The sequence below is a fragment of the Photorhabdus namnaonensis genome, from assembly GCF_001684335.1.
In the GTDB taxonomy this organism is placed as follows: Bacteria; Pseudomonadota; Gammaproteobacteria; order Enterobacterales; family Enterobacteriaceae; genus Photorhabdus; species Photorhabdus namnaonensis.
Genome location: NZ_LOIC01000020.1, coordinates 64,342 through 122,012 on the forward strand (window position 1 = coordinate 64,342; position 57,671 = coordinate 122,012).

The 57,671-nt window shown below is 42.5% G+C and carries 56 protein-coding genes and 1 tRNA gene (1 of these 57 running past the window's edge); 40 read left to right on the plus strand and 17 right to left on the minus strand.

Annotated elements, in window-relative coordinates; translation table 11 throughout:
* Window positions 1-931: RNA-guided endonuclease InsQ/TnpB family protein (locus Phpb_RS04970; protein ID WP_109396550.1), on the plus strand; the 931-nt coding region annotated here is incomplete at its 5' end.
* A gap of 377 nt (window positions 932-1,308) precedes the next feature.
* On the opposite strand, the gene Phpb_RS04975 is transcribed toward Phpb_RS04970, so the two are convergent.
* Window positions 1,309-1,929: a tyrosine-type DNA invertase gene (locus tag Phpb_RS04975; RefSeq protein ID WP_065389437.1), complete on the minus strand. Its 621-nt coding sequence runs from the start codon at window positions 1,927-1,929 to the stop codon at window positions 1,309-1,311.
* Between the two features lie 835 nt (window positions 1,930-2,764).
* On the opposite strand from Phpb_RS04975, the gene Phpb_RS04980 reads away from it, so the two are divergent.
* The 6 genes from Phpb_RS04980 (at window position 2,765) to Phpb_RS05005 (ending at window position 8,939) form a co-directional block, all read left to right on the plus strand.
* Window positions 2,765-4,306 (plus strand): PTS transporter subunit EIIC, encoded by a 1,542-nt coding sequence (locus Phpb_RS04980; protein ID WP_065389438.1) that lies wholly within the window; start codon window positions 2,765-2,767, stop codon window positions 4,304-4,306.
* A 13-nt stretch (window positions 4,307-4,319) separates the two neighbouring features.
* Window positions 4,320-5,678 (plus strand): 6-phospho-alpha-glucosidase, encoded by a 1,359-nt coding sequence (locus tag Phpb_RS04985; RefSeq protein ID WP_065389439.1) that lies wholly within the window; start codon window positions 4,320-4,322, stop codon window positions 5,676-5,678.
* Window positions 5,679-5,920: 242 nt separating this feature from the next.
* The gene (locus Phpb_RS04990; protein WP_065389440.1) at window positions 5,921-6,697 is read left to right on the plus strand and encodes a MurR/RpiR family transcriptional regulator; all 777 of its coding nucleotides are present in this window, start codon (window positions 5,921-5,923) and stop codon (window positions 6,695-6,697) included.
* A gap of 325 nt (window positions 6,698-7,022) precedes the next feature.
* Window positions 7,023-7,496, plus strand: coding sequence for a hypothetical protein (locus Phpb_RS04995; protein WP_065389441.1), 474 nt, complete (start codon window positions 7,023-7,025; stop codon window positions 7,494-7,496).
* Between the two features lie 13 nt (window positions 7,497-7,509).
* Complete coding sequence (locus tag Phpb_RS05000; RefSeq protein ID WP_338046861.1) at window positions 7,510-8,187, plus strand: helix-turn-helix transcriptional regulator; 678 nt, start codon at window positions 7,510-7,512, stop codon at window positions 8,185-8,187.
* A gap of 56 nt (window positions 8,188-8,243) precedes the next feature.
* A complete protein-coding gene (locus tag Phpb_RS05005; RefSeq protein ID WP_065389442.1) occupies window positions 8,244-8,939 on the plus strand; it encodes a helix-turn-helix transcriptional regulator in 696 nt (231 codons plus the stop codon).
* 317 nt (window positions 8,940-9,256) lie between these two features.
* On the opposite strand, the gene ulaA is transcribed toward Phpb_RS05005, so the two are convergent.
* The 3 genes from ulaA to Phpb_RS05020 are packed head-to-tail and all read right to left on the minus strand — an operon-like array spanning window position 9,257 to window position 11,284.
* On the minus strand, window positions 9,257-10,510 hold the full coding sequence (ulaA, locus tag Phpb_RS05010; RefSeq protein WP_065389443.1) for a PTS ascorbate transporter subunit IIC: 1,254 nt from the start codon (window positions 10,508-10,510) through the stop codon (window positions 9,257-9,259).
* Window positions 10,511-10,523: 13 nt separating this feature from the next.
* Window positions 10,524-10,811, minus strand: a complete 288-nt coding sequence (locus tag Phpb_RS05015) for a PTS sugar transporter subunit IIB (RefSeq protein ID WP_065389444.1) — start codon at window positions 10,809-10,811, stop codon at window positions 10,524-10,526.
* A gap of 29 nt (window positions 10,812-10,840) precedes the next feature.
* Window positions 10,841-11,284: a PTS sugar transporter subunit IIA gene (locus Phpb_RS05020; RefSeq protein WP_065389445.1), complete on the minus strand. Its 444-nt coding sequence runs from the start codon at window positions 11,282-11,284 to the stop codon at window positions 10,841-10,843.
* 285 nt (window positions 11,285-11,569) lie between these two features.
* Between Phpb_RS05020 and Phpb_RS05025 the strand changes: the two genes are divergently transcribed.
* Window positions 11,570-12,610 carry a LacI family DNA-binding transcriptional regulator gene (locus Phpb_RS05025; RefSeq protein ID WP_065389446.1) on the plus strand — a complete coding sequence of 347 codons (1,041 nt, stop codon included), beginning with the start codon at window positions 11,570-11,572 and terminating at the stop codon, window positions 12,608-12,610.
* A 72-nt stretch (window positions 12,611-12,682) separates the two neighbouring features.
* Here Phpb_RS05025 and Phpb_RS05030 read toward each other — a convergent pair whose 3' ends face one another.
* The 4 genes from Phpb_RS05030 to Phpb_RS05045 all read right to left on the minus strand — a co-directional run bounded on the left by Phpb_RS05030 (window position 12,683) and on the right by Phpb_RS05045 (window position 15,570).
* The gene (locus tag Phpb_RS05030; RefSeq protein ID WP_036775476.1) at window positions 12,683-13,147 is read right to left on the minus strand and encodes an Rrf2 family transcriptional regulator; all 465 of its coding nucleotides are present in this window, start codon (window positions 13,145-13,147) and stop codon (window positions 12,683-12,685) included.
* Between the two features lie 205 nt (window positions 13,148-13,352).
* On the minus strand, window positions 13,353-13,754 hold the full coding sequence (locus Phpb_RS05035; protein WP_065389447.1) for a nuclear transport factor 2 family protein: 402 nt from the start codon (window positions 13,752-13,754) through the stop codon (window positions 13,353-13,355).
* Window positions 13,755-13,935: 181 nt separating this feature from the next.
* Window positions 13,936-14,991 (minus strand): alkene reductase, encoded by a 1,056-nt coding sequence (locus tag Phpb_RS05040; RefSeq protein ID WP_065389448.1) that lies wholly within the window; start codon window positions 14,989-14,991, stop codon window positions 13,936-13,938.
* Between the two features lie 387 nt (window positions 14,992-15,378).
* On the minus strand, window positions 15,379-15,570 hold the full coding sequence (locus Phpb_RS05045) for a TA system antitoxin ParD family protein (RefSeq protein ID WP_065389449.1): 192 nt from the start codon (window positions 15,568-15,570) through the stop codon (window positions 15,379-15,381).
* A 287-nt stretch (window positions 15,571-15,857) separates the two neighbouring features.
* Here Phpb_RS05045 and Phpb_RS05050 point away from each other — a divergent pair, with 287 nt between their 5' ends.
* Window positions 15,858-17,579, plus strand: a complete 1,722-nt coding sequence (locus Phpb_RS05050; RefSeq protein WP_065389450.1) for a phospholipase D-like domain-containing protein — start codon at window positions 15,858-15,860, stop codon at window positions 17,577-17,579.
* A gap of 121 nt (window positions 17,580-17,700) precedes the next feature.
* Here the strand turns inward: Phpb_RS05050 and dsdA are convergent, their stop codons facing one another.
* Both dsdA and dsdX read right to left on the minus strand, forming a co-directional pair.
* A complete protein-coding gene (gene dsdA / locus Phpb_RS05055) occupies window positions 17,701-19,032 on the minus strand; it encodes a D-serine ammonia-lyase (RefSeq protein ID WP_065389451.1) in 1,332 nt (443 codons plus the stop codon).
* A 293-nt stretch (window positions 19,033-19,325) separates the two neighbouring features.
* Window positions 19,326-20,663, minus strand: coding sequence for a D-serine transporter DsdX (dsdX, locus tag Phpb_RS05060; protein ID WP_065389452.1), 1,338 nt, complete (start codon window positions 20,661-20,663; stop codon window positions 19,326-19,328).
* Between the two features lie 241 nt (window positions 20,664-20,904).
* Here dsdX and dsdC point away from each other — a divergent pair, with 241 nt between their 5' ends.
* The 4 genes from dsdC to Phpb_RS23540 all read left to right on the plus strand — a co-directional run bounded on the left by dsdC (window position 20,905) and on the right by Phpb_RS23540 (window position 24,426).
* Entirely contained in the window at window positions 20,905-21,843 is a 939-nt protein-coding gene (dsdC, locus tag Phpb_RS05065) for a DNA-binding transcriptional regulator DsdC (RefSeq protein ID WP_065389453.1), read from the plus strand.
* A 519-nt stretch (window positions 21,844-22,362) separates the two neighbouring features.
* Window positions 22,363-22,935 (plus strand): Ail/Lom family outer membrane beta-barrel protein, encoded by a 573-nt coding sequence (locus Phpb_RS05070; RefSeq protein ID WP_065389454.1) that lies wholly within the window; start codon window positions 22,363-22,365, stop codon window positions 22,933-22,935.
* Window positions 22,936-23,432: 497 nt separating this feature from the next.
* Window positions 23,433-24,323 carry a gp53-like domain-containing protein gene (locus tag Phpb_RS24425; protein WP_082302530.1) on the plus strand — a complete coding sequence of 297 codons (891 nt, stop codon included), beginning with the start codon at window positions 23,433-23,435 and terminating at the stop codon, window positions 24,321-24,323.
* Between the two features lie 7 nt (window positions 24,324-24,330).
* On the plus strand, window positions 24,331-24,426 hold the full coding sequence (locus Phpb_RS23540) for a tail fiber assembly protein (RefSeq protein ID WP_071647118.1): 96 nt from the start codon (window positions 24,331-24,333) through the stop codon (window positions 24,424-24,426).
* Between the two features lie 240 nt (window positions 24,427-24,666).
* Here Phpb_RS23540 and Phpb_RS05080 read toward each other — a convergent pair.
* Window positions 24,667-24,742: transfer RNA gene (locus Phpb_RS05080), tRNA-Lys, on the minus strand.
* 252 nt (window positions 24,743-24,994) lie between these two features.
* Here Phpb_RS05080 and cycA point away from each other — a divergent pair.
* From cycA to xylB, 4 genes are all read left to right on the plus strand, one after another.
* The gene (cycA, locus tag Phpb_RS05085; protein ID WP_065389455.1) at window positions 24,995-26,401 is read left to right on the plus strand and encodes a D-serine/D-alanine/glycine transporter; all 1,407 of its coding nucleotides are present in this window, start codon (window positions 24,995-24,997) and stop codon (window positions 26,399-26,401) included.
* A gap of 380 nt (window positions 26,402-26,781) precedes the next feature.
* On the plus strand, window positions 26,782-27,381 hold the full coding sequence (gene wrbA / locus Phpb_RS05090) for an NAD(P)H:quinone oxidoreductase (protein WP_065389456.1): 600 nt from the start codon (window positions 26,782-26,784) through the stop codon (window positions 27,379-27,381).
* Window positions 27,382-27,864: 483 nt separating this feature from the next.
* Entirely contained in the window at window positions 27,865-28,893 is a 1,029-nt protein-coding gene (locus tag Phpb_RS05095; protein WP_065389457.1) for an NAD(P)-dependent alcohol dehydrogenase, read from the plus strand.
* 3 nt (window positions 28,894-28,896) lie between these two features.
* Window positions 28,897-30,408 carry a xylulokinase gene (gene xylB / locus Phpb_RS05100; RefSeq protein WP_065389458.1) on the plus strand — a complete coding sequence of 504 codons (1,512 nt, stop codon included), beginning with the start codon at window positions 28,897-28,899 and terminating at the stop codon, window positions 30,406-30,408.
* 175 nt (window positions 30,409-30,583) lie between these two features.
* On the opposite strand, the gene putP is transcribed toward xylB, so the two are convergent.
* The gene (gene putP, locus Phpb_RS05105; RefSeq protein ID WP_065389459.1) at window positions 30,584-32,068 is read right to left on the minus strand and encodes a sodium/proline symporter PutP; all 1,485 of its coding nucleotides are present in this window, start codon (window positions 32,066-32,068) and stop codon (window positions 30,584-30,586) included.
* Between the two features lie 486 nt (window positions 32,069-32,554).
* On the opposite strand from putP, the gene putA reads away from it, so the two are divergent.
* The gene (putA, locus tag Phpb_RS05110; RefSeq protein ID WP_065389460.1) at window positions 32,555-36,535 is read left to right on the plus strand and encodes a trifunctional transcriptional regulator/proline dehydrogenase/L-glutamate gamma-semialdehyde dehydrogenase; all 3,981 of its coding nucleotides are present in this window, start codon (window positions 32,555-32,557) and stop codon (window positions 36,533-36,535) included.
* Between the two features lie 104 nt (window positions 36,536-36,639).
* Here the strand turns inward: putA and Phpb_RS05115 are convergent, their stop codons facing one another.
* From Phpb_RS05115 to Phpb_RS05130, 4 genes are all read right to left on the minus strand, one after another.
* Window positions 36,640-37,164: a GNAT family N-acetyltransferase gene (locus Phpb_RS05115; RefSeq protein ID WP_065389461.1), complete on the minus strand. Its 525-nt coding sequence runs from the start codon at window positions 37,162-37,164 to the stop codon at window positions 36,640-36,642.
* A gap of 449 nt (window positions 37,165-37,613) precedes the next feature.
* Window positions 37,614-38,126 (minus strand): flagella biosynthesis regulatory protein FliZ, encoded by a 513-nt coding sequence (gene fliZ / locus Phpb_RS05120; RefSeq protein WP_065389462.1) that lies wholly within the window; start codon window positions 38,124-38,126, stop codon window positions 37,614-37,616.
* A 52-nt stretch (window positions 38,127-38,178) separates the two neighbouring features.
* On the minus strand, window positions 38,179-38,901 hold the full coding sequence (locus tag Phpb_RS05125; protein ID WP_065389463.1) for an RNA polymerase sigma factor FliA: 723 nt from the start codon (window positions 38,899-38,901) through the stop codon (window positions 38,179-38,181).
* Window positions 38,902-39,136: 235 nt separating this feature from the next.
* Complete coding sequence (locus Phpb_RS05130) at window positions 39,137-40,207, minus strand: flagellin FliC (RefSeq protein WP_065389464.1); 1,071 nt, start codon at window positions 40,205-40,207, stop codon at window positions 39,137-39,139.
* A 273-nt stretch (window positions 40,208-40,480) separates the two neighbouring features.
* On the opposite strand from Phpb_RS05130, the gene fliD reads away from it, so the two are divergent.
* From fliD to Phpb_RS05155, 5 genes are all read left to right on the plus strand, one after another.
* Window positions 40,481-41,902: a flagellar filament capping protein FliD gene (fliD, locus tag Phpb_RS05135; protein ID WP_065389465.1), complete on the plus strand. Its 1,422-nt coding sequence runs from the start codon at window positions 40,481-40,483 to the stop codon at window positions 41,900-41,902.
* Window positions 41,903-41,914: 12 nt separating this feature from the next.
* On the plus strand, window positions 41,915-42,325 hold the full coding sequence (gene fliS / locus Phpb_RS05140) for a flagellar export chaperone FliS (protein WP_065389466.1): 411 nt from the start codon (window positions 41,915-41,917) through the stop codon (window positions 42,323-42,325).
* Window positions 42,325-42,699: a flagella biosynthesis regulatory protein FliT gene (gene fliT / locus Phpb_RS05145; RefSeq protein ID WP_065389467.1), complete on the plus strand. Its 375-nt coding sequence runs from the start codon at window positions 42,325-42,327 to the stop codon at window positions 42,697-42,699. Before fliS ends, fliT begins: the two co-directional genes overlap by 1 nt.
* Before the next feature lie 540 nt (window positions 42,700-43,239).
* Window positions 43,240-43,521: a type II toxin-antitoxin system RelE/ParE family toxin gene (locus Phpb_RS05150; protein WP_065389468.1), complete on the plus strand. Its 282-nt coding sequence runs from the start codon at window positions 43,240-43,242 to the stop codon at window positions 43,519-43,521.
* A gap of 11 nt (window positions 43,522-43,532) precedes the next feature.
* Entirely contained in the window at window positions 43,533-43,814 is a 282-nt protein-coding gene (locus tag Phpb_RS05155) for a HigA family addiction module antitoxin (protein ID WP_065389469.1), read from the plus strand.
* An 89-nt stretch (window positions 43,815-43,903) separates the two neighbouring features.
* Here the strand turns inward: Phpb_RS05155 and fliE are convergent, their stop codons facing one another.
* Window positions 43,904-44,215, minus strand: coding sequence for a flagellar hook-basal body complex protein FliE (gene fliE / locus Phpb_RS05160; RefSeq protein ID WP_046395721.1), 312 nt, complete (start codon window positions 44,213-44,215; stop codon window positions 43,904-43,906).
* Between the two features lie 284 nt (window positions 44,216-44,499).
* On the opposite strand from fliE, the gene fliF reads away from it, so the two are divergent.
* The 17 genes from fliF to Phpb_RS05245 all read left to right on the plus strand — a co-directional run.
* The gene (fliF, locus tag Phpb_RS05165) at window positions 44,500-46,203 is read left to right on the plus strand and encodes a flagellar basal-body MS-ring/collar protein FliF (protein WP_065389470.1); all 1,704 of its coding nucleotides are present in this window, start codon (window positions 44,500-44,502) and stop codon (window positions 46,201-46,203) included.
* Entirely contained in the window at window positions 46,200-47,192 is a 993-nt protein-coding gene (gene fliG / locus Phpb_RS05170) for a flagellar motor switch protein FliG (protein ID WP_036783277.1), read from the plus strand. Before fliF ends, fliG begins: the two co-directional genes overlap by 4 nt.
* Window positions 47,185-47,889 carry a flagellar assembly protein FliH gene (gene fliH / locus Phpb_RS05175; RefSeq protein ID WP_065389471.1) on the plus strand — a complete coding sequence of 235 codons (705 nt, stop codon included), beginning with the start codon at window positions 47,185-47,187 and terminating at the stop codon, window positions 47,887-47,889. The genes fliG and fliH overlap by 8 nt, the downstream gene beginning before the upstream one ends.
* A complete protein-coding gene (gene fliI, locus Phpb_RS05180; RefSeq protein WP_065389472.1) occupies window positions 47,889-49,253 on the plus strand; it encodes a flagellar protein export ATPase FliI in 1,365 nt (454 codons plus the stop codon). The genes fliH and fliI overlap by 1 nt, the downstream gene beginning before the upstream one ends.
* A gap of 42 nt (window positions 49,254-49,295) precedes the next feature.
* Window positions 49,296-49,739 carry a flagellar export protein FliJ gene (gene fliJ / locus Phpb_RS05185; RefSeq protein WP_046395724.1) on the plus strand — a complete coding sequence of 148 codons (444 nt, stop codon included), beginning with the start codon at window positions 49,296-49,298 and terminating at the stop codon, window positions 49,737-49,739.
* Window positions 49,739-51,058 carry a flagellar hook-length control protein FliK gene (locus tag Phpb_RS05190; RefSeq protein WP_065389473.1) on the plus strand — a complete coding sequence of 440 codons (1,320 nt, stop codon included), beginning with the start codon at window positions 49,739-49,741 and terminating at the stop codon, window positions 51,056-51,058. Before fliJ ends, Phpb_RS05190 begins: the two co-directional genes overlap by 1 nt.
* A 203-nt stretch (window positions 51,059-51,261) precedes the next feature.
* Window positions 51,262-51,738 carry a flagellar basal body-associated protein FliL gene (fliL, locus tag Phpb_RS05195; protein WP_065389474.1) on the plus strand — a complete coding sequence of 159 codons (477 nt, stop codon included), beginning with the start codon at window positions 51,262-51,264 and terminating at the stop codon, window positions 51,736-51,738.
* Between the two features lie 5 nt (window positions 51,739-51,743).
* Window positions 51,744-52,748 (plus strand): flagellar motor switch protein FliM, encoded by a 1,005-nt coding sequence (fliM, locus tag Phpb_RS05200; RefSeq protein WP_065389475.1) that lies wholly within the window; start codon window positions 51,744-51,746, stop codon window positions 52,746-52,748.
* Complete coding sequence (fliN, locus tag Phpb_RS05205; RefSeq protein WP_011146202.1) at window positions 52,741-53,160, plus strand: flagellar motor switch protein FliN; 420 nt, start codon at window positions 52,741-52,743, stop codon at window positions 53,158-53,160. The genes fliM and fliN overlap by 8 nt, the downstream gene beginning before the upstream one ends.
* A gap of 1 nt (window position 53,161) precedes the next feature.
* Complete coding sequence (gene fliO / locus Phpb_RS05210; RefSeq protein ID WP_065389476.1) at window positions 53,162-53,614, plus strand: flagellar biosynthetic protein FliO; 453 nt, start codon at window positions 53,162-53,164, stop codon at window positions 53,612-53,614.
* 49 nt (window positions 53,615-53,663) lie between these two features.
* Window positions 53,664-54,380, plus strand: a complete 717-nt coding sequence (fliP, locus tag Phpb_RS05215) for a flagellar type III secretion system pore protein FliP (protein WP_109396554.1) — start codon at window positions 53,664-53,666, stop codon at window positions 54,378-54,380.
* A 20-nt stretch (window positions 54,381-54,400) separates the two neighbouring features.
* A complete protein-coding gene (gene fliQ / locus Phpb_RS05220) occupies window positions 54,401-54,670 on the plus strand; it encodes a flagellar biosynthesis protein FliQ (RefSeq protein ID WP_011146199.1) in 270 nt (89 codons plus the stop codon).
* Window positions 54,671-54,672: 2 nt separating this feature from the next.
* Window positions 54,673-55,455, plus strand: coding sequence for a flagellar biosynthetic protein FliR (gene fliR, locus Phpb_RS05225; protein WP_065389477.1), 783 nt, complete (start codon window positions 54,673-54,675; stop codon window positions 55,453-55,455).
* 182 nt (window positions 55,456-55,637) lie between these two features.
* The gene (locus Phpb_RS05230) at window positions 55,638-56,045 is read left to right on the plus strand and encodes a cytidine deaminase (protein ID WP_065389478.1); all 408 of its coding nucleotides are present in this window, start codon (window positions 55,638-55,640) and stop codon (window positions 56,043-56,045) included.
* A gap of 398 nt (window positions 56,046-56,443) precedes the next feature.
* Complete coding sequence (locus tag Phpb_RS05235; RefSeq protein ID WP_082302533.1) at window positions 56,444-56,929, plus strand: phage tail protein; 486 nt, start codon at window positions 56,444-56,446, stop codon at window positions 56,927-56,929.
* A gap of 209 nt (window positions 56,930-57,138) precedes the next feature.
* The gene (locus Phpb_RS05240; protein ID WP_205634737.1) at window positions 57,139-57,390 is read left to right on the plus strand and encodes a cytidine/deoxycytidylate deaminase family protein; all 252 of its coding nucleotides are present in this window, start codon (window positions 57,139-57,141) and stop codon (window positions 57,388-57,390) included.
* Window positions 57,391-57,608: 218 nt separating this feature from the next.
* Window positions 57,609-57,671 carry the 5' end (the start) of a LemA family protein gene (locus Phpb_RS05245; RefSeq protein ID WP_065389479.1) on the plus strand. 495 nt of this gene lie beyond the right edge of the window, so 63 of the gene's 558 nt are visible here — the first part of the coding sequence; its start codon is at window positions 57,609-57,611; its stop codon lies beyond the right edge, outside the window.

Genomic DNA, 57,671 nt, shown 5'->3' on the forward strand with positions numbered 1-57,671 from the left:
AGCGGTGATTAACCTCGATATGGCGTTTTCCCACTTTTTTAATCCGAAGCTGAAAGCGCGCTTCCCGGCGTTCAAACGCAAGCATGGCAGGCAGTCCAGCTATCATTGTGTCGGGGTGAAGGTGTTGGACGGAGCAATAAAAATACCCAAATTATCGCCGATAGAAGCCCGTCTGCACCGTGAAATGACCGGAGAGGTGAAAAGCATGACCCTGAGTCGTTCGGCCACCGGTAAATACTACGCCTCGATACTCTGTGATGACGGCCTGGCCGCGCCCGCGAAGCCCGCTTTGATAACCCAGATGACAGGTTTGGATATGGGATTGTCTCACTACGCTGTCAAATCCAGCGGAGATAAGATGGCCAATCCCCGTCATCTTATCAATGCCGGCCGTAATCTGAGGCGTAAACAGAAGGCCCTCTCCCGGAAACAAAAAGGCAGCGCCAACCGTCGTAAAGCACGACAGAGGCTTGCCGCCGTACATGAGCGGGTAGCGAATGCCCGCGCCGATTTTCAACACAAACTGTCTCGTTCAATGGTTGACGAAAACCAAGCGATAATTGTGGAGACGCTGAAATCGGCCAATATGATGAAGAATCACCACCTTGCCCGCGCTATCGGGGATGCGGGCTGGCATGGCTTCATCAAGAAACTGGAATACAAAGCCGCAGAGAAAGGGGTTCATCTGGTCAAACTGGATCAGTGGTTCGCCAGTTCGAAAACCTGCCATTGCTGCGGTCACAAAATGCTGGAAATGCCGCTGCGTAAGCGGCTCTGGCAATGCCCTTTCTGTCGAGTCGAACATGACCGCGATATCAATGCGGCGCTCAACATCGAGCGCAAGGGCATAACAGAATTACAGGCGGCGGGACTCGTCGTCTCTGCCCACGGAGGCCAGCGTAAATCCGTCATAAAGACGGTGGCGGCCTGAGAAGTGGGAAGCCTCGCCGTTTTTACGGCGGGGAGCAGTCACTAAACTAATATTTGCCATTCACCAACCCTCTTAAATTGGTACAGACCTACGTCAGTACGGGTAGTTAAAGAAATAAGTTATTAAACCAAAATCGATAAGATATTAGGGAACGACTAGCAGAATGAGTTACGCCGGAGAAATATCATTTTTCCCAAGATCAGGAACAATTATTTGAAAAAATGCTGCATGAAAGGTCTGATATTATTTCAGAAATTCGTCAACGCGATACTTTATTTTTACAGACAGATCTTGTTATCCCTATTCTCTAGATACAATCACGCTGTTTAAGAGGGTTTTTATGTATGCGCCTTAACAGGCGCATACATCAGAATCGCTTATTCAGTTGAACAAGCATTTTCCTGCGGGACGTAATCAAAGTGTAATTCTCGTTGCCGATTCCTTTTTACACCCCAAACACCGTGGAAACGCTCCGCATTACTGGCGGTATATCGCACAGTATGGCGAATATTACTGTGCCCAAGATAATCTTGTATCAACCGAGTATCTATTCCTCTATCCGCAAGCGCAAAACCACAGGCATGGCGCAACATGTGCGGATGCGAATCTATGGAAATCTTAGCCAATCGTCCAAATTGGTTAATAAGCTGATAAACGCGCTGGCGAGTCAGCGCGTTTCCGCTACGTGACAGAAACAACCAATCACTTTCTGCCCCTCGGAAGGTTTTACGAACTTTTAGCCACTCGTTGATCGCCTGGATTTCATAACCCAAAAGAGGATGAATAGTAGAAAATCCGCCTTTTAAACGCCGGATATACAAACTGCCATCATCCAAATCCAGATCAGATAACCGTAGATATCTGGCTTCACTAACACGTAAGCCATGAACAAAGCTCATGTATACCAGACAATAGTCGCGCTCCCCATTAGGGCTCTTTTTCGCTACTTCCAGTATTCTTTCCACTTCGTATTGCGTCAGATGTCTTCGTTGACCCATTATGGTCTATCCCAAATATTCTTTGTTTTAACGCATGTAACACACTGCGTTATCTGTAACTGATTGAGACCCAGAACCAACCCTAAATCCCCCATAGTAAATAAACCTGCGCCGGAATGGCGGCAGATGACTGTATGAAACTTCTGTTTCTGTACTTGATCTATGTTCAAACTGCGTAACGGATAGATATTCAATGTCTGTTCTCCGGTAATTCCCCCTATTCTTACCATTACCAGGTTAAAAGAAAAATAGTGATTCAATTAACCGATTCCCACCAAATAGGGCTTTTCGGCTAGAATTACCAACAAAAATCACTGCAATAAGTTCAATAACCATTTTAACAAAAGGACGTATCAGTCGATTAATTTCTGGTTCAAATCACTAAGGAAGGATGTTGATGCAGCAATGTTTGTCGGCTTTCGATAAACATTCAATCTCTCTATCTTGCCGGAGAAAACCCAGCCGACAGTAAATTTAACAAACTGGTAACATGAGTAGATGATCCTCTATGTAGAATGATTTGGTATATCAGCCTGATACAATATTCAGCTTTCCAAATCACCACCAGATTTCAACCATGTCACCACAATGATGCTATTTACTACCTAAGCCCCGAGCATTATGACTCATTATTGTCCTATTCCGCCAATCTTTTGTAACAAAAATTAGTTTGCGAGCGCACTCACACGTTTAAAAGTTACATGTTACTTTTTCAGTCATTTGTTATTTAAAACAATCGGATAAGTGTCATTTTACCTTCCTGAGCTGTTATTCTTAATCTGTATCTTTAGTTTTATGTAACCAAATAATATTTCTAGCAAGGAACAGAAGTTTAATGAAAAGGATCATTAATGCGTTGCAAAACCTTGGCAAGTCTTTGTACGGCCCGGTGCTAATTCTCCCTATCGTCGGGCTATTTATTGCTTTTGGCAATGTATTGGGAAACGGCAACCTTGCAGAATATTTTCCATTTTTAAACCATTGGTTAATTCAGCAATCTGGGAAATTGATCTCCCAATCTGCTGTTTCAATATTGAGCAATCTGGCGTTGATTTTTGCTGTTGGAATCCCTATCGGGCTGGCAAAACGCAATAAAGGTTATGCCGCATTGATCGGTCTGGTCACTTTCGTCATTTTTATCAACGCCATGCACGTTACTTTAGCATTACAGGGAAAATTAGCGCCAGAAACGCAAATGCGCAATGTTGGCCAAGGCATGGCGCTGGGTGTGCAAGTGTTGGAAATGGGCGCTTTTGCCGGGATACTGATCGGTGCATTGGCTGGTTATTGCTATAACCGCTATTCGTCAAAACAGTTTAATGGTGTGATGGCAATTTATTCCGGGCACTGTTTTGTCGCCATTCTGATGATCCCTCTGGCCGTTATATCGGGTTACTTAATGAGTGATATTTGGCCCTACGCACAACGGGGCATCAGCGCCCTTGCTCACGGTATTCATGAGTCCGGGCCATTTGGCGTCGCCATATACGGCTTTCTGGAACGCATTCTGATCCCCTTAGGTTTACATCATCTGGTTTATACGCCCTTTTTGTATACCGAATTAGGAGGCATTGCTGAGGTATGCGGCACTGTACATCAAGGAGCACGCAATATCTATTTCGCGGAAATGGCCTGCCCGACAGTACATCAACTCAGTAGCAGTGTGGTATGGGATGCGCGAGGGATCAGCAAGATGTTTGGCCTGACTGCCGCCGCGCTGGCAATGTATGTGACAGCCCGCCCAGAAAAGAAAAGTACAGCAAAAGCTGTTCTCATCCCTGCCGCTATGACCACTTTTTTGTTAGGCGTGACCGAACCTCTTGAATTTTCTTTCCTGTTTGTTGCTCCACTACTGTTTGGCGTTCATGCCGTATTAACCGGTTTAGGTTTTATGCTGTTCTATCTACTCGGCGTACATGCTATCGGCGCTAACGGCATAATCGACTTCATACTATACAACTTACCGCTCGGCACCGAAAAATCTAACTGGCCAATGTATATCGCCGTAGGGCTAATCATGTCGGTGATTTATTTTTTTGCATTCCGTTTCCTAATCTTACATTACGACCTGAAAACCCCTGGACGAGAAAGTGACGATCAAGAAACTCGCCTCTATAGCAAGAAACAGTATCACGTTGCCGATGATGACAAACCAGGACAACAAATCATCTGCGGGTTAGGCGGTACAGCAAACATTGTCGCTATCGACAACTGCTACACCCGACTACGCGTAACGGTACATGACATCACGCTCATTGACGAACACAGGCTTAAATCGACCGGCGCAAAAGGTGTCATCTGTCAGGGAAATAACGTTCAGGTAATTTACGGTCTGCACGTCAAAAAGATACGTGAAGCTGTAGAAGAAGCACTTTAACAGGAGCATAAATATGGCTAACGCCCCTTTCGTTTTAACTATCGCCGGCGGCGGTAGTACTTATACGCCAGGTATCGTAAAAAGCCTGATGGTACGGCTAAACGACTTCCCACTAGCGGAAATTCGTTTGTATGACATCGATACTCACCGACAAAACACTATTGCGCCGGTAGTAGAAAAAGTGATATGCGAGCATAGCCAGACGATTCGCTTTGTCGTGACAAACGAGGCAAAAACAGCTTTTAGCGGCACCCATTTTGTCTTTGCTCAAATACGCGTTGGTCAGTACAAAATGAGAGAACAGGACGAAAAGATCCCCTTACGCCACGGCGTAATTGGTCAGGAAACCTGTGGTCTTGGCGGATTGGCTTACGGCCTACGTACTATCATGCCAATGGTGGAACTGATCGATTTAGTGGAGCGCTATGCAGACAACGCTTGGATCGTAAATTACTCTAACCCTGCCTCTATCGTTGCTGAAGGAATACGCCGTCTACGCCCACAAGCGAGAGTACTCAATATTTGTGATATGCCAGTGGCCGCTATGCGCAATATGGCAGCAATTTTAGGCGTGGATCGTCACGATATCACCGTCGATTACTTTGGTCTGAACCATTTCGGCTGGTTTACTAAAATATGGGTGAATGGAAAAGATCATTTGCCGGAATTACGTCGTCATATCGCTCAGCACGGACTACTGACTGCGGATGCAGCACAGACAGACCCGCAACATGCAGATCCATCATGGGTTAAAACCTGGCGTAATATTAAGCCGATAATGGACCATTTTCCTGATTATGTGCCTAATCCCTATTTACAATACTATCTGATGCCAAACCACATTGTTGAGCGCCAAAATCCTGACTATACCCGCGCCAACGAAGTGATGGATGGTCGGGAAAAGAAGTTGTTTAAAGCAGCGGCTGAGTTTAAACGCACAGGCATTTTACCCGACGCTTTCCATGTCGGGGTGCACGGCGCTTTTATTGTTGATGTAGCATGTTCACTGGCTTTTGATTTGCGCCAGCGCCATCTGGTGATTACCGAGAATAGGGGCGCTATCGCTAACTTACCTTATGACGCAATGGTGGAAATACCCGCTTACATTACCGCTCAAGGCCCTGAGCCAGTGCGTATAGGAAACGTCCCTCTGTTTCATCAGGCGCTATTAGCGCAGCAACTGGCTTCAGAACAGTTGTTAGTGGAAGCCGCATTAGAGGGTAGCTATGAGAAAGTGCTGCAAGCCTTCACACTGAATCGTACCGTACCTACTATGCAACAAGCCAAAGCGATTCTTGATGAAATGATCGAAGCTAACCAAGGTTACTGGCCTACACTTAACCAAGCCTGTCACCAAGGTGAAGCAATTTAACCAATATTTAACCTATAATCTGCCTTTTTTACATAAAAAAGAAGATTTTTATGCGAGCCGGCTCACTGTCCGGCAATCATTACCTTGAGGAGATTAAGAAAATTCACCACAATTTGATTATGAACAGCCGAACATACATACCCTATGGATTTCAAGATTCATCAACAAAGAGGCAACTTGAAAGATAACGGGTATATGATATGGCTGCCTGCTACCACTGGATAAATAATGGATAATAGATAATGGATAATCGGTTAGCCCCTTTGTTACAGCGCAGCGAAAAAATAACTCGCGCGGAATACCGCGTATTATCTTATTTAACCACGCATCCATTGTTAATTGGGCAAATTACAGTACGTGAGCTGGCAAAAGCTACGTTCATTTCTCCTGCCACTATTATGCGTCTATGCCAGAAACTAGGGTTCAGTGGCTATAGTGAATTTATTTGGTACTGCAAACAACTGCTATCCGGTGGAATGCCCATTTTCGGGAATACACAACCCCATCATGATGAGATAATTCCTGATGCATTTGAACACTTCGTGACTAATTACCGTAAAACTTTCACTTTGGTCACACCAGAAAGAATGTCGTGTTTTAGCACGCTGCTACGTGAGAAAGAGAGTTTTTTTCTCTATGGTGCTGGTTTTTCTGGGCTATTTGTCAATTATTTGACGCAAAAATTGCAAGTGCTAGGGAAAACAGCTTTTAGATCCGACCCAGGAGATAGCCGTAAAATCTTCCTAAGTAATGCGATGAAATATGAAGTTTTTATCGCTATCTCTCGCAGCGGTCAGACAGAACAGGTGTTGGATAAAGTACGCATTGCTCATAACATTGGTATGACAGTCATTGCATTCACTCGCTCATCTGCTAATCCATTGGCTTCACTAGCTGATGTGCACTTTGCACTATATGACGAGGCAATTTATTTTGATGCGGAAATCAACGAGATCACTTCATTCGAGTCTAATCTGATCATGCTCATTGATTTATTATTATTACAGGCAACGTCTTAATTCACAGAACAAAAACCATACAATATGATTTCGACAGCCAGGGAAAATAAAAATACAGGAAGAGATGTTAACTATTAAATCAAACCGCCATAAAACGATTTAAATAATTTTATCGCTAAACAATACTGATGTTTATATATTCTCATATAGAGGTATTTTTACATAAAATAATAAACTATTTGATTAACGGATTTAGGTAAAAATCGATAAATTTTATCTTTATACGAATTAATTATTGCAATCTGTTATATAATCAGGTTATTTTAAATGGAATCAATAGAAAAACTCTTCAGATAATGATTAAAATACTCATTAAGGAGTTGTCATGTTAAATATAAAAAACAAACAAAATAATATCACTCCGCAATTAGTTTACCTGAGAGAAAAAAACTATAATCTTTGGGGAGCTAAACATTGCCAGTCAAAATTTATTTATACCAATTCGTTTTTTTGCCAACAATGCAACTTATTTGAAAATTCTGATATTACCGAACTTTCAGCAAATGAATTACCTGCACCTATTACAGTACATGAGGATTTACAGCGCTGTATTGATACTCTCGTTCATGTAAATAAAGAAAATTTTTTTTCTCTAACTTATCTGTTTTATGGAAAATTACTAGCATCCGTTATGTGCCAAACACCATATGAACTTTTTCCTCAAGTTAAGCATACGATTACTTTCCTATTTTTACAAAAATACACTATCCAAAAACTAGAGGGATATCGTTGTCTCAATGACTTTAAGCTCAACGCATCAGAGAAATTTTTGCAACAAGAAAGCATGATGTTTTCCTAAATCAAAATATTACATGAATATGACTAGAAAAAATTCCACTACTTCGCTACAAATGATCAATACCCTGGAAGTAAGCAACGAGCCGTGGGGGATAAAAGATAAATCTTCCTGCTTTCTCTATGGTAATGATGCATTAATTAAACTCCAAAATATAAATGCCAACTATGATTATGAAGGTAAATACGATAGTGATATCCCTTGGAAAGGTAATGAATTTGCCAAGGATTTTATTACACAGGATTTTCAGGTAATAAGAAATAGAGATAGCTTTTTATCATTAGAGACACATGTATTTGGCCGAGATAAAGTTTTATCATCTTATTTCCAAGAAAAATTTCCATTCTATGATGATAAAGATGAATGTATCGGTATTCTTCTCCATGCCTGGAAAGTTCAGGATAATTCATTGACTCGGCTATTTCATAGTAAACTGCCTGCTTCTGTTAGGTTTCAATCACCAACTCATCTCCTTACTGAACAGGAATGGGAAATTGTTTTTCTTTTTCTACAAAAGTATAATAGGACACAAATCTGTCAATTACTCAAAATCTCAGATAAAACCATAGAGGAATATATAAGAAAGATTTATAATAAATTGAAAGTTAGCTCAAACTCACAACTGGAGGAATATTGTCGACTAAATAGTTTTGATCTCTATGCGCCAAAAAGGTTCTTATTGTCTTACTTATAAATATCGTCTATTTATTCAAATTTTTTTATAAGGTAATAATGTTATAAAGGTCAAATATGAGTCAATCAGGATGTAAAAAAGTCCCTTTTATTACTCCTCAATTAACTAATATGTGGGATAAAAGCTCAGAACCGTGGTTTGTAAAAGATAAGGAGTTCCACTTTATTTATGCAAATAAAATGTTTATTAAAGCTAATAAGCTACCCGAAAATTTTGATGTTATTGGGTATACCGATAAAGAATTACCTTCACCCGTTAATCAATTTGCTCATCTTTTTGAGGAACATGATCAGAAGGTATTGCAGGGTATGCAACGACTATCATCTCTTAGCACTTTCCCTCAATTCAAAAATGAGCAAGCTACATCCTATTTCTGTGATAAATATCCATTAATGGATGAAAATAAGCAGTGCATTGGCATAATTTCTCATGCCAGAGAAATACATAATTTTACCGTATCTCATTATATGGAAAACAATATTGCTATATCAATACGATTTCAGCAACCTAACGATATATTAAAAGAGAAAGAATGGATAATCATTTTTCTATTCTGCCGTGGCGTTAGCAATAAACATATCGCTGACGAAATGAAAATTTCATATCGCACTGTGGAAAAATATTTCGAAAGTATCTATGATAAACTATCAGTTAACTCAGCAATTGAACTAAGAATACTTTGCAAAGAGAATAATTATGATCTTTATATTCCTCCCAAATACCTTCAATCCATAGGCCATATTTTGCTATAAATAATCGATTTCGTTGCTACATATTTCGCTCTAACCTGTTTAATTAACCTGGATTTTGCTTAAATTCCCTTAACTAATATATGGATAACAATTTGACAAATTAAAATAAAGGGCTAAAAACGTGACTAAATAATCATTTTTTTGAAAATTTACTTTCTTATTTCTGTTGAAGACTTTATATAAAAACGATGAAACCAAGAAATTCTCATGAGCATTGATCGATGCCTTATCATGGTCAAATGGTTTACATCAACATTTTGGCAAGAGACAGGGTGTTTATAACCCTGTTTCAATGCCAAGATCCAGATACTCCACAATCAACGAACAATAATACCTAACAGAATGCCTAATGCGCCAAAGTCAGCATCACTGAATGTCGTGTTGGCAATACCGATATCCCCCAAAACCGGTAACAGGAACACGGGTAAGAAGGTGATCAGAAATCCCTGAGCAAAAGCCCCGAGAATAGCGCCTCTACGTCCCCCTGTCGCATTACCAAAAACTCCAGCCGCCGCACCAACAAAGAAGTGTGGCACTACGCCAGGAATAATGACCGTCATACCTAGTGCATACAGTATAAACATACCGATAACACCAGCCACAAAACTGCTCAAGAACCCTACCAATACTGCATTAGGCGCGTAAGGGAAGACAACCGGGCAATCTAATGCTGGTTTAGCATTTGGTACCAGTTTGTCAGAAATTCCTTTAAACGCGGGAACGATTTCTGCAATGACCATTCTCACACCTTGCAGAATAATGTATACACCAGCGGCAAAGGTAATAGATTGCATTAGCGAGAACATAAATCCATTTTTCCCACCACTGACTTCTCTCACAAAATCACCACCAGCGAATAAGCAACTGATCATGAAAATAATCGCCATCGTAAAAGAGATGGCAACTGGTGTATCACGCAGAAACAGCAAACTTTTCGGAACATTCATCTCTTCTGTTGAATACGCTTTATTTCCCAGTTTGCTGCCAATAAAACCAGATAGAACATAGGAAAGCGTGGAAAAATGCCCAATGGCAACGTCGTCAGAACCTGTTACTTTCTTCATATATGGATGAACAATCGCCGGAAAGAAAACCATAGCAACGCCGACAACCACAGAACCAATAGCCACTAGCATCGTGCCTTTAATCCCTGCTGTCGCCAAAATCACCGCGACCATCATGGACATAAATAATGTGTGGTGCCCGGTCAGAAAGATAAATTTCCACGGGGTAAAACGTGCAATTAAAATATTAATCACCATAGCAAAGAACATGATCATTGCCATTTCTTTACCAAAACTTTTCTGCGCAATGGAAACAATTGCTTCGTTGTTTGGTACTACCCCCTGAATACCAAAAGCGTGTCGGAAAATTTCAGCAAAATCCCCCAGCGAAGAGACGACTAATCCAGCCCCCGCTCCCAAGATCACAAACCCCATAATGGTTTTTACAGTGCCTTTGATACATTCAGTCACCGGTTTCCTTTGCATGATCAAACCAATAAGCGCGATAAGACCGACCAAAATCGCAGGTTCTGATAGGACACTCATCAGAAAATGGAAAAATTCCATGACGTCCTCCCGGTTATAGTGCGCCAAGTTCTGCTAAGGCCGCGGACAAACGTACTTTCATTGCCGATTTATCCACCATATTGTCCAGCACGACAATTTTGCCATCGACGGCCTGAACAATTAGCTGTTCCGTAATATCTTTAGTACCGACAAAAATATCGCTTTGAGTTGCTTTTGCTGACCCCAGATCGACATGATCAACACAGGCATCGATTCCCATCTCTCTCAGAATACTTTTGATACTCATTTCCATCATCAAACTGGTACCTAACCCATGTCCGCAAACGACGGTGATTTTCATACTGTTTCCCCATAGCAAAAAATAACGATTTAATACTGGTTAATCACGGCAAGAATCTCTTCTTTACTTTTGGCATTCATCAGCAATCCAACATCTTGTTGATTATCAAATAGCTCAGCAAGCTGGGCGATCACTTCAATATGACTATTACTGTCAGTTGCTGCTAAGACAATTAACAATTTGATCGGGTCATTTTCCGCAGACCCAAACCCCACTCCATTACTAATCACGGTTAACGCTAAAGCTAATTTATTGACCCCTTCCTCAGGTCTAGCATGTGGCATAGCAATTCCCGGGCCGACAACATAATAGGGACCAATTGCCTCATGCGAGCGATAAATAGCATCAATATAACGGGAAGAAATAGCGCCATTTTCCACCAAAGGCTGACAAGCAACCATGATTGCTTCGCGCCAATTTTCAATATCCGGTATCACTTGGATCACATCTTGGGTGAGTAACCTCTTTAGCATCAATTCCCCCTAACTAAAACCTCATCCCGCTCTACCTACTCTCTGTCTTCTGTCTTCTGTCTTCTGTCTTCTGTCTTCTGTCTTCTGCTAGTGATATTAGTCACAAATGATAGCGCTATCTATGATCGTAATTCATTATTGTGATAGCGCTATCATTTGTTATCTGATTAATTCACCAAAAAGCGAAAGTACATTCATGGTTTTTTCCCACGAATTGCCTGAGATCAGGTAGAATCCCATCGTCAAATTCATAGCCGTTAATTAAAAAAACAGAAAAATATTTTGATGAAAAAGACACGAAAACGCCGTAATACAGGGCGAGTAACATTACAAGATGTTGCTAAGTATGCCGGTGTCGGTTCAATGACAGTTTCACGCGCATTGAGAACACCAGAAATGGTATCGGATAAATTACGAGAAAAAATTGAACAAGCCATACAGGAATTGGGATATATTCCAAATGGCGCTGCCGGCGTACTTGCTTCAGGCCAAAGTAATATTATCGCGGTGCTTGTGCCCTCACTGACAGATAAAGCCAGCGCTACATTTATACAGTCACTGCAACAAGTGCTAAATAAACATGCTTTTCAAGTTTTGCTTGGATGTCATGAATATGACCATAATAAAGAAGCCGAAATTATCATGACACTACTGCAAAGCAATGCAGCAGCACTGGTGATTTTCAGTTCGCAATTGGCAGATAAAACCTACAGCAATATTTCTCATATCAATATTCCCATTATTAATGTTGCAGGCTCTCATCAACAACAAACAGCAATTAATATAGAAACCGATTTTTCCGCGGCCGCCTATACGTTGACTGAACATATGTTAAATAATGGCCGCAAGCATATCGGTTATATTGGCGCCCAAATGGACAACCGTTTACGCAATCAGCAAATTAATGGCTGGCATAAAGCCATGCTGCATCACTATCAGAATGCTGACCAAAATATCACTACCTCGGATACGGCTAGCATGCAATTTGGCCGCCAGGCAGTTACTGAGATGTTATTACGTCAACCTGAACTGGAAGGTGTGATTTGCAGTCATGAAGTGATTGCTTTAGGCGTCATATTTGAATGTCAACGGCGTCTACTTAAAATACCCGCTGATTTAGCTGTTGCTTGTCTGGAAGGTTCAGATAACTGTGACCACACACAACCAACACTAACATCAGTTCGCATTGATTATCCCCAAATAGGCAGGGACACCGGAAAATTACTGATAAAACTGCTCAATCAACAAAGTGAAGATGAAGCAAAACATCAAAACAACCAATATCACCTATTTTCGTATAAGTTCGAGCCTAGGCAAAGTGCTTAACAAAAAGCGCTTAACAAAATGATAACGCCATAATGAGACATCCATTGTGATTAAAGCCTGTAACCGTGGTAACTATTTTACCTGCTGGCATAGGTCATGCGAGGTGAAAGGAAAACCCGCGCAATCCTCGACCTTATTTACTATGTCAGCCACCGTTGTTTCAGCTAAAGCGGTTTCTAGCACACAGGTAACACGCGAAAATTCATCTTCTAATACTGGCGTGATATTGTGCCCAATATAACACTTGGGATTAGGTTTAGAACGGTGCAAGGTAAAGTACTGAGGATCTTCAACTGCGCGATAAATATCTAACAATGAGATTTGCTTCGACGGCCGGGCGAGTAACGCTCCACCGCCCTGCCCCATTTGCGAATAAGTCAGACCAGCCTCCGCAAGGGCGCCTAAGAGCCGACGAACAACAGTCGGGTTAGTATTCACACTTTTTGCGATATCCTCAGAACGCACAGCTTGTCCGTGGTGAAGAGCGATATCGGTGAGAATATGAATAGCAACAGCAAAACGGGTAGATGTTGGCACTGGAAAATCCTGTATACCTTAAGGATGTTACGGAAGAATAGCAAAATATGAACAAAAAGGCCGCGTAGTATGTCACTAATTTCGTCACATAACAAGAAATGAAATTCAGAATGTTAACTTGCCTGATTAACATTCCTACTCCTCCCGTTTTGCCGCCGTATGCCATTGTTCGGCTCAGTTAATATTACAAGCATGGCAACCGACGTTACCGAATAGAATAATCTGCATGAGCACGTTCAATTTTAAGCGTATCGGCAGTTTGTTGTAATTTAGCTAACCGTCCATCCCGCACTGTCCATATATGAACGAAACGAGCAATGAACCGCTTACCACTCTTCACTCGCCCCAAATAATTCCCCAGAACAATGACATGATCATCTGATTCAAAATATTCAGAACCGTCCACAACAAAATCATCAATATCATTTAAAAATGGCACAAAGAAATTATTGAGTATATCTTCGATTCCTTCATAAATCCCACCATATCGGGAACCTTCGGTAATATCCCAAATAACATCACTTGCCATGATCTGGCGAAGGACATCAATATCACCCATAGAGTCATAAAAACGGCGAACAATAGATACATTTAATGAATCTGACATTATCATTCTCCTTCAAACTATCCTGCAATGAAATATGACCGGCTCTTATAAAATGAGCCGGCCGGATATCTTGGGACGTTCAACCAAAAAGCGCCATGAGAACTTTAAATTAACATCCCCGGAAAACAATTCGAACATCTTTCATGTTAGGCTATCCATTGCGGGTAAGATATCCCCTTACCTAGGTAAGCGCTGGATAATCAGTATAGCCTATAGCGCCAGGAACCATAAAAGTTTCCGGTTTTTGTTCATTAAATGGCGCTTCAATTAAAAACCGGTGAGGTAAGTCTGGATTGGCGATGAATAATTGACCAAAAGCCACTGCATCAGCCCGACCGTCAGCAAGAACTTGCTCGGCACTTTCTTTAGTAAGTTCCTCGTTAGCAATATAGGTTGACCCAAAAGCTTCTTTTATCACCTTACTTAAGTCACCATCAACCACAGCATCACGTGAGAAGATAAAAGCAATACCTCGTTTACCAAGTTCACGTGCTACATATCCAAACGTCGCCACAGGATTAGAATCCGCCATAGAGTAGTAGCCGCCACGTGGGGATAAATGCATACCAACACGTGATGATCCCCAAACCGAAATACAAACGTCTGTCACTTCCAGCAGTAATCGCGCCCGATTTTCGACTGAACCTCCGTACTGATCTGTGCGCAGATTAGCATTATCTTGCAAGAATTGATCGAGCAAATATCCATTGGCGCCATGTATTTCTACTCCATCAAACCCTGCCGTTTTCGCATTTTCCGCTCCGCGCCTAAATGCTTCGACAATACCGGGAATTTCCTCAGACTCAAGCGCCCGTGGAACTACGAAAGGACGTTTTGGGCGTAATAAACTAACATGACCATCAGCCGCAATTGCACTTGGCGCCACCGGCCGTTCTCCATTAAGGAAAATAGGGTCCGATATCCGCCCCACATGCCAAAGCTGTATAAAAATACGCCCACCGGCAGCATGCACGGCATCCGTGACCAACCGCCAACCAGCAACTTGTTCATCCGACCAAATACCCGGCGTATCCTCGTAGCCAACTCCCTGCGGAGTTACTGAGGTCGCTTCACTGATAATCAAACCAGCGGAAGCGCGTTGAGCATAGTATTCCGCCATCAGCGCATTAGGGACACGTCTCTCTCCTTCCGCACGGTTACGTGTCAAAGGAGCCATAATGATGCGATTTGGCAAGTCGAGATCACCGATGCGAATTGGGTCAAAAAGTGTAGGCATATCTTTTCTCTCATATAGATTAATAAATGTACTTCGTTGCAAATCATCAATAGATGCATAGCCAGGTCATACCAGAAACAAACAGCGTTAATTAGGGAGTGTGAACTATTTCTCTTGATTCTGTTTCTCTTGATTCTGTTCCCGAGTCTTTAGTAGTAAGTTGCTTCTCTGACATGAATTAATGTAACTTACACAGTTACATAATACAACAGAATAAAAATGTCAGATATTAGAATATTTGCAAGATAATAATGTTATGACACAACAATGACTTTGCTTGAGCATGATATAAGCTGCTTATAGCCTTTGATTTGAGTTAATAAATGAGTGGCATAAAAAAGGCCACGCAATACGCAGCCTTGAAACGCTCTTTAATAGATAGAGCCTCTATCCAATGAGTTTTCTTTTTGCCAGCAAAGAATCAAGGATAAAAGAGTACGGCAAATCAGGGTTATTCTCCGCAATGCGACCAATTTTAGCCCAATGCTCAATTTGCTTAGGTACACTTCTGCTTGAAGCTTCTGCATGAATTTTTACATCATTCACGAAATCATCATCCAAACTTATACTGATAGCCATAGTTTAATTTGCCCCTCTGAGATTTTGTACTACATGCGATATAAAACGCATTTGTATGAAATGCAACATTTTATCGCACTATGCAATCATTGATTTCGATATGTCTATTCCCATGATAAACATCCTTTAATGAATAGACGCAATAACCTAATTTGAAAATACGTGATCCCAGTTTTATCTTTTTTAGCCTCCTCCTATCAAAAATTAGTTATGATTATAAATGGTTTGTCTGATGCTGGCAGGCTGTTGGTTGATATGTAAAAAAATTGTTGCCGGAGGATACATATATGAATTTATTGGATGGTTTACAAAAAAAACTGGACGGTTACTTTCATAAAACAAGTGAAATTAACTATGTAAAAATATTTGATACTCCCAAAATATGGGGATTTCCTTTTGGAAAAGAGATAATGCCACAAGCTATTAAAAGGGAAGCGGAATTTGAGGATGCTATTGTAAGTATTCTGGAAAAAATGCGTTATCGCTGTGATATTTCCTCCTTAAATGCCCCGGATGCAGAGTGGAGAAAAGTTATCCTATCAGCTATTGATCGCGCATTTACCAAAAAAATAAACAGGAAGGACAGAACTCAGATAAGGTTCTTATTCGCTCAAACACCGACATCTTTGTTAAACGGTGTGAATTCATACTTCGAAGGCACCCCTGAATATCTGGCATTGAAAAGTGATATTATTCAATTAATTCAGGAAAGGAGAAAGCATTGGGAGTGTATACCTGAAATATGGATTGGTCGGTTTTTCAGAATAGTAGATGGGCTTAAAGTATCATTACAGAAGAAGGTGCTGCCAGAGGAAATGTTTCCAGAAGATGACACCAGAATGACATGGAATCATACAAAAATTATCGCAGTTGATGGAATTGAGTCATTTGTCGGGGGCCATAATTTAAATATGGATCTCTTTAAAAATTACCCTCCAGTTCATGATGTCTCTGTTAAAGTTATAGGAACGGCATCATTAAGCTCACAATTATTTTTAAATAACATGTGGGAGTCTGATACAGACCTTCTAACTAAAGAATTCTTTGATATAGATGAAAATAAATGGGTTAATGCAAATGGTATTGTGGGAAAGCCAAAAGATCCATTAAAAAAAGAGCACATTACTAAATATATAGACAGAAAAAAAGAAGAATGCCTAAAAAATCCACCTAAGGACCCAGAATATAAGAAAGCAAGCAGGATATTATCCGTAGGTAAATATTGGTCTGGGCCTGATATGCGAACAGATTATAAAAAAGGCTCTGAAATAATGAAAGAGTTTATAATAAAGAATGCAAAGAAGAAAATTCGCATGTCCCAGCAGGATCTTGTCAGTGCATGGAAAAAACAGTGGCGAGATCATCATGTGTGCCGATGGTTGATCGAAGCATTACTTGCCAACCCCGAGCTGGAAGTTCAAGTTGTTGTATCGCCACTTGATGCAGCCGCCGGTGCCGCTGGTGATCAATATTCTTTTGGTTCTGGAGCCAAAAGAACGTTTGAAATATTTAAATACTATTTGACACATGATGAGCACACCGATGAGAAGCTGGAAGATCCGGATGGAATCAGGCTAGCCGCACTGAAAAGAATAGAGATTGCCCCTTTTTTCTTTACAGACAAAGTACCTGAAGAACTTTCGATTGAAGGTACTACATACAAATGGCCAACCCCGGATGAAAATTCTTATACTGCTACGCTAAAAGAACCGCCTCTTGCTGAAAGACCTCCACAGGTAGGTTCTATAGGACGCCCATTCCGGTCCTTAATTAAAGCAAGTGGTCCGGTATATCCCAAAGTTGCCCCTGCTCCTGGGAATCATGCAAAAGTAACAATAATTGACGATGAACTCTACGTGGTTGGTTCTGATAATCTCTACCCGGGATATCTTTCAGAGTTCAACTATCTTATTGAGGGAGAAGATGCAGTAAAAACTTTCATCGAATCCTACTGGGAACCATTGTGGAAATATTCAAGAACACATTCATTTAATTACAAAAATGTTTGATGTAAGCAGCCAGTGTGCTGATATATTCCCGCCAACTGCTGGCGGGAATATAACTTGAAAAGCATTAAGAGGATGACTTTTTCAAATAATCCGGGTTTGCAGCCCATTAAATTATTTATGATCAGATTTTGGCTGTCGCTAAATACTTTGTCATTTCATCATCGGGCACCATACCGCCGCCGGTTGCCCAAACCAGATGTGTAGCCTGCCTCATCTGTTCTACTGAAAGGTTTTTGTTATTCAGATAATCACGGTTTCCACTCACACGAGCGGGACCCGCCATACCAGCTAATGCCGACGGCTCCAACCGGATACCCTCATCACGATTCAGTAACCCCAACAGATTATACATTTCCTGATCTTGAATAGTATAAAATCCATCCAGCAAACGTTCCATCGCACGCCCAACAAAGCCAGAAGCCCTGCCTACCGCAAGACCATCAGCAACAGTGATATTGTCGATACCGATGTCCTGTACACAAATATTGTCATGCAAACCAGTATATACCCCCAATAACATACTGGGAGAATGGGTAGGTTCAGCAAAAATACAGTGCACATGATCACCAAAAGCCAATTTCAGTCCAAATGCAACACCACCGGGACCACCACCAACGCCGCACGGCAAATAAACGAATAATGGATGATCTTCATCAACCACAATATTCATCTGCTCAAACTGCGCCTTTACCCGTCCACCTACGACAGAATATCCCAGAAACAACGTTTGGGAATTTTCGTCGTCGATAAAGAAACAGTTCGGATCAGATTCGGCTTCTTTACGCCCTCTGGCTACAGCTACCCCATAATCCAGTTCGTGTTCCACGACATTGACCCCATGCGAACGTAGCTTTTGCTTCTTCCATTCACGAGCATCGGCAGACATATGCACACTGACATTAAAACCCAGCTTCGCACTGACAATACCAATGGACAGCCCCAAATTGCCGGTAGAACCTACAGCAATGCTGTATTGATTAAAGAACCGTTTAAATTCTTCCGAGAATAGTTTGCTGTAATCATCGTTTTTAGAAAGCAACCCCGCCTGTAATGCCAATTTTTCCGCGTGAGCTAACACTTCATAAATTCCACCACGGGCTTTAATCGAACCTGAAATTGGCAAATGGCTGTCTTTTTTAAGCAAAATTCTTCCTGTGATACTCACACCATAATATTGTCCCAGTGTTTTCTGCATCGTAGGAATAGCCACTATTTCTGATTCAATAATGCCATGTGTGACGGCTGTTTCCGGGAAAGCTTTACATAAATAAGGCGCAAAACGATCCAGGCGTGCTTTAGCATCCCTGACATCATCAGCGTCCAAACCGACAAAAGGCAATCCCTCTTTAAAGGTGGTGTTACAAGGGTTAAACCAAAAGATTTCCTCTAATTCCATTAAATTTTTTACTAACGGATATTCATTTAGTAATTGCTGAATTTCAGTACTTTTCATGTATGTATTAACCCAAGATAAGTGTTTCCCTGGTATATAAAACAACTCTTACTTGCTTGATTATTAAAATTTTTCTTATATTCAATATGTTATGTTTACTACAGCTTCCTACAATATATCAGCACATCATACTTTATTTATTTTTTATCTTCCCCTTATTTTAATTACTACGTTAATGTTCATTTTGTTTATTATTTTAGCTATAAAAGCTGCCTGTTTTACAGGCTTCCCTGGTATTGACACTTCGCACGTCTTATTCTTATTTTTCAAGTTGAGCTGTTACTTCTTTCTATTTACACAATAGTAGAAAGAAGAAACGTCCCAACCAACGCAACTACAGACGCAATAAACGTTGCAGTTGTGTAGTACTTAAAAGTTTCACAGAGCGTTGCTCCGCAATATTGCTTAACCAACCAAAACAGTGAATCAGTCACAATAGTACAGCCGATAGCACCAGAACCAATTGCCAATGTAATGATTTCAGGACTAATATCTGGATATAACGGCAACATAGGCGAAACAATCGCTGTTGCGCCCATCATTGCGACTGTTGCTGAACCAACCGCCGCATGCAAAATAATAGCAACCAACCAAGACAAAAAAATTGGATGCATATCCAGACTCGACAAAATAACAGCCAAGGCATCACTAAGACCGCTTACTTTTAAAACACTATTAAATGCTCCACCCGCGCCTATAATTAATAAGATATTGGCGATAGAGGAGAAACAATCTTCTGTTTTTGTCAACAGTGTACTCATTCCCATATTTTGCTTGATGCCCAAGGTGTAATAGGCAACAAACGCGGCAATGAACATAGCTGTAATAGGATTACCAATAAATTCCAGCACCGCATAAAACGTGGTGCCTTTTTCTATATTTAATTCAGCAATCGTTTTAATCAACATCAACCCAATTGGCAATAACACCGTAAACAATGTCATGCCTAAAGAGGGTAAATTCTCTTCTCTACGAACTGCAATTCCAGAAAACTCCGCCGGAACCGATTTAAAAGGCAGACGGCTACCGAGAAGCTTCTGAAATAGTGGACCACCTACCAAAGCTGCAAATAGACCAACTACCAACCCATAAACAATCACCGAACCAACATCCGCGCCCAGTTTATTCGTCACAAATAATGCAGCCGGGTGTGGAGGAACAATACAGTGAACCACCATCAACGCTGTACATAATGGAATCGCTAATTTCAGCAGTGACGTATTGGTTTTCCTGGCAATAGAAAATGCCAGTGGAATTAACAATACCACCCCTACTTCGACAAACAGCGTAATACCACAAACCAGACCAATTAGCACCATAACGATGTCAGGTGACAACCATCGGCATTTTTGCAATGTGATACCAATACGCTCTGCCGCGCCGGATATCTCCATCATCTTACCAAGAATGGTTCCCAAACCAATCACTACGGCCAAAAAGCCTAACGTATCTCCAACTCCCCCTTGAATGGCGTTCACCATTTCAACAGGGTTCATTCCCATTAAAACACCGACATAAAAACTGGCTAACAATAGCGCGAGAAAAGGGTGAATTTTTAATTTAATTATCGTAAATACGATTAACACAATACTTGTAAGTAACGTACCAATCACCCAAGGTTGTGAATCCACTTAATCATTCCCCACAGTCAGCCTCTGTTCGTCATGCGAATTTTCATTATTGAATATGAATATTCAATTTTTGACAAATGATTAATACATAGCCATGCATGAACCAGATTGAGCCAATTCAGTGATACTGATCAAAATTTTCACTTTATTTGCGATTTAAATCACTAAAACTATCTGAAACACACCGCCTTAATGATACGGTTGCATTATCCGTCGTCGATGAACTAGAAACACGATAAATATGTACACAGATGATAATTTCATGGTTGTAAATAAGTTACTCAATGGAAGCCAGTTATCAAAACTGCATACATTTGAGATAGCCGCCCGCCACTGCTCTTTTGTTCTGGCCGCTGACGAATTAGCTATCAGCGCCAGTGCGGTCAGCCATCGAATCAGTTCTCTGGAACAAGAGTTGGGATTCAAACTCTTCCAACGTTTTCACAGAAAAATTGAATTAACTTGTGAAGGAAAGCGTTTATTTTGGACAATAAAATCGACGCTGGAACATCTCAATCAGGAAATTCTGGAAATAAAAAATCAGGAGTTATCGGGTAATCTGACTATTTACTCCCGCCCGACCTTTACTCAATGCTGGCTAGTGCCTAAATTGGCTGATTTTAATCAGCTATATCCATCCATCAACCTGAACATCTTAGTGGGTAACGAAAATGTGAATTTTCGCGGTTATGGTATCGATCTTGCGATTTATTTTGATGATATTATGTCCAACGAGTTATCACATCAATATCTGATGAGCGAATATATTACCCCGGTCTGTAGCCCGCAATATGCTGAAAAACATAACCTAATGGGAAATATCGATAATCTACAATACTGCACACTATTACACGATAAACAAGCATGGAGCTATGACTCCGATACCAAAGAGTGGAATACATGGGCAGAACACTTTAACGTTACGCTGGACCCATCACATAAATGTATTGTCTTTGATCGCTCCGATTTAGCCGCCGTTGCCGCAATACACCACGCCGGTGTTGCAATGGGCAGAAAAAATATGATTTGGGAAAAAATTGAAAACAATGAATTAGTCGCCCCCTTCCCCAACACAGAAGTATTATGTAAACAATATTACTATACCTGTACCCTACCTCAACAACAGAATGAGAAAGTCAATGCCTTTATCCAATGGCTAAAATCAACTATAGATGAATAAAAATATAGCCAACTATTAACGGATATAACAAACCTGCCTTGTTTTAAGTGGTGATAATGAGCTTTAAGTGGCGATAGTAAATCGCCACAGAAATTTTACGCCGGACTCTACCGTACTTGCAATTCAGTCAAAATTATCGATAACTCCCCTAACGCCCCCGGAAAAGTCTGAACCCCACCTTCTATAAAAGCCCAGCCTTATTAAATTAATCTTAACCCCTTGGTAATGAATAAGTATTGCAACCATAGAGATAATATCTATCGACTGCAATAGCCATTTATTATTTTCACATTTTTACTGGAATTTTATTATCACTATTTCTATCCTTAAAAAATCAGCAATAATGTAATGATTTGAAAATAACATCTAAATTTAATCAAAAAATATATACTAACAATGTAAGTTATGATATTCATCACAACTGCTAGTAAGCAAATCGTTTAAATGAGTTATATACCCTATAGAGACGGGTATAAAGTCGTTTATTTCAGAAGTATGAAGTATATAGAGTGTAATGAAATGCAAAAATTGTTATTAAGCTGTGGAGTGATTTTTTCTGTATCCGCGATAACTTTACCTGCCCAAGCTGAACAAAATACAGCTTCTATCGGATACGCCTACGTGAAACCACAAGATGTAAGTGCACTAAATGGTGCAACGTTGAGTTACCGATATGAGCTTGATGATCAATGGGGGCTATTATCATCATTTACCTTTGCTAAAGGAGATGATAAAGAGACGACAAAAAATTATCACTCAAAAAGTGATGTTAAGTACTATTCCTTAATGGCGGGCCCAACCTATAGGATTAATGATTATGTTAGCTTATACGGTCAACTGGGGTTATCTAGGATTAACGCAAAATCCTCCACTCACTATCGCCCTTCAGACGATTACCGTACCGGATATATCGAAAAGGAATCAGTAAGCAAAAACACGTTAGGTTGGGGAGCGGGCTTTATTATCAACCCGACAACCAATACCTCCATTACCGCCGGTTATGAAGGTAGCCGTTTTAGTATCAAAGACGGAAACGAGAAAGATCACTTATCTACTAACGGTTTTAATATAACTGTCGGCTATCGTTTCTAACTTAATTAATGATCAATGTATCATCACCAAGGTTGAATATCGTATTTACAACCTTGGTGGTTTTATTATAGATAACCGATAAATAGCTAAGATTAAAGATAATCGGCTTGATTTTCCCATTACGGACCACAAACAATTAATAAATAAAACCAATAAGAAATTAAAGAAAATATACAATAACGTATAGATGTTTTTCTACTAGTCATTTTAATCAAGTTAGAAAGCATTATCATAAAAAATCATAGAAAGAAATTGAAGGGATGAAAGAAAAACAATTTCCAAACGTTGAATATATATGATTTAAATATATTTTTATTTACAATACTTTTGATTTTTTATTTCCACCAACAATATAAAAACAGTTAATCTTCTGATCTAATAAAAACATATCATTATTCTTTATCTGAACTAGACTATGGTTGATACAAATGACAAGTAATCATCTGTACAATAATTTAATATACTGATTATAAATCAACATTATTTAGGGAATATATATGAGCCAGAAAAATGATTTTAAGGCGTTTTCTGTTAGTAATGACGCTAATGTAGTTCACCAAGAAAAGTATGAAGAAAACCAGAGTTTACAGACAGGATTCCCACCAAATACTATTTCTATTGATTTATTAAATAAAGTCTTACGCCAGTCGTCAATTATATCATCTGTTATAGCTGATTTTATCGCTACACAATCTGGCAATGATATTCTGGATGATGGAGATATAGTTAAGATCACTGCTCAATTAGATAAAGCGTTAGAACAAAAAATCACAACAGCAGCGCCAAATGCCTCATTAACTCAAAAAGGCGTTGTTCAGCTTACAAATGTAGTTGGTAATAGTGACGCATTAGCTGTTACGCAAAAACTTGTTCAGAATATAATAAACTCATTGAATGAAAATATTAATGGTAAAGTATCCAATACTCGTAAAATCAATGGAAAAGTGTTATCCAGTGACATTAGCATAAACTCCAGTGATGTAGGGAGTTATGATAAATCTGAATCAGACGGGAAATATCAACCACGTGGTAATTATCAACCTGTAGGACTGTCGTATACTAAAGATGAATCTGATTATCGCTATGGCAGTAAAAATACAGCTTTAAGAGCTGCAAATGGTTGGTGGAAATGTGGTGATACCGGGATGATTTATCAATGGGGACGAACGCCTAGTAGTCTTAGTGAGTCATCCGCTAGTTACTCCTTCCCTATCGCATTTCCTAATGCTTGTGCTATAGGAGTAGCAACACCTGATTACTATAAATCTGAAAAAGGTTCCCTTTCTGCATACTTTAACATTATTAGCAATGCGGTTTTTAGATTAACCCTTGATCAAGCTTCAAATGATCAACCAGCTGGAGTTTTTTGGTTTGCTATTGGATGGTAAGGAATGCATGACTTTGCAGGCTTGGAAAAAATACCGAGTCATACTAAATCGGATTGATAATTCAAAAATACCAGAGATTGATTGGCCAAATCTACCGTTATAATTACCAAAAAGGCCGGGAACAGAATAACACCCGGCCTTAACAATTTCATTTATTTGTACTAGATGATTCATTAAGTTCCTTGGGAGATAGTCCTCATTGATAAATTATCCCAGCATCACTACATCATCTTTTAAGAACATGTAAAAAATATTAAATCAGACCCGATATGATTATGACACACGAATAAGTTACCTAGAAAAATAAGTTGTCAGTGAAATATTCACAACTCATTAATTTGATTGGTGGGTTGTCGGGGACTCGAACCCCGGACCAATTGATTAAGAGTCAACTGCTCTGCCGACTGAGCTAACAACCCAATGTGAGTAATTATTCCCCTATACAAAGCTGTCGTCAATATATTATAGCCATTTTTTTCTGAACGAATAATTCATACTCAATTCCAACAGCATTAACAAGTTAAATTGTAACCAATTTGTTTTTAAAGTGAGATCAGGCTGTTATTGCTATAGTAATCTGTGTCACAATATTTTTCGCAAACATCATCATATATAAGGCCACTTAAAGAGCCGTAACAATTTACCGAAGAAAATATTGGATACTACATACTATGGCAGAAAATATACACACTTCACTTTCCGCTAAAACCGGGGAAACGCAGTTACAACGCAATCTAACCAACCGACATATACAACTTATCGCTATCGGCGGCGCCATCGGCACGGGCCTGTTTATGGGATCAGGGAAAACAATCTCTCTCGCCGGACCATCGATCATATTCGTTTATATGATTATCGGTTTCATGTTGTTCTTCGTGATGCGAGCAATGGGTGAACTATTGCTTTCGAACCTGAATTATAAATCATTCAGTGATTTTTCCGCCGATTTGCTCGGGCCCTGGGCGGGTTTTTTCGTCGGCTGGACTTACTGGTTCTGTTGGGTTATTACCGGTATCGCCGATGTGGTCGCGATTACTGCTTATATCGGCTATTGGCAACCGGATTTTCCACAATGGCTGACTTCCCTACTCTGCGTTTCACTATTGCTCTCCCTGAATCTGGCTACAGTGAAATTATTCGGAGAAATGGAATTCTGGTTCGCCATGATAAAAATCGTTGCTATTGTCGCTTTAATCGCGACAGGTGCTATTCTGATTGGCATGCATTTTCAATCTCCAGCCGGTCATACCGCTTCACTGGCAAATATATGGAATGATGGTGGATTCTTTCCCAAAGGGTTAAGCGGATTTTTCGCCGGATTTCAGATAGCCATATTCGCCTTTGTGGGCATTGAATTAGTGGGTACTGCCGCCGCAGAAACTAAAGATCCAATGAAATCCCTTCCCAGAGCCATTAATGCCATTCCGATTCGTATTATCACCTTCTACGTGCTGGCGCTGATAATTATTATGTCGGTTACACCGTGGCGTTCAATCATTGCAGACAAAAGTCCTTTTGTTGAGCTGTTTGTTCTCATCGGTTTACCCGCTGCCGCCAGTATCGTGAACTTTGTGGTATTAACCTCTGCCGCCTCTTCAGCCAACAGCGGTGTTTTCTCCACCAGCCGTATGCTATTTGGGTTAGCAAAAGAAGGCGATGCGCCACAGCAATTCAGCCGCCTTTCACGCCGTTCCGTACCTGCATCGGGGTTAATTTTCACCTGTTTATGTTTATCCTGTGGTGTGGTGCTGATTTATTTAATTCCTGATGTTATGCATGTATTTACCTTGGTAACCACCGTTTCAGCCATTCTGTTTATGTTTATCTGGAGTATGATCCTATGCTCATATCTGGTTTACCGGAAACGTCGTCCGGCATTACATAAGGCTTCAACCTATAAAATGCCATTGGGTATTATCATGTCATGGGTCTGTCTGGCATTTTTTGCATTTGTTCTGATATTACTCACTTTACGGGATGATACCCGTCAGGCATTAATCATCACACCTATCTGGTTTATGGTTTTAATTATCGGTTTTCAAATTGTAAAAAAACGTAGAACACGTTTGTACAGTTAACTTATTCAAATCCTTAATATCTATATGACCTGTTGGAATAATACTCCACAGGTCTTTTTTATTGCTGCAAGCTGAAAAATTCCCACTACACTTACTCTACCGGTTAAGAAAATATTCCTTATTAAAAGCATTAGGCAAATTTTCATAACGTGATCATTTCACCTTATTCCATCAATAATATTTACCCAATGGATTTCAAGATGGATCGCGACGGCAAGGGAGCGAATCCCCGGGAGCATAGCAAACTATGTGACCGGGGTGAGTGAGTGCAGCCAACAAAGAAGCAACTTGAAAGATGAAGGGTATTGATGAATTTAAATAACAGGCTGCTATTATTGTAAACTTCGCAGCCACTTTTTAACCTTGTAGGAGAAAGTGCTATGACTAAAATTCTTGTACTTTATTATTCCATGTACGGTCATATTGAAGCGCTGGCATCGGCAGTAGCAGAAGGCGCTAAAAAAGTCGCTAACGTAGAAGTCACGATTAAACGCGTGCCAGAAACCATTCCACCAGAAGCATTTACCAAAGCAGGTGGTAAAGTAGATCAATCCGCTCCTATTGCATCCGTACAAGAGCTAGTTGACTATGATGCCATTATTATCGGCACCCCAACCCGCTTTGGTAATATGGCCGGCCAAATGAGAAACTTTCTAGATCAGACCGGCGGCCTGTGGGTCGAAGGTAAACTGTACGGCAAAGTCGCTAGCGTCTTCACTTCCACAGGCGTTGGCGGTGGTCAGGAGATGACGATTACTTCAACCTGGACAACGCTCGCTCACCACGGCTTTATTATTGTACCAATTGGTTATGGTATTCCCGAAATTGGCGATATTTCGCAGATGCAGGGAGGAACACCCTACGGCGCCAGTACTATTGCTGACGGTGATGGTTCGCGCATCCCCAATGAAAATGAATTGAAGATCGCCCGTTATCAAGGCGAGCATGTAGCGAAGATCGCTAAAAAACTGAAAGATTAACATGATACGAAGGCGAAGAGACTGAGCTAACGCGCCAGACGCTGGCTGGTAAGGTTGACTAGTGTGATGCATAAACCCACTTTCCGGATCGGTTGTTCTCTCCTTCGTCTTTTTCTGCCGCCTCTTCATGGCTGACCTGAACGTTTCTTCTACAGCATCCATTAACTATGAGTATTCTTTATATCGAATTCCAATATCCAAGCAATTTACTCTTGAATTGAATATGCCTTTTGAAAAAATTATTATTTTCTCAATATAAAGTTGTTTATTCATGCTTATATTCTTATTATTTAAATTGATATCATTACATTGTCAATATATATATTTAAATAGTGACCAAGTGGATAATTCGCTTTTTAATATTGACACAAAAACATCACCATTTAATAAGACCTTAACTTAAATCACATAAATATAATAATTTTCGATCTAATATCCCTCCAAATAAATGATATCGGTAATATCAAAATAAGAGGGCAGATCATGAAAGCATTAGTATTAGAAAAAGCAGGTCAGATTTCAATTCAAGACTGGGAAGCCTCCGAAATAGCGGGTGAAAATGATGTTGAGATAAAGATTCATTCGGTGGGGATTTGCGGCAGCGATGTACATTATTACCAATACGGGCGCATTGGGCCATTTGTTGTCGAAAAACCGATGATCCTCGGGCACGAAGCATCAGGCGTCATCACAGCGGTAGGTAAAAATGTGACTCACTTAAAAATCGGCGATCGTGTCTGTATGGAACCTGGCATTCCTAATCTGCAATCACCACAATCACGGGCAGGTATTTATAACTTAGATCCAGAAATCCGTTTCTGGGCGACGCCCCCTATTGATGGTTGCTTACGTGAAAGGGTTATTCACCCGGCGGCATTTACGTTCAAATTACCTGATAATGTCAGTTTTGCCGAAGGTGCAATGGTGGAACCATTATCTATCGGTATGCAAGCAGCCACAAAAGCAGAAATTAAACCTGGAGATATCGCATTAGTTGTTGGCGCCGGCACGATCGGAATGGTTACCGCACTTGCTGCATTAGCCGGTGGTTGTTCTGATGTCATTATTTGTGATGTGTTCGATGAAAAACTAGAAATTGCAAAACAGTATCCGGGTCTTCACCCCGTTAATAACAAAGTACTTGCTGAGACAGTTAACGCATTAACCGATGGTAATGGCGTCAATATTCTCTTTGAATGTAGTGGCGCAAAACCGGTCATTGCCACTATTTCAGAGCACATTGCACCAGGAGGAATAGCTGTTCTGGTCGGTATGCCTATTGATCCGGCGCCATTTGATATTGTCTCTGCTCAAGCTAAAGAGATCACATTCAAAACTATTTTCCGCTATGCAAATATGTATCCTCGTACTCTCCGTTTACTTAGCTCCGGCAAGCTCAAGGTAACCCCCTTATTATCCGCAACCTATAAATTTAAAGACAGCGTTCAGGCTTATGAACGAGCCGCGGAGGGTCGCCCGACAGATATCAAAATTATGTTGGAAATGGAGTAACGCATGGCGCTCTATGCTGGTATCGATTGTGGTACACAAAGTACTAAAGTCATTATTGTCGATAGCCAAAAAGCGCATATTTTGGGGGAAGGCAGCTCGCCTCATCCAATAATTAGCGACTCAAACGGCCGTCGTGAACAACAGGCTCACTGGTGGACAGAGGCATTGGAGAGTGCCTTTTCTCAAGCGATTGAGCAAGCAGGAATTTCTGGTACAGAAATTGTCGCTCTCGCCGTATCAGGTCAACAACACGGTTTTGTTCCTCTGGATGCGGAAGGCCATGTTTTAGCACCGGTAAAACTCTGGTGCGACACTGAAACCGCGGTTGAAAATCAGGAAATTATTGATGCACTCGGTGGTATCCCAGCCGCTTTAACACAACTCGGATTAATGCCGCAGACAGGTTATACCGCATCTAAAATTCTTTGGTTCAAAAAATATCATCCTGAATTATGGGAAAAACTGAACACTGTTTTATTACCTCATGATTATCTCAATTATTGGCTAACAGGCAGATTAGTCGCCGAATATGGTGATGCTTCAGGAACCGGATTACTGAATATTCGTAAACGCGACTGGGATAACCAAATTGCTCAATTAATTGATCCAGATGGCCGTCTTTGGCATGCACTGCCTGAATTGGTTTCCGCTGAGACTTGTATTGGCACAGTAAAGCCCGAAATAGCAAGAAGATTAGGGCTTTCACCAACAACCAAAGTTGCGTCTGGCGGGGGTGATAATATGATGGCCGCAATTGGAACAGGCAATATCGTTCCCGGCATCACGACCATGAGTTTAGGCACTTCTGGCACCCTATTCACTTACTCTGACAAACCAATTGTCGCTGATTCTGAAATGATCGCAGGTTTCTGCTCCTCTAATAATGGATGGCTACCATTGATTTGCACGATGAATGTGACTTCAGCGACAACCGCCATTCAAAAGCTGTTTAATATGGATATTCAAGCTTTTAATGACACATTGAACCAGAGCAAACCCGGTGCTAATGGTTTGATGATGCTGCCATTTTTTAATGGTGAACGAGTCCCGCCGCTTCCCCACGCCAAAGCCAGTATCCATAACCTGGATATTAACAATATGAATCAACAAAATTTCATTTTGGCGACAGTTGAAAGCGCCACCTACGGGCTACGTTTTGGTATTGAATTATTTCGCAAACAAGGGATTGAAATTAATGAGATCCGTTTGACCGGCGGTGGCGCTCGCAGCAAAAAATGGCGACAAATTGTGGCTGATATCATGAATACGCCGGTTATTTGCGTCACCAATCAAGAAACCGCCGCCCTAGGTGCTGCTATTCAAGCGATGTGGTGTGACTCCTTGACAGAAAAGGAAGATAAACAAGCGCGGCTCGCCCACCTTTGCCAACGTTTTGTTCATCTTGATGAAGAAACCCGCACCGTTCCAATCCCCGAAACAGTCGCATTATATGACGTGCTTTATCAAGATTATTTATCTCTGTTGACTGCTGAATATCCAGAGGTGAAAGTATGAAACATTGGCCGACGATAATTCTCCTAATGAATGACTTAAAGTTACCGGGCATCCAATAATTTCTCATGATGAAAAAAACAAACCTCGCTATTTTAAACGAGGTTTGTTAACGGTCTGGTGAAGGTATTTCACCTTCACGCTTTTTTACTTTTATTTCAATTTACCTTACTTCAACTCATTTAGTCTTATATTGCACCTCAGCATCAATAAAACGCTGTTGCGCTGAGCTGCTCGGCGCTTTACCCAACAGACTCACAACCACAATCGCAATAGAAGCTAAGATAAAGCCAGGAATAATTTCATACAACGCAAACCATTGGTACTTCATCCATACCAATACCGTAACGGCCCCTACCAACATCCCCGCTAATGCGCCATTACGTGTCATACGTTTCCAGATAACAGAAATCAGCACCACCGGGCCGAACGCGGCGCCAAATCCAGCCCATGCATTACTGACCAGAGCCAACACTTTATTGTCTGGATTGGTTGCTATCACCATCGCGATGACCGCCACCAGCAACACCATGAAACGCCCTACCCACACCAACTCTTTCTGACTGGCAGATTTACGGATAAAGGGTTTGTAAAGATCTTCCGTCAAAGCGCTCGCACACACCAGCAACTGACAACTTAAGGTACTCATCACCGCGGCCAGAATAGCAGAGAGTAAAATGCCCGCTATCCACGGATTAAACAGAACAACCGCCAATTCCATAAAGATACGCTCACGGTTGGCTGTGACTGGGCCAGACAGTTCAGGATGCATTTCAAAATAGGCAATACCGAAGAAACCGACAGCAATAGTGCCTGCCAGACATAACACCATCCAAGTCATACTGATACGACGAGCCTTACGGATAGTATGATGGGAATCTGCCGCCATAAAACGCGCGAGAATATGTGGCTGACCAAAATAACCTAATCCCCAACCCAACAGCGAGATAATGGCAATAAAGTTCAACCCTTTGAACATGTCCATATAAGCCGGGCTTTTTGCCTCTATCATCGCCAAAGAGGTATCAATGCCGCCTACAGAGAAAATAACGATGACCGGCGTCAAGATAAGCGCAAAGATCATTAATGAAGCCTGAACCGTATCGGTCCAACTGACCGCCAGAAAGCCGCCAAGGAAAGTATAAGCAATCGTTGCCGCCGCACCGAGCCACATGGCTTTCTGGTAACTGATACCGAACGTACTTTCAAATAACAATCCTCCGGCAACGACGCCAGAAGCACAATAGATAGTAAAGAAGATCAAGATAACCAATGCAGAAATAATACGCAGGATTTTACTGCTATCGTCAAAACGGCTGGTGAAATAGTCCGGCAATGTTAACGCATTATTATTGACTTCGGTCTGGATTCGTAACCTGCCTGCCACTAATTTCCAGTTCAGGTAAGCGCCTAAAGAGAGGCCAATGGCTATCCAGCTTTCTGAAATCCCCGCGAAATAGACTACGCCAGGTAAGCCCATTAATAACCAGCCACTCATATCCGAAGCACCGGCAGACAAAGCCGTTACCACGCTACCTAATCGCCTTCCTCCCAAAATATAATCATCAAAATTTTTGGTTGAGCGATAAGCCAAAAAGCCTATCAACAACATACCAGTAATGTAGACAATAAAGGTGATTAGCATTGGTGTATTTACTGTCATGCAAATTCTCCATAGTGTTATCTGTGTTTTGCAAATCCGCAGTTCTCCTGGGTACACAGAGTTTTCCCTGTCAGGTTCAGGAACGTTGCACCTGATTGCACCTAAAAATGATCCATAATTCTAAATTGAAATAATTATTTTTGTAACCAATTAGAAAGTTACAGTGAATCCTAGATTAGCATCAGGTAATTTAACAACTAATTAACGCTATTTTTTACAAGAAACGTCTACTGAATCACATTTATTTGCTTTAAAAATTATACTTTTTAACCATTTCAGGGTTACACCCCGATATTAGCCACAAAATATTAAACCAATGTGTGTCAGTCAAATAAAGTCACAAAAATAAATATATCCACCTAATTATAATAACTAGATTAATTTCACAAAAATAAAACAAGCAATTCTCATAAGGTTGCACAAAGTTGCAACATGTCAGATATTATCATGCAATTTTAGATAAACCTTACCTATTAAGGAGCGAGGATGGGTAGTACAACAATGGGCGTGAAGCTTGATGAAGCAACGCGCGATCGCATTAAAGCTGCGGCACAACGGATTGACCGCACTCCACATTGGCTAATCAAACAAGCTATTTTTAATTATCTTGAACGTCTTGAAAACGATGAACAGATCGCTGAACTCTCTGCTAATCAGGATATCAAAGACGAGAAGATAATCGCAGAAGAAACGGCAATAGATTCTTCTCATCAACCTTTTCTCGACTTCGCAGAACATATCCTGCCTCAATCAGTAAAACGTTCCGCAATTACTGCTGCCTATCGCCTGCCAGAAACACAGGCGGTTCCCATGCTGCTACAACAGGCGCAATTACCAGAAGATCAGGCGCAAGCGACTCATAGGCTGGCTTACAGCATTGCAGAAAAATTGCGTAACCAGAAAAACAGCATTGGTCGTTCAGGTCTGGTCCAAGGGTTATTGCAGGAATTTTCACTTTCATCTCAGGAAGGCGTTGCGCTAATGTGTCTTGCGGAAGCCTTGCTCCGTATCCCTGATAAAGCCACTCGCGACGCACTAATCCGCGACAAAATCAGTAACGGCAACTGGCATTCCCATTTGGGTCAAAGTTCATCCATGTTTGTCAATGCGGCAACCTGGGGGCTGCTGTTTACCGGCAAACTGGTTTCTACCCACAACGAAGCCAAACTCTCCAATTCGCTGAATCGCATTATCAGTAAGAGCGGCGAACCATTAGTGCGTAAAGGCGTAGATATGGCAATGCGCCTGATGGGTGAACAGTTTGTTACCGGAGAAACCATCGCTCAAGCGCTGGCAAGTGCACGTAAGCTGGAAGAAAAAGGGTTCCGTTACTCCTACGACATGTTAGGTGAAGCCGCTTTAACTGAGGAAGACGCTCAGAATTATATGGTTTCCTACCAACAAGCAATTCATGCTATCGGGAAAGCATCTAACGGCCGCGGCATTTATGAAGGACCTGGAATCTCTATTAAGCTTTCTGCGCTGCACCCGCGTTATAGCCGTGCTCAATATGAACGCGTCATGAACGAACTCTATCCACGCCTGCTTTCCCTGACATTACAGGCACGCCAATATGATATTGGTATTAATATTGATGCCGAAGAAGCCGATCGTCTGGAAATTTCTCTCGATTTGTTGGAAAAACTCTGTTTTGAACCACAATTGGCTGGCTGGAATGGCATTGGTTTCGTTATTCAGGCTTATCAAAAGCGCTGTCCCTTTGTTATCGATACGGTCATTGACTTAGCACAACGCAGCCGCCGTCGGTTGATGGTGCGACTGGTAAAAGGCGCTTACTGGGATAGCGAAATTAAACGTGCTCAAATCGATGGGCTGGAAGGTTATCCAGTTTATACCCGTAAAGTTTATACTGATGTCTCTTATCTGGCTTGCGCCCGCAAACTCTTGTCAGTACCCAATCTGGTTTATCCTCAGTTCGCTACTCATAACGCTCACACGTTAGCTGCCGTTTATCATATGGCAGGCCAAAACTATTATCCTGGTCAATATGAGTTCCAGTGTCTGCATGGCATGGGAGAACCCTTGTATGAACAAGTGGTCGGAAAAATCTCTGACGGTAAATTAAACCGCCCATGCCGTATTTATGCGCCAGTAGGCACTCACGAAACACTATTGGCTTATCTAGTCCGTCGTCTGTTGGAAAACGGCGCTAACACCTCCTTCGTCAACCGTATCGCCGATACCACATTACCACTGGATGAACTGGTTGCCGATCCGGTGAAAAAGGTTCAGAAGCTGGCTGAAACCGAAGGTCAAATCGGTCTTCCACACCCAAAAATTCCTCTGCCTCATAATCTATATGGCAAAGACCGCGCAAACTCAGCCGGTCTGGATCTTGCCAATGAACATCGTCTGGCATCTCTTTCCAGTGCGCTATTAAGTTCTGCTACCGAAGAACGATATAGCGAACCACTACTAGGCGGCAGTTATCACCATCAAGGTGAGTTACCGGCCGCTAAACCAGTTATTAACCCGGCGGCGCCTTCCGATATTGTCGGCTATGTTCGTGAAACCACTGAACAGGAAGTCGGTCATGCGCTGGATGTCGCAACAGAAGCCGGCGCAATCTGGTTTGCGACGCCACCATCAGAACGGGCTGCTATTCTGGTTCGCGCTGCGGAATTGATGGAAAACCAGATGCAACCGCTATTAGGTATTTTGGTTCGGGAGGCCGGCAAAACCTTTAATAACGCGATTGCCGAGGTACGCGAGGCGGTCGATTTTCTCTACTACTATTCGGGACAAGTTCTCCATGATTTCGCTAATGATACTCATCGCCCTCTGGGGCCGGTTGTCTGTATCAGCCCGTGGAATTTCCCATTAGCCATTTTTACCGGGCAGATAGCGGCTGCATTAGCCGCCGGTAACAGTGTATTAGCAAAACCTGCGGAGCAAACCCCATTAATTGCGACGGCAGCGGTCAAAATACTGCATCAAGCAGGTATTCCCCACGATGCATTGCAATTATTACCTGGTCGAGGTGAAACCATTGGTTCTCTTCTGGTGGGAGATGAGAGAGTACGCGGCGTGATGTTTACCGGCTCCACAGAAGTGGCTAGTTTGTTACAACGTAATATTGCCGGAAGACTCGATGCACAAGGACGCCCAACCCCTCTGATTGCCGAAACCGGTGGTCTGAACGCCATGATTGTCGACTCTTCCGCGCTGACAGAACAAGTTGTTACTGATGTGGTCGCCTCTGCTTTTGACAGTGCCGGTCAACGTTGTTCCGCCCTGCGTATCCTTTGCATTCAAGATGATGTGGCAGAAAGAACGCTCACCATGCTGAAAGGCGCCATGTCTGAATGCCGGATGGGTAATCCTGAACGCCTGTCTACCGATATCGGCCCAGTCATTGACGCGGAAGCCAAAGCCGGTATTGATCGCCATATTCAAGCAATGCGTACCAAAGGACGCGCGATTTATCAGGCAGCCCAAGATAATGTGATTGACAATCAAGAGTGGGATCAAGGCACTTTCGTTAAACCAACGCTGATCGAATTGGAAAATTTCAATGAATTAAAACAAGAGATTTTCGGCCCGGTTCTGCATGTTGTCCGTTTTAAACGTAACGAGCTGGATAAATTGCTGGATCAGATTAATAACTCCAACTATGGTCTGACCCTGGGCGTCCATACCCGTATTGATGAAACGATTGCACAAGTTACCGCCAAAGCGAAAGTCGGCAATTTGTATGTTAACCGCAACATGGTAGGCGCTGTTGTTGGCGTGCAACCGTTCGGTGGTGAAGGCTTATCCGGTACCGGGCCGAAAGCAGGCGGCCCGTTCTATTTGTACCGTCTGCTCTCTTGCCGTCCTCAAAACGCGATCAACCAAACATTGGAGCGTCAGGATGCTGAATATCCACTGGATGCCAATGTCCGTTCAGTACTGACGACCCCTTTTGACGCACTGACAGAATGGGCGACCAAGCAGCACAACGAAGAGCTAAATCAGTTGATTCAACAATATAAACTACTGGCGCAAGGTGGTACCACCCGCCTGTTGCCGGGGCCGACCGGCGAACGCAATACTTATACCCTGTTACCTCGTGGTCAGGTGTTGTGTCTGGCGGATAATCAACAGGATGCGTTGATCCAACTGGCGGCAACATTGTCTGTGGGCTGTCAGTTGCTATGGCAAAATGATGAACTACATCAGCAACTATTTCGTCAATTGCCAGATAGCGTCCGTAAATCAATCCATTTGGTTCAGGACTGGCAGAGTGAAGATACGGCATTCGAAGCGGTTATTTACCACGGCGACTCTGATCAACTTCGTCAAGTTTGCGAACAAGTCGCTCAACGTAAAGGCGTTATCATTTCCGTACAAGGTTTTGCCCGTGGAGAAACTAATCTATTGTTAGAACGTCTGCTACATGAACGCTCACTGAGCATTAATACCGCGGCGGCGGGGGGTAATGCCAGTCTGATGACCATCGGTTAATTTCGGCTGTAGTTAAGGGGAACATATCAAAAATATGTTCCCCAAGAATCTTAACTTAATCACCGGTTGTTTACCTACGGATCATTACCATTTCAGATATTCTTTTAGACATATTCTTTTAGACATACTCTTTTAGACATATAGTATTCATCGGTCAGTTCACCATTTATAAATAGTGAGCCAGTTCTGATGCCAGAAAAAATAAAACCTGATGACAAATACAGTTTTATTGCCAATGTATTTTTTATTGCGACGGTTAACTCAAGTCTGCTAATGCCATTTTTCCGTGACCAATCTTGTGCTTTATCGAGTAAATTTCTCGCTATACCTTTGTTTCTATACTCTTTTTTTACCCCAAGCACAATAGAACCCAGATGCCTGTTCCTATTAAACACACCTTTAGATATAACAATAAATCCAACAATGCTTTTGTTATATTCGCATATTAACATTTGCCTGTCTTTACCGAATCCTTTTATTATATCCGCCTGTTCTTCAACACTTGTTTTTCTCTCTCCCGGCTCAAGCAACATAAATTCCGATGTATTATCTAAATCATTAAAAAAAACAATGAGATTGTTTGCATCTTCTACGTTAACTTCTCTAAAAATAAATATTTCTTTTTCCATAGCAAATACCATATTAATGAAATATGTATATACAATATATTGCCGAATACAAAAGTCAATAAAATTCCGAGTTATGTTGGGATAATTAATAGTGAGACGACCAAAAAGATAATAAGGTAAAATAAGCTGGTATTATCGCGATATTTAAAATAATTGTTTCCATCATCTCTATAATTTTAACTCAATGAAATAACAGCAAAAAATCCCGTAACAAATAGGTAATTTCCAACTCCATACAAACAAATAATTAAGTCTATTATCGGCCCTGCTATTAAAAGCCAAGCGTGGCTTTCGTAAGTGTAATTTTTATTTTTAATGTCTGATTTTATATTGATGCCTATGAAAACAACCCGCGTTATTTTTAACGTGGTTTGCCAACGGTTTAAGGGGAACACACCAAAATGTGTTCCCCCAAAATTAATCATCTCTTTGCTGTTTATATTTCCAGCTTAGTGAGCGCCCTGTTGCCAGCTCAAATACTGTTCATACTTGCGCAAAGCAATGTTGTAGTTACTGAATGCCGATTGTGACAGTTTCTCACTCAGTTTTTCCTGAATTTTCTCTGTTGTGAACTCTTTTACAGGGTAATTGCTTGAAGTGAGCAATTCATCCAAACGTCGTAAACGAACCACATACTCACGAACAGTGCTATGACTCATTTCAGTCTGCTCAAACAGGTACTGTTTGAACGACATGATGTCAAAATAATCTGTCTCGCTATTGCAATAAATCTCACTGCAAAAACGACATAACGCGACAAATTTATCTTGCAGCTCATCCCAAGTCTTGTCATCGATCAACTCCGTCATCTCGGAGATGGACTCTTTGTTGATCACTTGGCCCTTAAAAACCAAGGAGATACGGTCAAGAGCTTTGTGACAATGCAAGCAATGAGTTTGACTATGCTTGTAGTCTTTAATGTAACGGCTGAGCGGCCGTTTCTTTTGTGTTGTAACAGACATAAGAGATAAGCCCTGTGTGTAGTCTTAAACAAAAAACAAATAAGCAAAAAAGTTACTTTTCCGGATTTAAGCGTGCCCGCAAGCGTTTAATCGCTTGGCTATGTAACTGACTTATACGGGACTCCCCGACTTCAAGTACTGCGCCAATCTCTTTCAGATTAAGTTCTTCCTGATAATACAGCGTCAGAACCATTTTTTCTCGCTCAGGTAACGAATCGATAGCCTCAATTACCCGTTGACGAATGTCACTCTCCAGCAATTGTTGTAAGGGATTGGTTTCATGTCCCTCTTCAATGACAGGTTCACAGCTTTCACCATGCGTTTCATGCCATTCGTCATACGAAAACAATTGACTGTTATTCGTATCTAACAGTATCTGCCGATATTCTACCAGATCAATCTTTAATTCTTTAGCAACTTCCTGCTCACTGGCTGGACGACCTAGGTCTTGCTCAAGTTTACGGATGGTTCGCGTCACTTCACGCGCACTACGGCGCACACTACGCGGAGCCCAATCACGGCTCCTTAACTCATCCAACATTGCACCTCTGATGCGTTGTACCGCATAAGTGGTAAACGCGGTTCCCTGTAAGGAATCAAAACGTTCCACCGCATTTAGTAAGCCGATTCCCCCGGCTTGAAGTAGATCATCCAGCTCCACACACGCGGGTAACCTAACTTGTAGCCTTAACGCTTCATGGCGAACTAATGGTACGTAGCGCTTCCAGAGGCTGTTTTTGTCCATCACGCCTTCGGCGGTATACAAATCGCTCACAACAACAGACACCTTTGGAAAAAGAGACTAACCATCATTATCCAATCCCCTAACAAGGGCAATCGTTTGAACAATGTAGTAAAAACACTTCTTTTTCACCTATGCGAAATTTATTGTCTGCCTAATAGTATCACAAATTTTAGGCTGTTCCTGATAAACTCCTAAAAAAGAAGGACCGGCGAGCCGATCCTTGATTTTATTTGGATTTTTATGTGAATCAGGTTCACATATTGCCTTAGCCGCGCAGCAGAGACATTACATTCTGAGGAATTTGGTTAGCCTGAGCCAGAACCGCAGTACCCGCTTGTTGCAGAATTTGACCACGGCTCATGTTAGACACTTCGGTCGCATAGTCAGCATCTTCGATACGGCTACGAGCAGAACTCAGGTTGTTAACGGTGTTGTTCAGGTTGTTAACGGTAGATTCCAGACGGTTCTGGATAGCACCCAAAGAACTGCGCAGGCTGTCAACTTGTGCCAGAGCCTTGTCCAAAGTTTCCAAAGGCTTTTCTGACGCTTTAGCAGTGATGTCACCGGTTGTTTTCACCTTACCATCTTTATCAATTTCTGCGCTGAAATATTTTACTTTGCCATCTGTATCGTCAGTACCTTTGACAACATATTTGTCAGGATCAACTGAACCATCATCCTTAACGGCTTTATAGACTTCTACACTTTTCAGGCTCTTAACTTTATCGTCGGCAGTATGATCGATAGTTTTCTTCCCACCAGCACCATCGTCAACCTGTGTAATTACTTCTCCATGTGGAACTTCCGCAGAAACAGTGAATGTTCCCAGTCCCAGAACTTCTTTGTCGATTTTTTTCAGATCAATATCGATAACTTCATTATCATTAGCACCAACCTGAATGGTCATTTTGCTATCTTCACGCAAAACACGAACGCCGTTGAACTGAGTTTGCGCAGAAATACGATCAATTTCCTTCAAACGCTCAGCAACTTCTTCCTGGATAGATTTGGTATCACTCGCAGAGTTGGTTTCGTTGCTTGCCTGAACAGACAGTTCACGAATACGTTGTAAGTTGGTGTTAATTTCGTTCAGCGCACCTTCGGTAGTCTGTGCAATAGAGATACCGTCGTTAGCGTTACGTGCTGCCTGAGTCAAACCTCTAACATTTGCAGTGAAACGGTTAGCGATCGCTTGACCAGCCGCGTCATCTTTCGCGCTATTGATACGCAGACCAGAAGACAGACGCTCGATAGCGTTACCCAAAGCACCCTGGGATTTGTTCAAGTTATTCTGAGTCAGCAGGGACAGGCTGTTGGTGTTGATGACTTGTGCCATAGTTAGAGTTCCTTTTTAAAATCAAGTCGATATATAAGTTTGGGGTTTACCCACGGTGTTCATCACCGCCAACAGTTTTATCGGCGCTCCTCAAAGAACCTTTAATTTTTCTTGAAAAAACTTTTTCTTTTTTATCACGTTTCCCTGATAAGCCAAACAGCGTCGGTTCTTCACGACTATTCCTACCATAGAAAAATTATTTTTATTAGTAAACTTTTCCAAAAACTTACCGATAACCGGTTCAATAAAAATTTACTAATAAAGGAGTCAATAATGGCTAGCATTTCTTCATTAGGCGCCGGATCGGGGATGGATTTGGGCTCCATACTGGATAAACTTCAGGCAGCAGAACAAAAGCGTTTAGTCCCTCTAACACAACAGCAAACCAGTTATAAAGGTAAGCTAACCGCTTTTGGTACGTTAAAAGGCAGTTTAGAAAAGCTGGAAACCGCGTCTGAATCACTGAAAAAGTTCGATAAACTTAACACAACCACTGCCAGCGAAAAACATGATGCATTCGTTGCCAGTACGGATTCTAAAGCCACCCCAGGTAACTACAGTATTGAAGTTAAACAATTGGCGCAGGCACAATCATTACAGACAAAAGAAGTCAGTAATATCAAAGAGCATATCGGTGAAACTTTGGGCGAAGGTAAAACCCGGACAATTACCATTACTCAGCCTGGCGAAAAAAAGCCGATGAAAATCGAGCTGACAGACGGACAAACATCCATTATTGAGATCCGTGATGCCATTAATAAGCAGGAAGGTAATGTCAACGCCAGTATTATTAAAGCCAAAGATGGCGAAAACTATTTAGTGCTGACGGCCAAAAAAGCGGGCACTGAATCGGTGATGACCATCACTGTTGAAGGTGATAACAAACTTAGCGAGTTTCTAAACTATCCGGGTACAACGAGTAAACTCACTCAAACGGTTGAAGCGAAAAATGCGAAATTGACCGTCAACAAAATCGAAATTGAGCGTCAGACAAACCATATTACCGATGCACCCGAAGGCGTTAAACTGGATCTGAAAAAAACGACTGAGGATAAAGATAAACCAGGGGAACATAAGCCAGAAATACTGGTCATATCCCGTGATATTGAGCCGATGAAAGAGGCGATTAAAAACTGGGTTGATGCTTATAATGAATTACAAACGACATTTGATTCGCTGACCAAATTTAAGCCAGTAAAACAGGGTGAAGAACCGTCGAAAGATAATGGTGCTTTATTAGGTGACAGCACATTACGCGGAATACAGAACCAGCTAAGAAGCCAGATCTTCAGCTCTCAGGCGGCTAATGATATTCCAACCCTGAATAAGCTGGGTATTAAACAAAAGCTTGACGGCAAGTTGGAAATTGATAATGAAAAACTGGAAAAAAATCTAAAAGAAAAGCCAGCTAATGTGAAAGCATTTTTTATGGGAGACGGTAAAGAAACGGGTTTTGCCACTCAGACACATAAGCTATTAAAAGATGCTCTGGATAGCCATGAAGGTACCTTAGTTACCGCGACTAATGGCATTAACAAGCGTCTAAAAACCCTTGAGAAACAAGTAGACAGGACGAAAGAGAATATTAACGAAACAATTGAACGTTATAAACGCCAATTTTCACAACTGGATAAAATGGTCTCTTCCTTGGGAAAAACCGGTAGCTTCCTATCACAATTACAGCAAATGAGATAATTAAAGGAAATTATGTATCAACGTTCGGCAAGTCAATTGTATGCCCAGATAGATATGGAGAGCGAAATTATGAACGCCTCTCCCTATCAGTTGATTCAGATTTTGTTCAACGGGGCGCTAAGCGCCCTGCGTCGAGCAATTATTCTGATGGAACAAGGTAATATCGCGGAAAAAGGCGCAGCTATTTCCAAAGCGATCAATATCATCGATAATGGCCTCAAACAGGGGTTAGATAATGAAAAAGGCGGAGAGCTGGCACACAATCTCGCTTCCCTTTACGACTATATGACCCAACGTTTACTCCACGCTAATTTACGCAATGATGAGCCAGCCATTACCGAAGTAATAAAGTTACTCACCGAGATTTCAGACGCTTGGCGGCAAATTGGCCCTCATCACAACGCCAGTCAGGATATTGTTTAATGGATAATGAATTGGATCTTTTGTCAGCTTACCAACAGATCCTAAGTTTAAGTGAGCAAATGCTTAATTTAGCTAAAAATGAAAAATGGGATGAGCTTGTTGATATGGAAATCACCTACCTCAAAGCAGTAGAAGTGATCAGCCACTCTTCAATATCATCGACGACTTCTCTTTCGTTACAACAAAAAATGACCAACATTTTGCAGATAATTTTAGATAATGAAAATGAGATTAAAAAACTACTACAGAAAAGACTTGATGAATTAAGTAAACTCATCAAACAAGCAAGCCAACAGCAATTATTAAATGATAGCTACGGCCAATTCCCTGTTGAACCCTATCATACTCTTATGAACTCTACGGAACAAAAGTAATTGAGAAATAAAGGTGATGTACTCTCATCACCATTATTTACCCATTTTGTGAGTTTGGTTTAGGATGTATTGATTTCAATTCAGATTATAAGGAATAGATAAGAAATCTTGGTGATTAAATTGCGTCTGCCAGAAATGAACAATGATAAGTAAGATAAACCTGTACGAAAAATTCCAAGGTACTGTAATTGATTGATGATGTTTAGCAACAAAAGATAGAAAAGAAATATCGTCCTAACCTTGAATCTAATACGACTCATACTAGCCGATACTCCTCTGAAAACCTCGAAATTCATCCACATCATGATATGCCAGAGAATCATATTCCATTGAAAAATAAATAATTTTTATATTTTATTATTTTTACGTTCCCAAAAATGGGAAAGAAAATTATTCTACCCTCCACTTCGATATATTATGGTTTCTACTCATTCAAAGAAAAGCCAGCTCAACATATTTTACCCTCCATCAAAAACTTGACCTCTAACATCCATGACCGTATAGTGTGGCTATACGCAATACAATGCCATAATGTCGAAAATGATTAAGAGTTTCAAACATAAAGGTCTGGAAGAGTTTTTCAAAACTGGCACTACAGCAGGTATTCAACCAAAACATGCTGTAAAGTTACAAATTCAGTTAACTGCATTAAATATGGCTAAAAAACCAGATGATATGAACGCTCCGGGTTGGAAACTCCACCCACTAAAAGGGGCTGATTTAAAAGGTCACTGGGCTATATCGATCAATGGCAATTGGCGATTAACATTTAGATTTGAAGGTGAAAATGTCATTCTCGTCAACTATCAAGATTACCACTGAGGAATAACAAAATGGGCAGAATGTATAACCCGGCACATCCTGGATTTGTTTTACGCGAGTATCTTGGGGATATATCTGTAACTGACGCTGCAAAATCATTGGGTATTACTCGTGCCGCGTTATCCCGTATATTAAACGGCAATGCCGGTATATCCGCTGATATGGCATTACGTCTGGAAGCTGCATTAGGAACCAGCGCTGAAATGTGGACAGAAATGCAATCCCAATATGAGCTATGGATTGCCTCCCAATACAAAAGACCAGAAATAAAACCAATAATTGTACATCCATGACATCAAAGGCCACCTGCAAATCCGGGTGGCTATCCCCAAACAGAAAATACAAAAGGTTGATAACAATAGATATCAATAAGTTAATATACCTACACCTGCATATTCATAATCTCCTGATAAGAAGCCACCAGCTTATTTCTCACCTGGACGCCCATTTGCAAAGCGATACTAGATTTCTGCATCTCCACCATCACATCATTCAATTCAACACCGGGTACACCCAAGGTAAAATCTTGAGTTTGTTTTGTCGCATTTAAACGTGTTTGATTAATTTTACCAATAGCCGCCGTTAGTTGACTGGCAAATCCACCCTGTAACGGCATGGGTTTTGCGATACTTGCTGCCTGTAGCGCCTGAGCCTGCATCTGTTGCAGCACGCCTTCAATTGCTTGAATTGACATAAAAACCTCGTGTTAAACCACCCTATATCCTACGCGATTCAATGCCATATTAACCCAAGGTATATACGGCATATTTTCAGACCGCCACCCTAACATAGCCCCCTCAATCTAAAGCGGGTAATTAAAGTAAAAAGTCAGGGCTTATTGTGCCATTAAAAGATGAGTGAACAGCGAATAATGACAAAACTGAAAATAGGAAGAATTTTTTCGCTTGCGTATGGGGAGTCTGTTTTGTTACGCCACGCTTTTAGTATTCATGTTGAACAGCAAGGCAAGGATCGTCTATGAGTGCCGCAACAACCGACGTTGAAAATCAAACTAAAGGTTTCAGTGCTATCATTAACCAGATAAAAGCTGATCCTAAAGTGCCATTATTAGTTGCCGGCAGCGCAGCCGTTGCGATTGTCATTGCCCTTTTCCTGTGGTTACGCAGCCCCGATTATCGGGTGCTTTACAGTAATCTGAGCGATAAAGATGGTGGCGATATTGTCACCCAATTAACCCAATTAAATATCCCTTACCGTTTTGCCGAAAATGGCGCTGCGATCATGATCCCTGCCGAACAGGTGCATGAGACACGGCTAAGATTGGCGCAACAAGGGTTGCCTAAGGGTGGAGCGGCTGGATTCGAACTACTCGATAAAGAAAAGTTTGGCATCAGCCAATTTAGTGAACAAGTTAACTACCAAAGAGCGTTGGAAGGTGAACTGTCACGCACCATTGAATCTCTGGGGCCGGTGCAAAATGCTCGTGTTCACCTTGCACTGCCAAAACCCTCGCTGTTTGTCCGTGAACAGAAATCGCCCTCAGCTTCCGTTACGGTTGGATTATTGCAAGGTCGTACCTTGGATGAAGGCCAGATAAACGCCATCGTCCATATGGTTTCCAGCAGTGTCGCTGGCTTACCGCCGGGCAATGTCACTATCGTTGATCAGGCGGGACGTCTGTTGACACAAGCCGACGCCACCGGACGCGATCTCAATACCAGTCAACTGAAATACATTCAGGAAGTGGAAAATCGTTTCCAGCAGCGTATCGAAGCGATTCTAACTCCGGTTGTTGGTCGTGGGAACGTCCACGCCCAAGTGACGGCACAGGTGGATTTTTCACGCCGTGAAGAGACAGCGGAAGAATATAAACCGAACCAACCCCCTAATCAGGCTGCGGTTCGCTCAAAACAGTTGAGTGAAAGCGAGCAGAGCGGCGGCTCTCTGGTCGGCGGTATTCCCGGCGCGCTTTCCAATCAACCGAGCCCGCCACCGAGTGCGCCGATTGATAAACCGAATGCCAAAGATGGCAATAAAAACGACAAGAGCGATAAGAAAGCATCATCCGCAAGTAACAGTAACGAGCGCATGGTGAACAATAATCGCAATAACCGCCGTGACGAAACCACAAACTATGAAGTGGATCGGACTATTCGTCATGTTCAACAGCAAGCCGGCGGTGTTGAACGCTTATCCGTCGCCGTTGTCATTAATTATGTCACGGTGGAAGGCAAAAACGGCCCGGAAACTCAGGCGCTAACCCCTGAACAATTGGCAAAAATAGAAGCGCTGACCAGAGAAGCGATGGGCTTTTCTAAAGAGCGTGGCGACAGCTTGAATGTGGTTAACACGCCATTTACTGAAAGCAAAGAAAATATCGAGGTTATTCCTGTCTGGCAGAACCCAATTCTGCTGGAAAAAGCCTTCGATTTCGGTCGCTACCTGTTATTGATTCTGGCGGCATGGCTGCTATGGCGCAAAATGGTGGCGCCTCAACTTGCCAAAAAACGCGCCGCGGAAAAAGCCGCCCTTGAAGCACAGAAAGTTCAGAAAAGACAAGTGACTGAATCTAGTGCGGAAATGGATGAAAAGACGCGCCAGAAACTGACACGTCAACGAGTCAGCGCTGAAATTCAAAGCCAACGCATTCGCGAGCTGGCAGAAAAAGATCCTCGCGTCGTGGCGCTGGTGATCCGTCAATGGATGAGTAACGAACAATGAGCCTGAACGGAACAGAAAAAAGCGCCGTCATGTTAATGACCCTGGGAGAAGATCAGGCGGCCGAGGTGTTTAAACACCTGAACTCCAGGGAAGTCCAGCAACTCAGTATCACAATGGCAGGTATGCGCCAAATTTCTAACCAGCAACTGGTGGATGTATTGGCAGAGTTTGAAGAAGATGCCGGTCAGTATGCGGCACTGAGTATCAACGCCAGTGACTATTTACGCTCGGTGCTAATTAAAGCACTCGGTGAAGAACGCGCTTCCAGTCTGCTTGAGGATATTCTCGAATCCCGTGAAACCACCACCGGTATTGAGACCCTCAACTTTATGGAACCTCAAATGGCAGCCGATATGATCCGTGAAGAACATCCACAGATCATCGCTACCATTCTGGTTCACTTAAACCGCGGACAGGCAGCCGATATCCTTGCGCTGTTTGATGACAAATTACGCAATGACATCATGCTGCGTATTGCCACTTTCGGTGGCGTACAACCGGCGGCACTGGCTGAACTGACAGAAGTGCTCAATAACCTGTTGGACGGCCAGAATCTCAAGCGCAGCAAAATGGGCGGCATTCGTACCGCGGCTGAAATTATCAACCTGATGAAAAGCCAGCAGGAAGAGAATGTCATCGAAGCTATGCGCGCCTACGACAACGAACTGGCACAAAAAATCATCGATGAAATGTTCCTGTTCGAAAACCTCATTGATGTGGATGACCGCAGTATCCAGCGCCTGTTGCAGGAAATCACCACCGACTCCCTGCTCATTGCACTGAAAGGCTGCAACCAGCAACTACGCGATCACTTCCTCAACAATATGTCTCAACGTGCCGCAGAGATTATGCGCGATGACCTGGCAAACCGTGGTCCGGTGCGGATGTCTCAAGTGGAAAGCGAACAGAAAGCAATTCTGCTTATTGTTCGTCGTCTGGCGGAAAGCGGCGAGATTATCCTGAATGGCGGCGACGATAGCTATGTCTGATAAGTTAAACAAAGCTGACTGGCAACCCTGGAAACCAAACGAGCTGACACAGTGGGAAAAACTGCGGGCTAAACCAGAGTCCGTTGATGACTCACAGCAAGATTCTGAGCGTAATGAAATCCTTGAACAGGCGGCAATGCTGGATAACCTGAAAGAACAGGCTCGACAAGCAGGCCATGAACAGGGATTTACCGAAGGTCAAGCGCAAGGTTATGAACAAGGTTACCAAACCGGCTTAGAGGCCGGTCTGGAACAGGGGCGAAAAGATGCCATTCAGCAGCAGCAATCTATCACCGAGCAATGGCAAAATCTGCTAGCGGATTTCCAACATTCACTGGAAGGACTTGACACGATTATTGCATCCCGCTTGATGCAACTGTCACTGACCGCGGCGAAACAGATCTTAGGTCAATCGGCGATTTGTGATGGCACTGCCCTACTCAATCAAATCCGTGAATTTATTCAACAGGAACCGATGCTGAGTGGTAAACCCCAATTGCGGGTTCACCCACAAGATATGCCAATGGTTGAGCAACAACTAGGCAACACACTCTCACTACACGGCTGGCGCTTACTGGCAGATAACAAGCTACATCCTGGCGGTTGTAAAATCAGCGCAGAGGAAGGCGATTTAGATGCCAGTCTGGCAACCCGCTGGCATGAGTTATGTAGGCTGGCCGCGCCGGGGGAATTGTAATGACAGCAAGACTCGGGCGCTGGCTGGCGACACTGGATGCTTTTGAGAAGAAATTAGCGAAAACTTCGCCGGTTCGTCGTTATGGACGTCTGACCAGAGCGACCGGGCTGGTTATGGAGGCAACAGGTTTACATCTGCCTCTTGGAGCAACCTGCCTGATTGAGCGACAAAATGGCAACAATATTGAAGAAGTTGAAAGTGAAGTTGTCGGTTTTAATGGCGAAAAACTTTTACTGATGCCGCTTGAAGATCTGGAAGGGATTGTACCCGGCGCCCGGGTATACGCTCGTCCGTACAGTGAAGATTGCGGCAGTGGTCGCCAGTTACCCCTTGGCCCGGAACTGTTAGGACGGGTTTTGGATGGCGCCGGTCGTCCACTGGACGGTTTTCCTTCACCGGATACCGGCTATCGCGCCCCACTCACCACACCGCCAATCAATCCTCTGCAACGTACACCAATCAGTGACGTACTGGATGTCGGCGTGCGGGCAATTAATGCCCTACTTACCGTAGGTCGCGGGCAACGTATGGGGTTGTTTGCTGGTTCCGGGGTCGGTAAAAGTGTTCTGCTTGGCATGATGGCACGCTATACACAGGCTGATGTGATTGTCGTTGGCTTGATCGGCGAACGTGGCCGAGAAGTTAAAGACTTTATTGAAAACATCCTTGGCGCCGCCGGTCTGGCTCGTTCAGTGGTTGTCGCCGCACCCGCCGATATCTCGCCTCTGTTGCGTATGCAAGGCGCCTCCTACGCTACCCGTATCGCGGAAGATTTTCGTGATCGGGGTAAACATGTATTGCTGATTATGGATTCATTGACCCGCTACAGCATGGCACAACGTGAAATTGCCCTGGCCATTGGCGAACCTCCGGCAACCAAAGGTTATCCGCCTTCGGTTTTCGCCAAACTGCCTGCACTTGTGGAACGTGCAGGCAATGGAGTGAACGGTGGCGGCTCCATTACCGCGTTCTATACCGTACTGACCGAAGGTGATGATCAACAAGACCCGATAGCCGATGCTGCCCGAGCCATTCTGGATGGTCATATCGTCCTCTCCCGTTCGCTGGCAGAATCAGGGCATTACCCGGCAATTGATATTGAAGCCTCTATCAGCCGCGCCATGACCGCACTCATTGATAAGCAGCACTACCGGCGGGTACAGCAGTTCAAACAACTACTCGCAAGCTATCAACGTAACCGTGATCTGATTAACGTCGGCGCTTATGCGGCGGGCAGTGATCCGCTATTGGACAAGGCCATTGAGCTTTATCCCTACATGGCGCAATTTCTACAACAAGATATTGAAGAACGTAGTGAATATGAAGCTGCCTGCATTCAATTACAACAGTTGTTACCTACGTAACGTAACGATTTTCTGTGTGTTGCCATTAAAGCGAGGAATAAGATGCTGCAACAATCACCTCTCATGACCTTGCGTGAACTTGCACAAAATGCAGTGGAAAAAGCCGCCACTCATCTGGCGCAAGTTCGTCAGAACCATCAGCAAATGGAGCAACAACTCGCAACATTGATGGGTTATCAGGATGAGTATCGGGAACGCCTGAACGATACGTTGAGTAACGGTATGCCGTGCACCACCTGGCAAAATTATCAGCAATTCATGAAAACGCTGGAAAAAGCGATTGAACAGCACAAATTGCAGCTCAATCAGTGGCAACAGCGGCTTGATACAGCTTTATCACAGTGGCGGGAAAAACAGCAGCGCCTCAACGCTTTCGATACCTTGCAACAACGGGCAGATAACAACCGAAGATTACATCAGAACAGAACGGAGCAAAAACAGATGGATGAGTATGCCCAACGTAGCGCACAACGGAGAAATAAATAATGAATATCACTCTTTTGCCTGCCGACCTGAAACCGACAGAAAACCAACCTGCGCGCAGTGATTCACTCACTGATGCCGATCAGCTTTCGGCATTTGCTCAATTTCTTAATCTGGAAACCGAACTGGTACAAAAAGGTGGGGGCAAACCAGAAAAAGCGTCATCCAAGGAAGAAGAGACTACAGATGATACAGACAACGATTTGTCGCCACTATTATCCATTTCAAATGAATTATCTATTACCAATAAACTATCGATCTCAAACGAATTATCTATCCCACATGAAATATCAACGGAGTTTATTACCTCCTCGCAGATTCCCTTCGATGTAAAAACAGATGCAAACAAACAAACGGTTCCTGTTGATGAGAAACTTATGTCAGCAGAAGAGCTGGCGGCAAGTTTACCCATACAATTATCCGGGTTAACCATCAAATCAGAAAACCCGAAAAACGGCCTCCAACCTGACGGACTCATCAAGCATAATGATAAAAACCGTCAAATTAGCGCTAAAGAATTTGTCACTACAGGATTATCGACTGAGGAAAACCTTCTGACAGCGACTCCAGAGCAGCTAAAACAAGAAGAAGAGCTTTTTAAAACCAAACTGGGAAACGGACTGATACAACATTCTCCGGTAAAACCCAAGCTTGCTTCGGCAACTCTCCAGCATGGGATTCAACCTGAAAGTGCAACGCAAAATCATCCACGCGAATCCGCATTGATTCAGACCACCGCACAAGCTGAGATCCAGCACGCACCGACCACCACTGAAAATCAGCAAATCTCCTCTGTAGCAACCTCTCCCCTACTCTCCGCAGGGCACAATCAGACAGCCCAGTTTCAGTTATCCAGCGCCGCTACCCCCTTACTGAATGCCCAGTTGGGTAGTGAAGAGTGGCAACAGCAATTAAACCAGCAAATTATTCTGTTCAACCGCAACGGCCTACAACAGGCAGAGTTACGCCTGCATCCACAAGAGCTAGGCGCATTGCAAATCCGTATGTCCATTGAAGATAATCAAGCGCAATTACATCTGGCATCGGCTCACAGCCATGTCCGGGCGGCACTGGAAGCCGCATTACCTGGACTTCGCCACGCACTGGCGGAAAGTGGTATTCAACTGACCCAAAGCAGTGTCGGCAGTGACAACGCCAGTCCGTGGCAACAAGAACAACGCTCTGGTTCACAACATTCAGGCGGAACCGCAAGTCATAATGCTGACACCGCCTCAGAAAACCACTCCGCTACTGAATCCACCGTACATTTAACCCCTCATCAACTGGCGTCAGTACGGGGCGGTGTGGACATTTTCGCCTGATAGTGGAAAGTCTTTATACCTAACAGTGAAGGGTATAAACCCGGCTCACAACAAACGAACGAGTTAGTAGTTTTTTCCCCGTTTGTTCCAGCTATTGCCGACGGAAATACGCGGGATAATGATCACCGATATTGATGGATACGTCAGTCCGCCACGGAACGCGTGGACACTTATCCGCAACAAAAACAGGAACTTGTCTGTCCATGTCTGACTATAGCTACGAGCGTAAACGCAAAAATCCATTTGGGATGATACTGTTAGTACTGATTGCCGTTATCGGCGCCGCCATCGGGGGATACAGTTGGTGGGCGCTTAAACAGGCAAAAGGGAGTGATTCTACAGCGTCCAAAGCCATAGAAGTCCCGGTCTTTATGACTCTGGAGCCTTTCACCGTCAACCTGATCGACAATGAAGATCACTTTGACCGAGTGCTCTACATCGGCGTGACTTTACGTTTAGCCGATGAAAAAACTCGTCAGCGTTTCCACGAGTATCTGCCGGAAGTTCGTAGCCGTATGTTGTTGCTACTGTCACGCCAAAAATCAGCCGAACTGGCGCATGACAGCGGTAAATTGCGTCTGATGGACGACATCAAGCAAACACTTCGCCCAACCTTGGTGCCCGGTGAGCCGGATCAGGTCATCACCGATGTGCTGTTTACCACGTTTATTCTGCGATAATCACCATGAGTGACAATATTCTTTCACAGGCAGAGATTGATGCTCTGCTCAATGGCGACAGCGCCAGTGACGACGCAGAAAATACCGCGTCCAGGGAAAATGAGGTTCGCCCTTATGATCCCAATACCCAACGCCGTGTTATTCGGGAACGTCTGCAAGCACTGGAAATTATTAACGAACGCTTTGCCCGTCATTTCAGGATGGGGTTGTTTAACATGCTCCGCCGTAGTCCTGACATTACCGTCGGCGCAATAAAAATTCAGCCCTATCATGAATTCGCCCGTAATTTGGCAGTACCGACCAACCTTAATCTGGTTCATCTAAAACCGTTGAGAGGGACAGCGCTGTTTGCATTCGCCCCAAGTCTGGTTTACATCGCGGTAGATAACCTGTTTGGTGGTGACGGACGTTTCCCGACCAAAGTAGAAGGCCGTGAATTCACCCACACTGAGCAACGAGTGATTAACCGGATGTTACGCATGGCGCTGGATTCCTATCGTGACGCCTGGAGCGCCATCTTCAAAATTGAAGTGGAGTACATTCGCTCTGAGATGCAGGTGAAATTCACCAATATTACGACATCACCGAACGATATTGTGGTGACAACGCCGTTTCAAGTGGAAATTGGCGCGTTGAGTGGTGAATTTAACATCTGTATTCCGTTTGCCATGATCGAACCCCTACGGGAACGCCTGACCAATCCACCGCTGGACAATGTGCGGCAAGAAGACAGCCTGTGGCGGGAAAGTCTGGTAAAACAGGTTCAACATTCAGAGCTGGAATTGATCGCTAACTTTGCTGATATCCCGCTGAGGCTGTCAAAAATCCTGCAACTTCAACCGGGCGATATCTTACCGATTGACAAACCCGAACGCCTGATCGTTCACGTCGATGGCGTGCCCGTACTCACCAGTCAGTACGGAACATTAAACGGGCAATATGCCCTACGTGTCGAACATCTTATTAACCCTGTTTTAAATGCTCTGGATGAGGAAAAGCCCAATGAGTGATGCTAAGCAACCCACAGATACCGCTGCAACCGGATCTGCCGAAGATATGTGGGCAGAAGCTCTGGAACAACAGGCCGCGCAACAACAAACCTCGGACAGCAGCGCGGCAATATTTGAATCTCTGGAGCCTCAGGATGCACTGGCTCACCTATCGGATATCGATCTGATTCTGGATATTCCGGTCAAATTATCCGTAGAATTGGGCCGGACCAAAATGACCATCAAACAGCTACTGAGACTATCTCAAGGCTCCGTGGTTTCCCTTGATGGCCTTGCCGGGGAGCCGTTGGATATTTTAATCAATGGATATCTGATTGCTCAGGGTGAAGTTGTGGTTGTATCCGATAAATACGGTATCCGTATCACCGATATCATCACCCCTTCTGAACGTATGCGTCGCCTGAGTCGTTAATATGGCTTTCCAGCCCTCTCTGCATAATGACGCGGCACAACCTGCCGCGCAAACCCAAGCGGTTACTCAAGTCGCCACATCCGCGCCGCTTCCCGCAGGTCAGACACTGATGCAGGTCAGCAGCGCGCTGGCGGGAGTGTTGCTGTTAATCTTCACCCTCACTTGGTTAATACGCCGCATGGGGCTGTTTGCCAACAAAGGAAAAAGTCAGCAGCAATTAAGTATCAAAGCCAGTTGTTCTCTGGGACAGCGTGAACGCGTCGTCATTGTAGAAGTTGAAGATAACTGGCTGGTACTGGGCGTCACTGCTCAGCAAATCAATTTATTACACCAGATGCCAATACCTGAATCCAACCGCGATACCACCGAAGGGCAAGCGATAAAACCGGCACTGTTTGGTCAGATTTTAAAAAACACGCTGATGCGACAAGGCAAGAATGATGAGAAAAAGTAGTTCTCTCTTTATGACAAGGGATAAGTTTGCATTGTCATGCCGCCTGGGGATGATACTCGCTGCGCTTATTTTACCAATGGATGCCGTGGCACAGTTACCGGGCATAATCAGTCAGCCGCTGGCAAACGGTGGACAAAGTTGGTCACTGCCGGTTCAAACGTTAGTTTTCATTACCGCACTGACTTTTATTCCCGCCGCCTTGCTGATGATGACCAGTTTTACCCGCATTATTATTGTGTTGGGTTTACTGCGTAATGCTTTAGGCACCCCCTCGGCACCACCTAATCAGGTTTTGCTTGGACTGGCGCTATTTATGACGTTTTTCATTATGTCGCCGGTTTTCGATAAAGTTTATCAAGATGCGTATCTGCCTTTCAGCGAAGATAAAATCAGCCTGGAAACTGCTTTAGAAAATGGCGCCAAACCATTACGGCAATTTATGTTGCGTCAGACAAGGGAAAACGATTTAGCACTGTTTGCTCGTCTTGCTGATCAACCGCCGTTTGAAACCGCCGATGCTGTTCCTATGCGAGTACTGATGCCGGCATTTATCACCAGCGAATTGAAAACCGCTTTCCAAATTGGTTTTACGCTGTTTATTCCATTTTTGATTATCGACCTGGTGGTCGCCAGCGTATTAATGGCATTGGGGATGATGATGGTGCCTCCCGCCACCATCTCACTGCCCTTCAAGCTGATGTTATTTGTCTTAGTTGACGGCTGGCAATTACTATTGGGTTCTCTGGCACAGAGTTTCTACGGTTAACCTGAAAAGAGGCAAACATTATGACTCCTGAATCAGTCATGGCATTGGGAACAGAAGCCATGAAAGTCGCTCTGGCGCTGGCTGCGCCGTTGCTGTTAGCGGCTTTATTATGTGGTTTAATCGTGAGCTTGCTGCAAGCGGCAACACAGGTTAACGAAATGACACTCTCATTTATTCCCAAAATTCTGGCGGTATTTGTCACTACCGTTATCGCCGGACCTTGGATGCTAAACCTATTTCTGGACTACATGCGTGAACTCTACAGCAGCATACCAGTGATAATTGGCTAATTATGATCTCTTTTAACAGTGAAATGCTGATCCAGTTCGTCAGTGAATTTTTCTGGCCGCTGGTTCGGGTGCTTGCGCTGTTCAGCACTGCGCCATTATTCAGTGAAAAACAGGCGCCTAAGAAAGTCAAAATCGGACTGGCAGTGATGGTAACACTGCTTTTGATGCCAAACCTGCAACCTGCGCAAGTGCCTATTTTCTCTGTTGCGGCATTCTGGGTGATGCTCCAGCAAATCTTAATTGGGGCATCCCTTGGCCTGACAATGCAAATTGCCTTTGCAGCCGTGCGTCACGCCGGTGAAATAATTGGTTTACAGATGGGACTTTCATTCGCGACCTTTTTTGATCCCTCCGGCGGCCCTAATATGCCTATTTTGGCACGAATCTTTAACCTCTTGACCTTACTGTTATTTCTGGCCTTTGACGGCCACCTATGGTTATTATCAGTTCTGGCAGATACATTCCGCATTATTCCTGTACAACCATTACAACTCAGCGCTCAAGGATTTTTACTACTAGCACAAAGCGCCAGTATGATATTTATCAACGGCATGATGCTGGCTCTGCCATTAATTACGCTGTTATTAACACTGAATTTATCATTGGGGATTTTAAACCGGATGACACCGCAACTCTCCATCTTTGTGGTCGGTTTTCCATTAACACTGACTACCGGTATATTGGTACTCACGCTTTTAATCCCGATGTTAGCGCCATTTACCGAACGTATGTTTAGTGAATTATTTAATCGACTGGCAGTCATTATAAGTGGGATGGTTATTTAAAGATATTTTTTAAAACAAAGTTTATCTAGAAAAAACCTTCCGTATTTTATACGATATAAATCGTACTATTTTATGCTATAATATCTTATCGATAAGTAAAAGAATGCGTGTTTTAATTACTTTCAGAAATTTTATTAACATAGAAAAATAAAATAGGTTAACGAGATAGGAGCAGTAAATTAATGAATATAGAACAAGAGCTATATCATGCCGCAGTTAACTTAATTGAAAAACGATACCCAAAGGGATGGGGTGGCGCTGCTGCGGTACGGACAGAATCGGGCAAAATCTTAACCAGCATCGCCCCTGATACCAAAAATGACGCCTTATCTCTTTGTATGGAAGTTGGCGCCTATTTAGAGGCGCATAAACTGAATGAAGCGGTAACACACTCTTTATGTCTCTGCCGTGAAGACGCCGGTTGTGAATATATCATTTTGACACCCTGTGGAATATGTCAAGAACGTCTGGTTTATTGGGGAGGCTCTGTAAAAGTGGCAGTAACTAATGAAAAAAACGAGCTGTTATTTAAAACCATACGTGAATTGCAACCTTATCATTGGTCCGCCGTTAATGGAGAAAAGCTTTAATATATGTGATTTATTTTAACTTAGTTATTTTCTTTTATTTTTAAGTATTCCTTATAGTTAATATTCAGTACCACAGTTGTATTTTCTTTTTTCAACAAAATAGACACTCATCGGAAAGCTTAATTCGTTCAGATTCTAAGCATTCTAATTATCAAAAGAAGTGCAGATTTTTAATTTCCATGTCTATAGCATTAAATATTTTGGGTATATTTTGATTGCAAAATATCAGGTTATTTATTACTACCAACTGTACAAAAATAGTTAACCATCTGAGTTATAAGAACATTTAATTATTTATTTTGTGAATTAAACTATAATTAACGCGAATTATGATAAATCATCTACAATAATTCAATATGTTGCTTATGAAATAACATTATATAATCTAAGGAAAAAACATGAGTCTCAAGCCCCAGAATGATTTTAAAGCCTTTTCTATCAGTAATAATGCAAATGTAGTGAGCCAAGAAAGATATGAAGAAAGTCGGAGTTTAAAAAATGGGTTTCCACCAGATAATGTGACTACTCATGAATTAAATAAGGTGTTACGTCAGTCGTCCACGATATCCTCTGTTGTTGCTAATTTTATCGCAACACACTCCGGAGGAGATGATGTTCTGGATGATGGTGATATAGCTAAACTCACAGCCCAATTAAATAGTGCGTTAGAGAAAAAAATCACAACAGAAATTCCCAGTACCTCATTAACACAAAAAGGGATTGTTCAACTTACTAACAAGACAGGCGATAGTGACACACTCGCGGTAACGCAGAAGCTGGCTTCCGATATAAATGATAATGCTAATAATAAACTGGCAAAAGACCAAAACGGCGCAGACATTCCTGATAAAAATGAGTTTGTGAAAAACCTCGGTTTAATATAACCATCAACTGACATCAATCTTTACTTAAGCAGCATTTAAACGGTATGGAATAGTGTCAAAATCAGATTCATCTGTATGCCAATTAATGACCAAAATGACGGTTTACTGTGAAAAGTAGTGATAAGATGAAATTGTAAGCGAAAAAATAAAGCCGGCTAGTTCTGGCTTCATCCTTCAACCCCACCCCGAAGGTGGGATTCTACTTTTGTATGGAAATAGGCACCTATTTAGAAGCTCATAAACTGAATGAAGCAGTAACACACTCTTTATGTCTCTGCCGCGAAGATACCGGTTATGAATATATCATTTTGACACCCTGTGGAATATGTCAAAAACGTCTGATCCATTGGGGTGGCTCCGTAAAAGCGGCGGTAACTAATGAGAAAAACGAGCTGTTATTTAAAGCCATTCGTGAATTACGACCTTATCATTGGTCCGCCGTTAATGGAGAAAAACTCTAATATATGCGTTCTCAGATTCGCATAGTAAATGCAATTAGATCTTCTTTTAAAAAATTGCATTTATTGAATTAAATCTGTCTTCGATATAGTATGCTTAATACTCTTGTATTCTCATTTCTAAATGATTATGGCAGGTTAAACCAAGTGGGGGGCTACCCCAGTCAGCAGGGAGAGCATGACTTAGTAATAAATATAACCGGATCTTCGTGGAGAAAAAGATGACAGTAACCACTATTATTATCTCTCTCATTGCTGTAGGACTTATCAGTTGGGGGATCACA

Excerpts from the sequence above, each read along its gene's own strand:
- Phpb_RS04975 (WP_065389437.1), bottom strand. The coding sequence starts at position 1,929 with ATGGGTCAACGAAGACATCTGACGCAATACGAAGTGGAAAGAATACTG.
- Phpb_RS04980 (WP_065389438.1), top strand. The coding sequence starts at position 2,765 with ATGAAAAGGATCATTAATGCGTTGCAAAACCTTGGCAAGTCTTTGTAC.
- Phpb_RS04985 (WP_065389439.1), top strand. The coding sequence starts at position 4,320 with ATGGCTAACGCCCCTTTCGTTTTAACTATCGCCGGCGGCGGTAGTACT.
- Phpb_RS04990 (WP_065389440.1), top strand. The coding sequence starts at position 5,921 with ATGGATAATCGGTTAGCCCCTTTGTTACAGCGCAGCGAAAAAATAACT.
- Phpb_RS04995 (WP_065389441.1), top strand. The coding sequence starts at position 7,023 with ATGTTAAATATAAAAAACAAACAAAATAATATCACTCCGCAATTAGTT.
- Phpb_RS05000 (WP_338046861.1), top strand. The coding sequence starts at position 7,510 with ATGAATATGACTAGAAAAAATTCCACTACTTCGCTACAAATGATCAAT.
- Phpb_RS05005 (WP_065389442.1), top strand. The coding sequence starts at position 8,244 with ATGAGTCAATCAGGATGTAAAAAAGTCCCTTTTATTACTCCTCAATTA.
- ulaA (WP_065389443.1), bottom strand. The coding sequence starts at position 10,510 with ATGGAATTTTTCCATTTTCTGATGAGTGTCCTATCAGAACCTGCGATT.
- Phpb_RS05015 (WP_065389444.1), bottom strand. The coding sequence starts at position 10,811 with ATGAAAATCACCGTCGTTTGCGGACATGGGTTAGGTACCAGTTTGATG.
- Phpb_RS05020 (WP_065389445.1), bottom strand. The coding sequence starts at position 11,284 with ATGCTAAAGAGGTTACTCACCCAAGATGTGATCCAAGTGATACCGGAT.
- Phpb_RS05025 (WP_065389446.1), top strand. The coding sequence starts at position 11,570 with ATGAAAAAGACACGAAAACGCCGTAATACAGGGCGAGTAACATTACAA.
- Phpb_RS05035 (WP_065389447.1), bottom strand. The coding sequence starts at position 13,754 with ATGTCAGATTCATTAAATGTATCTATTGTTCGCCGTTTTTATGACTCT.
- Phpb_RS05040 (WP_065389448.1), bottom strand. The coding sequence starts at position 14,991 with ATGCCTACACTTTTTGACCCAATTCGCATCGGTGATCTCGACTTGCCA.
- Phpb_RS05045 (WP_065389449.1), bottom strand. The coding sequence starts at position 15,570 with ATGGCTATCAGTATAAGTTTGGATGATGATTTCGTGAATGATGTAAAA.
- Phpb_RS05050 (WP_065389450.1), top strand. The coding sequence starts at position 15,858 with ATGAATTTATTGGATGGTTTACAAAAAAAACTGGACGGTTACTTTCAT.
- dsdA (WP_065389451.1), bottom strand. The coding sequence starts at position 19,032 with ATGAAAAGTACTGAAATTCAGCAATTACTAAATGAATATCCGTTAGTA.
- dsdC (WP_065389453.1), top strand. The coding sequence starts at position 20,905 with ATGTACACAGATGATAATTTCATGGTTGTAAATAAGTTACTCAATGGA.
- Phpb_RS05070 (WP_065389454.1), top strand. The coding sequence starts at position 22,363 with ATGCAAAAATTGTTATTAAGCTGTGGAGTGATTTTTTCTGTATCCGCG.
- Phpb_RS24425 (WP_082302530.1), top strand. The coding sequence starts at position 23,433 with ATGAGCCAGAAAAATGATTTTAAGGCGTTTTCTGTTAGTAATGACGCT.
- Phpb_RS23540 (WP_071647118.1), top strand. The coding sequence starts at position 24,331 with ATGACTTTGCAGGCTTGGAAAAAATACCGAGTCATACTAAATCGGATT.
- cycA (WP_065389455.1), top strand. The coding sequence starts at position 24,995 with ATGGCAGAAAATATACACACTTCACTTTCCGCTAAAACCGGGGAAACG.
- wrbA (WP_065389456.1), top strand. The coding sequence starts at position 26,782 with ATGACTAAAATTCTTGTACTTTATTATTCCATGTACGGTCATATTGAA.
- Phpb_RS05095 (WP_065389457.1), top strand. The coding sequence starts at position 27,865 with ATGAAAGCATTAGTATTAGAAAAAGCAGGTCAGATTTCAATTCAAGAC.
- xylB (WP_065389458.1), top strand. The coding sequence starts at position 28,897 with ATGGCGCTCTATGCTGGTATCGATTGTGGTACACAAAGTACTAAAGTC.
- putP (WP_065389459.1), bottom strand. The coding sequence starts at position 32,068 with ATGACAGTAAATACACCAATGCTAATCACCTTTATTGTCTACATTACT.
- putA (WP_065389460.1), top strand. The coding sequence starts at position 32,555 with ATGGGTAGTACAACAATGGGCGTGAAGCTTGATGAAGCAACGCGCGAT.
- Phpb_RS05115 (WP_065389461.1), bottom strand. The coding sequence starts at position 37,164 with ATGGAAAAAGAAATATTTATTTTTAGAGAAGTTAACGTAGAAGATGCA.
- fliZ (WP_065389462.1), bottom strand. The coding sequence starts at position 38,126 with ATGTCTGTTACAACACAAAAGAAACGGCCGCTCAGCCGTTACATTAAA.
- Phpb_RS05130 (WP_065389464.1), bottom strand. The coding sequence starts at position 40,207 with ATGGCACAAGTCATCAACACCAACAGCCTGTCCCTGCTGACTCAGAAT.
- fliD (WP_065389465.1), top strand. The coding sequence starts at position 40,481 with ATGGCTAGCATTTCTTCATTAGGCGCCGGATCGGGGATGGATTTGGGC.
- fliS (WP_065389466.1), top strand. The coding sequence starts at position 41,915 with ATGTATCAACGTTCGGCAAGTCAATTGTATGCCCAGATAGATATGGAG.
- fliT (WP_065389467.1), top strand. The coding sequence starts at position 42,325 with ATGGATAATGAATTGGATCTTTTGTCAGCTTACCAACAGATCCTAAGT.
- Phpb_RS05150 (WP_065389468.1), top strand. The coding sequence starts at position 43,240 with ATGATTAAGAGTTTCAAACATAAAGGTCTGGAAGAGTTTTTCAAAACT.
- Phpb_RS05155 (WP_065389469.1), top strand. The coding sequence starts at position 43,533 with ATGGGCAGAATGTATAACCCGGCACATCCTGGATTTGTTTTACGCGAG.
- fliE (WP_046395721.1), bottom strand. The coding sequence starts at position 44,215 with ATGTCAATTCAAGCAATTGAAGGCGTGCTGCAACAGATGCAGGCTCAG.
- fliF (WP_065389470.1), top strand. The coding sequence starts at position 44,500 with ATGAGTGCCGCAACAACCGACGTTGAAAATCAAACTAAAGGTTTCAGT.
- fliG (WP_036783277.1), top strand. The coding sequence starts at position 46,200 with ATGAGCCTGAACGGAACAGAAAAAAGCGCCGTCATGTTAATGACCCTG.
- fliH (WP_065389471.1), top strand. The coding sequence starts at position 47,185 with ATGTCTGATAAGTTAAACAAAGCTGACTGGCAACCCTGGAAACCAAAC.
- fliI (WP_065389472.1), top strand. The coding sequence starts at position 47,889 with ATGACAGCAAGACTCGGGCGCTGGCTGGCGACACTGGATGCTTTTGAG.
- fliJ (WP_046395724.1), top strand. The coding sequence starts at position 49,296 with ATGCTGCAACAATCACCTCTCATGACCTTGCGTGAACTTGCACAAAAT.
- Phpb_RS05190 (WP_065389473.1), top strand. The coding sequence starts at position 49,739 with ATGAATATCACTCTTTTGCCTGCCGACCTGAAACCGACAGAAAACCAA.
- fliL (WP_065389474.1), top strand. The coding sequence starts at position 51,262 with ATGTCTGACTATAGCTACGAGCGTAAACGCAAAAATCCATTTGGGATG.
- fliM (WP_065389475.1), top strand. The coding sequence starts at position 51,744 with ATGAGTGACAATATTCTTTCACAGGCAGAGATTGATGCTCTGCTCAAT.
- fliN (WP_011146202.1), top strand. The coding sequence starts at position 52,741 with ATGAGTGATGCTAAGCAACCCACAGATACCGCTGCAACCGGATCTGCC.
- fliO (WP_065389476.1), top strand. The coding sequence starts at position 53,162 with ATGGCTTTCCAGCCCTCTCTGCATAATGACGCGGCACAACCTGCCGCG.
- fliP (WP_109396554.1), top strand. The coding sequence starts at position 53,664 with ATGATACTCGCTGCGCTTATTTTACCAATGGATGCCGTGGCACAGTTA.
- fliQ (WP_011146199.1), top strand. The coding sequence starts at position 54,401 with ATGACTCCTGAATCAGTCATGGCATTGGGAACAGAAGCCATGAAAGTC.
- fliR (WP_065389477.1), top strand. The coding sequence starts at position 54,673 with ATGATCTCTTTTAACAGTGAAATGCTGATCCAGTTCGTCAGTGAATTT.
- Phpb_RS05230 (WP_065389478.1), top strand. The coding sequence starts at position 55,638 with ATGAATATAGAACAAGAGCTATATCATGCCGCAGTTAACTTAATTGAA.
- Phpb_RS05235 (WP_082302533.1), top strand. The coding sequence starts at position 56,444 with ATGAGTCTCAAGCCCCAGAATGATTTTAAAGCCTTTTCTATCAGTAAT.
- Phpb_RS05240 (WP_205634737.1), top strand. The coding sequence starts at position 57,139 with ATGGAAATAGGCACCTATTTAGAAGCTCATAAACTGAATGAAGCAGTA.